Here is a 54883-nt window from a genome sequence, read left to right on the forward strand (position 1 = left end):
ACGCCACCCAACCTACCGTCCGCCGCGGCATCACGCGCCTTCGCGCCCGCGAACGGGACGTCGCATACACTCGATCCGTCCGCCCGGGGTCCGGTGCGGCGGGAAGCGGGGAGTCGGGGATGAAGGCGGTGGCACAGCGGGTGTCGAGGGCATCCGTGTCCGTGGACGGGCGGATCGTCGGGCGGATCGACGGGCCGGGACTGCTTGTCCTGCTCGGCGTCCATCGGGACGACGGGCCGGGCGAGGCCGCGAAGCTGGCCGAGAAGATCTGGCACCTCCGGATGCTCGCGGACGAGCAATCCTGCCATGCGGCCGGGGCGCCGTTGCTGGTGGTCTCCCAGTTCACGCTCTACGGCGACGTGCGCAAGGGCCGCCGTCCCTCGTGGACCGCGGCCGCCGGCCGCGACCTCTCCGAGCCGCTGTACGAGGAGTTCGTCCGGTGCCTGCGGACGCTCGGCGCGGCCGTCGAGACCGGCGCGTTCGGCGAGGCGATGGAGGTCTCGCTCGTCAACAGCGGGCCGTTCACCCTGATCGTGGACACCTCGGACCTGCCGTAGCGCGTGTCCCGGGGCCCTCAAGTTCCGGAGCCCTCAAGTTCCGGGGCGCTAGAGGTCCGGGGCCCATGGACCGGGCTCCTCGTGTTCCGGCTGCCCGGCAGCGCGGTCCTCCCAGCGGGGCTTGCCGCGCCTGCGCCGGGGCTTCCGGGGGACCTGCAGCCCGGCGGGAGGGCGCGTTCCCGGGATGCCGCCGTCCTCGCGGTCGATGTTGGTCACGATCCCGGCCAGCAGTGCGGGCAGTCCGAGCCAGACGTCCTCGCGAACCCAGACGCTGGCCGCGGCCTGGCGCCAGACCGGATCCGCGGCGCAGCGGGCGTCGAAGGCCTCCGCGGCGTCCGCGCGCCGGCCCAGCGCGTCCTCCAGGGGTCCGGCGCCGACGAAGCCGAGGAATCCGGCGTCGTCGCTGTGGTGCACCAGGGCGTCCAGGAGATCCAGCACCACCTCCAGGTCGGGTTCGTGCCAGAGGACCTCCGCGATCCGGTCCGCGGACCAGAGCAGCCCGTCCGACGCCAGCCTCTCGGCGCGCACGTCGGAGAAGGCGAGGAGGTGGTAGCGGTGGTAGGCGGCGGCAACGGCGGCCACCGACGTGCGGTCTTCCATCCGGACAGTGTGCCACCCGCGCCGCAACCCCCACCTACGACGACGCCGGGGCGCGCACCGCGTGGTGCGCGCCCCGGCGTCGTACTGATGGAACGAGCGGTGCAATGGGGACCGACCCGGCGGGCGGACCGGAACGGGGTGCCGGCCACGGCGTGCGCGGCCCGGCCGGCTACTTGGCGGCCGCGGCCCCCTGCTTCGCGGCGGACGTGGAGGCGTCGGACGCCGCGTCGGACGCCGCGTCGGACGCGGCCCCGTCCCGCTTCGCCCCGTCCCGCTTCGCCTCGGGCTTCGAGTCGACGCCGGCCTCCTTGCGCTGCTGCGCGGTGATCGGCGCCGGCGCAGCCGTCAGCGGGTCGAATCCGCCACCGGTCTTCGGGAACGCGATGACGTCGCGGATCGAGTCGGAGCCCGTCATCAGCTGCACCACGCGGTCCCAGCCGAAGGCGATTCCGCCGTGCGGCGGCGCCCCGTACTTGAAGCCCTCGAGCAGGAAGCCGAACTTCTCCTGCGCCGCCTCGGCGTCGATGCCCATCATCCGGAACACGCGCTCCTGGACGTCGCCCTGGTGGATACGGATGGAACCGCCACCGATCTCGTTGCCGTTGCAGACGATGTCGTAGGCGTACGCCAGCGCGTTCTCCGGGTCGGTGTCGAACGTGTCCATGAACTCCGGCTTCGGGGACGTGAACGCGTGGTGCACGGCGGTCCACTGGCCGGAGCCGACCGCGACGTCGCCGGACGCGACCGCGTCGGACGCGGCCTCGAACAACGGTGCGTCGACGACCCAGACGAAGGCCCAGTCGCCGTCCTTGATGAGGCCGGTGCGGTGGCCGATTTCGACGCGGACGGCGCCGAGGATGGCCCGCGACTCGTTGCGCGCGCCGGCCGCGAAGAAGATGCAGTCGCCGGGGTTCGCGCCGACGGCCGCGGCGAGGTTCTCCCGCTCGGTGTCGGAGAGGTTCTTCGCGACCGGTCCGGTCAGCGAGCCGTCCTCCTGGACGAGCACGTAGGCCAGGCCCTTCGCGCCGCGCTGCTTGGCGAACTCCTGCCACGCGTCGAGCGTGCGGCGCGGCTGGGATGCGCCGTCGGGCATCACCACGGCGCCCACGTAGGCGGACTGGAACACGCGGAACGTCGTGTCCTTGAAGAACTCCGTCAGCTCGGTCAGCTCCAGTCCGAAGCGCAGGTCGGGCTTGTCCGACCCGTAGCGGGCCATGGCGTCGCGGTAGGTGATGCGCTGGATGGGCGTCGGGATCTCGACGTCGATCAGCTGCCACAGCGCCTTGACGATGTTCTCGCCCAGCGCGATCACGTCGTCCTGCTCGACGAACGACGCCTCGATGTCCAGCTGGGTGAACTCCGGCTGGCGGTCCGCGCGGAAGTCCTCGTCGCGGTAGCAGCGGGCGATCTGGTAGTACTTCTCGAAGCCGCCCACCTGCAGCAGCTGCTTGAACAGCTGCGGCGACTGCGGCAGGGCGTACCAGGAGCCGGGGGCCAGGCGCGCGGGCACCAGGAAGTCGCGGGCTCCCTCCGGGGTCGAACGCGTCAGCGTCGGCGTCTCGATCTCGATGTACCCCTCGCGGTGCAGCAGTTCGCGCGCGACGCGGTTGGCCTCGGAGCGCAGGCGGATGTTGGCGCTGGGCGCCGGGCGGCGCAGGTCCAGGTAGCGGTGGCGCAGGCGCGCCTCCTCGCCGACCTCGACGTGCTCGTCGATCTGGAACGGCAGCGGCGCGGCCGCGTTGAGCACGGTGACGGTCTCGGCGATGATCTCCACCTCGCCCGTGGACAGCGCCGGGTTCTCGTTGCCCTCCGGGCGGCGCTCCACGGTCCCGCTGACCTGCAGGACGAACTCGTTGCGCAGGTGGTGGAAGTCCGCCTCGTCGCGCACGACGATCTGCGCCACGCCCGAGGCGTCGCGGAGGTCCAGGAACGCGACGCCTCCGTGGTCGCGGCGGCGGGCGACCCAGCCTGCGAGGGTGACGGTCTGTCCAATGTGCTCGGCCCTGAGGGTGCCCAGGTCGTGAGTGCGCAGCACTGCGGTCCTTTCGGAGGGGGAAGCGTCCGCGCCCGGCGCGGGGCGGGGCGTGGCGCTGTGTGTTTAGATCGATCTCGAACGAGTTTACCGGTCGCCCGACGGCCGCCGGAATCAAGCCCGTGCGGCGGGCGTGGACACCACGGGAGGATCCAGTGCCTGCAACCCCGCCCCTGAAGCGGACCCTCGGCGCCTGGGACGCGACGACGCTCGGCGTGGGATCCATGGTGGGGGCGGGCGTGTTCGTCGTGCTGTCCCCGGCCGCCTCCCGCGCCGGCGAACTGCTCTGGCTGGCGCTGCTGGCCGCGGCTCTCGTGGCGGTGGCCAACGCGCTGGCCGTGGCGGCCCTGGCCACGGTCCACACCTCCAGCGGCGGCGCGTACCTCTACGGCCGCCGGCAGCTGGGCCCGTGGCCGGGCTTCATCGCCGGGTGGGGCTTCGTCACGGGCAAGACGGCATCCTGCGCCGCCATGGCCTACACCGTCGGGCTGTACGCGGCCCCCGGCCACGCCACGGCTCTGGCCGTGGGCGCGGTCGCGGCGGTGGCGGCGGTGAATCTCCTCGGCATCACGCGCACGGCCGCGGCGGCGCGGATCCTCGTGGCCCCCGTCGTCGGGCTGCTGGTTTTCGTGGTCGTCGGCGCCCTCGCCTCGGCCTCGGCGACCGCCGCCCAGCCCATCGATCCGCCGGCTCCGTGGTCGGTGCCTCAGGCGGCAGCGCTGCTCTTCTTCGCCTTCGCCGGCTATGCGCGCATCGCCACGCTGGGAGAAGAGGTGAGGGATCCCGAACGGACCGTTCCGCTCGCGATCGTGGCCGCGCTCGGCGTCACGCTGGTCCTCTACGCCGGGCTGGCCTGGGGACTCGTGCGCCTGCTCGGCCTGGGCGGCCTGGCCGCGGCCGCGGCTCCGGTGCGCGACGCCGTCGTGCTGCTCGGCGCGCCGGCGTGGGTGGCGGCGGCCGGGGCGGCGCTGGCGGCACTCGGCGCCCTGTTGGCGCTCGTGGCCGGCATCTCCCGCACGGCCCTGGCCATGGCGCGGGAGGGCGACCTCCCCGCGGTCCTGGCACGGGTGGGGCGGCGGCACCATGTCCCGTGGGTCGCGGAGGTCGCCGTGGCGGCGGCGGTCTCGGTGCTGTTGGTCACGAGCGACGTCACCACGATCATCGGGTTCTCGAGCTTCGGCGTGCTGGTCTACTACGCGGTCGCCAACGCCTCGGCGCTGACCCTGGGCTCGCGGCCCTGGTACTCCCCCCGCTGGCTCAATGCCGCCGGCGGCGCGGCCTGCCTGCTGCTGGCGCTGACACTGCCCTGGCGCAGCGTCGTGGCGATGCTCGCGGTCTTCGCCGCCGGCTGTGCGGGGCGCGCGCTCGTCACGCGCCGCCGCTAGCCGCGCCGGGGAAACCGCCTCCCGCGGACCGGACGAACCGTTCCCTGCGGAGCGGACGGGCCGAGCGCTAGGACCCGGCGACCACGCGCGGGACGAGGTCCTCGGCGGGCGGGGCCCAGGAGGCGGGATCCGCGGACACCTGTTCGCCGCTGCGGATGTCCTTGACCTCGTGGGAACCGTCGGGCGCCGTGAACCAGACGAACGGGATGCCGCGGCGGTCCGCGTACTTGATCTGCTTACCGAACTTCTCCGCCTTGGCGGCGACCTCGACGGCGATGCCGCGGCCGCGCAGCAGGCCGGCGACGTCCTGCGCCGCTGACCAGGACCGGTCGTCGGCCAGGGTGACCAGGACGGCCGTGGGGACGTCGCGGGTGGCGACGGCGGTGCCCTCCGCGAGCAGCCGGGAGACGAGTCGGCTGACGCCGATCGAGAGGCCGACGCCCGGGAACGTGCGGTTGCCCTTGGTGGCCAGCGATTCGTAGCGACCCCCGGAGCAGATGGATCCGAGTTGCTCGTGGCCGACCAGGACCGTCTCGTAGACGGTCCCGGTGTAGTAGTCGAGCCCCCGCGCGATGCTCAGGTCGGCGACCACCCGGCCCGGCGCGCGCTCGGCGGCCGCGGCGACGACCTGGGCCAGTTCGTCGAGCCCCTGCTCCAGCAGCGGGTGGCTGACGCCGAGGGAGCGGACCCGCTCCACGAACGACGTGTCCTCGGTGCGGATGGCGGCCAGCGCGAGCGCCGCCGCGGCCTGATCCTCGGTGGCTCCCAGCTCGTCGCGCAGCAGCGCGGCGACCTTGGCGGGACCGATCTTGTCCAGCTTGTCGATACTGCGCAGCACCCCGGCCGTGTCCTGGAGCCCCAGACCAAGGTAGAAGCCCTCGGCGAGTTTCCGGTTGTTCACGCGCACCTTGAAGTCGCCGATGGGCAGCGCGGCGAGGGCCTCGGCGATCACCAGCGCCAGCTCCACGTCGTAGCGGAACGGCAGCTCGCCGTCGCCGACGACGTCGATGTCGGCCTGCGTGAATTCACGGAAGCGGCCGTCCTGGGGCCGCTCGCCGCGCCAGACCTTCTGTATCTGGTAGCGGCGGAAGGGAAACGCCAGGTGGCCGGCGTTCTCGACGACGTAGCGCGCGAACGGGACGGTGAGGTCGAAGTGCAGGGCCAGGCCGTGCGGGTCCGCCCCGGGCCGCTCGGCGTCCTCGCCCTGAAGCCGGCTCAGGCCGTAGACCTCCTTGTCGATCTCGCCCTTGCGCAGCAGCTGACCGACGGTCTCGACCGCACGGGTCTCGATGTTGCCGAACCCGTGGAGCTCGAAGGTCCTCCGCAGCGTGTCCAGGATGTGCAGTTCCACGAGCCGTTCGTTCGGGAGCCATTCGGGAAAGCCGGACAGTGAGGCCTTGCGTGCCATGGGTCGATAACTCCTTGGGTGGGCGGGTGTGGGCGGCGGCACGGAGGCCGCCAGGGCGGTCCGGAAGGCCGCCGCGGCGACTGCCCCATTCTAGGTGTCCGCCCCGCGGGACCGCGACCGGCCGGGTCTCCAACTACCTGCGGCGGTGGGGACTCGGTAAAGTGACGGGAGAAACATGTGTCCGGGAGGAATTCCTGGACGGATCCGAGCGAAAGAGTTCCAGCGGTGACCATCAGTCAGCAATCCGACGACCACAACCAGTCCGCCACCGAGTCCGCGGAGGGGATCCTCGTCGAGGACACCCCGAACGCGGTCGTGGGCGACTCCACCGCGGAGGCCGAATCCCCCGCGGACGGCGAGGCTGGCGATGCCACCGGGCGGGACGGGAAGCGGGCCGCAGCCGAGGAACCCGCCGCCGAACAGGCACCCGCCGCCGAGGAACCCGCCGCCGAACAGGCACCCGCCGCCGAGGAACCCGCCGCCGAACAGGCACCCGCCGCCGAGGAACCCGCCGCCGAACAGGCACCCGCCGCCGAGGAACCCGCCGCCGAAGAGGCACCCGCGCCGGCCGCCCGGCCGACGCCCTCGCCGAAGCCGGCCGCGGGACCCCGCCCCGGCGGGTCCGTCCCGTCGCCGTCGGCGCTGAAGACCCGCGCGCCCAAGGCCTCCTCGCCGGCAGTGCAGGCGCCGCCGTCGTACAGCACGCCGCTCGACGAGGCCGCCAAGTTCGCGCGCGTCGCCGAGGACGGCCACGTCTTCGTCGTCATCGACGGCGAAGAGCACCCGGTCGGCCAGTACCCCGACGCGACGGAGCAGGAGGCCTTGGCCTACTTCGTGCGCAAGCACGACGACGTCGTGAGCCAGCTGCTGCTGCTCGAGCAGCGCGTCGCTGCCAAGGCGCCGACCACCGACATGTCCAAGACGCTGGACCACCTCGCCGAGACCGTGGCCGCGCGCGGCATGGTCGGCGACCTCAGGGCCCTGGAGGCCCGCATCGAGGTCGTCCGCGGTGAGGTCGCGGAGCTGCACAAGGCCGAGCGACGGGCACAGGAGGCGCACCGCGCCGAGGAGCTCGCCGCCCGCGAGGCGATCGTCGCCGAGGCCGAGGAACTGGCCGCTCGTGACCCCTCCACCGTCCAGTGGAAGCACGGCAGCAACCGGATGAACGAACTCTTCGAGCAGTGGAAGACGGCGCAGAAGGGCGGTGCCCGGCTGGGCCGGGCGACCGAGGACGCGCTCTGGAAGCGCTTCCGCGGAGCCCGCACCACGTTCGACCGCCACCGCCGCGCGTTCTTCTCCCAGCTCGATGCGGAGAACGCCGAGGCGAAGGCGACAAAGGAGGCCCTGATCGCCCGGGCCGAGGAGCTCGCCACCTCCACCGACTGGGGTTCGACGGCCGCCGAGTACCGCCATCTCATGGACGAGTGGAAGGCCTCCAAGCGGGCCTCGCGCAAGGACGACGACGCACTCTGGGCGCGGTTCCGCGCGGCCCAGGACGTGTTCTTCAACGCCCGCCAGTCGGCCAACCAGGCGCTCGACGAGGAGTTCGAGGGCAATCTGGCGGCCAAGGAACAGATCCTCGCAGAGGCCAAGGCACTGCTCCCGATCAAGGACCTGGCGGCCGCGAAGAAGGCCCTCGAGTCCATCCGGGACCGCTGGGACGCTGCCGGCAAGGTGCCGCGTTCGGCGATGCAGCGCATGGACGGCGGACTGCGGCAGGTCGAGGACGCCGTGCGGGCCGCCGAGGACGAGCAGTGGAAGCGCTCCAACCCGGAGACCAAGGCCCGCGGCAACAGCATGCTGACGCAGCTCGAGGAAACCATCGAGGCGCTGGAGTCCGATCTGGAGAAGGCCCGCGCCAAGGGCAACGACCGCAAGATCCGCGAGGCGGAGGAGGCACTCGAGGCCCGCCGCGCGTGGCTGGAGACGCTCCGGAAGTCCGCGCAGGACTTCCAGTAGTCCCGGGGCCGCACAGCGGCCCACACCCAGGGGGCGGACACCGATATCCACAGTCGGTGCCAGCCCCCTGTCGCGTCCCGCCGCGCTTTGGCAGGGTGGATCCATGAGCGATCCCGGCACCGCAAGTCCCGACCCGCCGCGCATCCTCGCGGCCGGCGGCGTCCACACGGCCGTGGAGCTGCAGGCGATGGCGGCCGACGGCGTGCTGCGGCGGGTTCTCCCGGGAGCGTATGTCCTGCCCGGCTCGGCCGACGGGCCGGAACTGCGGTCGGCGGCGGCCGGCGCCCTGGCCGGAGCGCGGCTGCGCGGCGGAGCGCTGGGGCGGCTGACGGCGGCCTGGATCTACGGGTGCGCCCCGGCGCCGCTGGAGCTGGAGGTGCTGGTCCCGCGGTTCCACCGCTCCACGCTGGGCGGCGATCCGATCCCCGTTCGGCTCAACGAGGCGCGGCTGCTGCCGGCGGACCGGCGCGTGCTGGGCGGAGTCCCGGTCACCTCCCCGGCGCGCACCGCGCTCGACGTGGCCTTCCACAGCGCCGAGGAGCACGCGCGCCCGGCCTTGGCCCGCCTCGTGGGCGCGCCGGGACTGGGGTGCACGGCCGGCCACCTGCTGCGGCTGGTTGAGGAGACGGCGCGGCGACCGGGGCGCCAGAGGGCCCAGCGTCTGGTGCGGGAGCTGTTGGCCGGCGCGGGTTAGCAGGCGGCGTCGAGTCGGGCCGCCGCTGGACGGGCGATGCGCTGGCTGGGCGCAGGCCGTCCAGCTGCGGCGCCGGGTGGGCGCCCGCTGGCTAGCTGCGGCGCTGGCCCGCGTTGGACGTGGTGCGGTAGACGTCGTAGACGCCGTCGATCCGCCGGACGGCGTTCAGGACGTGGTGCAGGTACTTCGGGTCCCCCATCTCGAACGAGAAGCGGGAGATGGCCACCCTGTTGCGCGTGGTGGTCACGCTGGCGGCGAGGATGTTGACGTGGTTGTCGGACAACACCCGCGTGACGTCCGAGAGTAGCGACTTCCGATCCAGGGCCTCCACCTGGATCTCCACTAGGAAGACGCTGGACTTCGTGGGCGCCCATTCGACGTCGACGAGGCGCTCGGGCTGGTCCATCAGCGCGTGCAGGTTCGTGCAATCCGCGCGGTGCACCGACACTCCGGAACCCCGGGTCACGAAGCCGCGGATCTCGTCGGGCGGGACGGGCGTGCAACAGCGCGCCAGCTTGGCCAGCACCTCGCCCGCGCCCTTGACGATGACTCCCGAGTCCGCGGTCTTGTGGCGCTGGGTGTCCCGCACCAACGGCGTCTCGTCGAAGTCGACCTCGTCCACGTGGGACGGTCCGACCATCGCCGTCAGGTGCTCGATGACGTTCTGCGCGGACGTGTGCCCGTCGCCCACGGCCGCGTAGAGGGCGGTGATGTCCTGGTGGCGCAACTCGTGCGCGACGGCGGTCAGCGTGTCGTGCGTCATCAGCTTCTGCAGCGGCAGATTGTTCTTCCGCAGGGCCTTCGTGAGGAGGTCCTTGCCCTTCTCGATCGCCTCCTCGCGGCGTTCCTTCGTGAACCACTGGCGGATCTTGTTGCGCGCCCGTGCGCTCTTGACGAAGCCCTGCCAGTCCTGGCTCGGACCGGCTCCCTCCGCCTTGGACGTGAAGATCTCCACCCAGTCGCCGTGGTGGAGTTCGCTGTTCAGGGGCACGAGCTTGCCGTTGACGCGTGCCCCGATGGTGCGGTGGCCGACTTCCGTGTGCACGGCGTACGCGAAGTCCACCGGCGTCGACCCGGCCGGAAGGGCCATGACCTCGCCCTTGGGGGTGAAAACGAAGACCTCGGCCGCGTTGATCTCGAAACGCAGCGAGTCCAGGAACTCGCCCGGGTCGCGCGTCTCCTGCTGCCAGTCCAGCAGGCTCCGGAGCCACCCCATGTCCGAGCCCTCGGGGCCGGCGCCCTCGGTCTTGCCGGGGTTCTTGTACTTCCAGTGCGCGGCCACGCCGTACTCGGCCCGGCGGTGCATGTCGTGCGTGCGGATCTGGATCTCGACGGGCTTGCCGCCCGGACCGATCACCGTGGTGTGCAGCGATTGGTACATGTTGAACTTCGGCATCGCGATGTAGTCCTTGAAACGCCCCGGAAGGGGGTTCCAGCGCGCGTGCAGGGCGCCGAGCGTCGCGTAGCAGTCCCGCACGCTGTCGACCAGGACGCGGACGCCCATGAGGTCGTGGATGTCGTCGAATTCCTTGCCGCGGACAATCATCTTCTGGTAGATGGAGTAGTAGTGCTTGGGCCGCCCGGTGATCGTGGCCTTGATCTTGGACTCGCTGAGGTCCTCGGCGATCCGCGCGCGCACGGTGGCGAGGTACTTCTCGCGCTCGGGCGTCCGGTCGCCGACCATCCGGACGATCTCCTCGTACACCTTCGGGTGCAGCGCCGCGAAGGACAGGTCCTCGAGCTCCCACTTCACGGTGTTCATGCCGAGCCGGTGGGCCAGCGGGGCGAAGATCTCCAGCGTCTCCCGGGCCTTCTTGGCGCTCGATTCCTGGGACACGTAGCGCCAGGTCCGGGCGTTGTGCAACCGGTCGGCGAGCTTGATCAGCAGGACGCGGATGTCCTTGGCCATCGCCACGACCATCTTGCGGACGGTCTCCGCCTGCGCGGCCTCGCCGAACTGGACCTTGTCCAGCTTGGTCACGCCGTCCACCAGCATGGCCACCTCGGCGCCGAAGTCGCGCCGCAGGTCGTCGAGGGAGTAGTCCGTGTCCTCCACCGTGTCGTGCAGCAGCGCCGCGGCGAGCGTCGTGCCGGTCATGCCCATCTCCGCGAGGATGGTCGCCACGGCCACCGGATGCGTGATGTAGGGGTCCCCGCTCTTGCGCTTCTGACCCTCGTGGCAGCGCTCCGCCACCGCGTAGGCGCGCGTGATCAGTTCGAGCTGCTCCCGCGGGCTGTTGGCGCGCACCGTGCGCAGCAGCGGCTCGAGAATGGGCGGCTGGCCCGAGGAGCTGCGTCCGGCCAGCCGGGCGAGTCGCGTGATGGTGCGTTCGCGCCGCCCGGGAACGGCCCCGGCGGCCGGGGGCGGAGTCTCGGGAGCTGCGGATGCGGGCTGTTCGGCCAAGGCGGCTCCTCTCGGTCTCGATCGTGCCGCAGGCGGTTCCGCTGCACGGGCTGTTCGCCGTCCGACACCCCGGTGCTTCCGGAGATGAAATCACGGTAGATCAAGGTTATAGCACCCGGTGGCGGGCGGGCGCCGTGTCGGCGAACTACGGCGGGGACGCACGCCCTGTGGGCTTGCGTCCCCGCTGGGCTCCGTGCCGGCCGCAGGTCCGCGTGACCGGCGTGCCGGCCCTAGGCCGCGACGGCGGCGTCCCGGCGTTCCATGACGCGCTTGTCGTGGCGCACGATCTCCGGCTCCTTGGCGCGCAAGAGCGCGTAGAGCGGCGCCTGAACGAAGATGGTGCACAGCGTGCCCACGATGATGCCCACGAAGAGCGCCAACGAGAGGTCGCGCAGCGTGCCGGCGCCGAGGAGGAACGCCCCGATGAACAGGATCGAGCCGACCGGCAGCACGGCCACGACGGACGTGTTGATCGAGCGCACGAGCGTCTGGTTGATGGCCAGGTTGACCTGCTCCTCGAACGTCCGCTGGTACTGGTCGAAGAGGTTCGCCGTGTTCTCCCTGATCTTGTCGAACACGACCACCGTGTCGTAGAGCGAGTAGCTCAGGATCGTGAGGAACCCGATGATGGCCGACGGCGTCACCTCGAAGTCCGAGAGCGCGTAGATGCCGGCGGTGATGATCACCACCGTGAAGAGGCCGAGGATCGCTGCCAGCGACATTTTCCAGGTCCGGAAGTAGATAGCCATGAGCAGCGCCACCAGCACGACGAAAACGATCAGGCCGATGAGCGCCTGCTTCGACACGTCCTGTCCCCAGGACGGCCCGACGAAGGTCGAGGTGACCTCGTTCTGTGTGACGCCGTAGGCGGCGGCGAGGGACGCGCCGACCTCGAGCGTCTCGTCATCGCTCATGCGCTCCGTCTGGATGCGCATGGTGTTCGGGGCGATGTTCGTCACCGTCGGCTCGTGGTCGGCGACGACGCCGACGACGGCCTCCTCGCCGACCGCGACGTCCGTGGTCTGCACGCCGGAGACCGTGAACTCCGAACCCCCGGTGAATTCGATGCCCAGGTTGAACCCGCCCTTGACGACGGGGACGACGACGGAGAGCGCGATCAGCGCGGCCGCGAGGAGGAACCAGATCCGGCGGTGGGAGACAAACGGGTAGGAGCGCTTGCCGGTGTAGAGCTCGTTGCCCCACGTTGCGAGATTAGCCATGGTCGGAATCCTTCGTCGAGGAGGTCGCCGCCGGGACGTTCTCGGCCGCCTTGCGGCGCTCGGCGATGGTCTGCCGCCGCTCGGCCTCCTGGGCGGAGCCGGCGTTGCGCTTGGTGCGGGCCGTGTCGGCGTCGGCCTTGTAGCGCCGGACCTGTCCGGCCCCGCGGTACAGCGGCTCCACGCCGAGCAGGGAGGGGTCCAGCCCGGACCAGCGGTGTCCCTCGCCGAAGAACCGGGTCCGAGCGAGGTACTGGAGGACGGGGTGCGTGAAGAGGAAGACGACGATGAGGTCCGCGACCGCCGTCAGGCCGAGCGTGAACGCGAAGCCGCGCACGTTGCCGACGGCCGTCAGGTACAGGACGACGGCGGCGAGCAGGTTGACGGCCTTGGAGGCGATGATGGTCCGCTTCGCGCGCTTCCATCCGGTCTCGACTGCGGAGGGCAGGCTGCGGCCGTCGCGCAGCTCGTCGCGGACGCGTTCGAAGTAGACGATGAACGAGTCGGCGGTCAGGCCGATGGCCACGATCAGGCCGGCGATGCCCGCGAGCGAGAGCCGGTAGTTCTGCGCCCACCCCAGCAGCACCAGCGCCAGGTAGGTCATCACACCGGCGACGATGAGCGAAGCCATGGTGACCAGGCCGAGCATCCGGTACTGGAAGAACGAGTACAACCCGACCAGTCCCAGGCCGATGAGTCCCGCGATGAGTCCCATCCGGAGCTGGTCGGCGCCGAGCGTCGCGGAGATTTGCTGCTCGCTCTGGATCTCGAAGCTGATGGGCAGGGCACCGTACTTCAGCTGCTCGGCCAGGGCCTTGGCGGACTCCTCGGTGAAGGAGCCGGAGATCTCGGCCTTGCCGTCCGCGATGACCGCGTTCGTGGTCGGGGCGGAGACGATCAGGCCGTCGAGCACAATCGCGAACTGGTTCTGCGCGCCCTCCATGGTGACGAGCCGCTGGGTGACGTCGCTGAACCTGGCGGCGCCGGCGGAGTTGAACTCCAGGTTCACGGCCCACTGGCCCGTGGTGAAGCCCTGCTGTCCGCGCTGCATCCCGAAGGTCGCGTCCGCGATGTCGGTGCCGGGGATCTCGACCGGTCCCAGGATGTACTTCGAGAAGGTCCCGGGGTCGCAGGCGATCATGGGCTGCTCGGGATCGTTCACCGAGTCGCCCCGTTCGGCCAGCTCCGCCTCGCAGTCGTAAGCCTCGAACTCGGCCATGAGGTCCGCGTCGACCCAGTTGGTGTCGGAGAAGTCCGTCGGCTCGGCCGTGGGCTCGGGGAGCTCGTCCCGCGGCGTCCGGTTTTCCTCCGGCGTGGCCCCGAAGGACCCGGCGACGATGACCGGGCGGAACTCCATGTTCGCGGAGGCCTGGATCAGGTCGCGGGTCCTGCTGTCCGGGGTGCCGGGCATGGAGACCACGACGTTGCGCCCGGACTGCGTGGTGATCTCCGCCTCCGAGACGCCGGAACCGTCGACGCGTTGGCGGATGATCTCCACCGCCTGGTCGAGCTGCTCCTGGGTGGCGTCGGCGCCGCCCGCCACCTCGGGGGCCAGGATCATCTGCGTCCCGCCCTCGAGATCGAGGGCCAGCTTCGGCCCCCAGGTGGTGTTCCCCGTGGCGACTCCGGTGACGACAAGCGCACTGAGGGCGACCATGATCACGCCGAGCCACAGCAGGGCGCGCCGGGCGTGCCTGATCGGGCCATTAGTTGACATCGTGGGTCTTTCTTCTCAAGACGCGCCTCGCGGGCGTCGGAGGGCCGGACCGGGCGCGCCGCCTGCGGCGGGCGCGCCCGACGCGGACTATTCCTTGGTGCGGTCGTCGCCGTCGAGGCGACGCAGGGTCTCCTCGGGGGTCTCCTCATGGACCGCGTCGCCGGCCGCGCCGGTCGCCGCGGTGGGTTCCGCCACCGGCGCGGCGACGGACGGCGTCTCGGCGTCGTCGGCCGGGACGGCCGCGGGCACGACGCGGGCGACGGCCTGGGAGTGGACGGTAGCCGTGCTGCCGGGCGAGAGCTCGATGACGACCTTGTTCTCGTCGGTGTCGATCGAGACGACCTTGCCGTAGAGGCCGAACTGGGTCATGACCTCGGCTCCCGGGCGCAGCTCGGACTGGAGCTCCTGCTGCTGCTTCTTGGCCTTCTTGCGGCCGCGGAACATCATGAAGATGAGGAACGCGAACGCGGCCAGCAGGATCAGCGTCATCGGGTCGAAGGCCGGTGCGGCCTGCTCGGTGGTGTTCTGGGCCAGTTGCATGGTCGTCAAGGGTCGTTACCTGTTTCTGTTCTCGGGGCATCCCGGGCGGCGCCGGGGCGCGCAGGGAGGGCAAGACACCATTGTATCGCCCGGCGCGGCGCCTCCTGTGACCGCCGCTACCCCGCGGCCGGCGCGCCGCGCCGCAGGTGAGAGACGGGGGCCCGCGGCAGTGGGTCCTTCGGAGGAGCTAGTCGGGATCCCCGGACGACGGCAGCCCGGCGAAGATGGCGTCGGCGGGCATGGCGAGGCCCAGGTGCTCCCAGGCGGCGGGCATGGCGATGCGGCCGCGCGGCGTCCGGCCGAGCAGCCCCTCCCGGACCAGGAAGGGCTCAGCGACGGTTTCCACGGTCTCGGTCTCCTCCCCCACGGCGATGGCCAGCGTCGACAGCCCCACCGGTCCCCCGCCGAACTTCGTGCAGAGCGCGTGCAGGACGGATCGGTCCAGGCGATCCAGGCCGCGGGCATCGACCTCGTACATGTCGAGGGCGGCGGAGGCCGCCCGCGCGTCGATCTGTTCCGTGCCGTGGACCAGTGCCCAGTCCCGCACGCGCCGGAGCAGGCGGTTGGAGATGCGGGGCGTGCCGCGGGAGCGGGACGCGATCTCGGCGAAGGCCGCGGAGCTGACCCGCATGTCCATGAGCATTGCCGAGCGACGCAGCACCAGTTCCAGCTCGTCCGTCGAGTAGAACTCCAGATGGCCGGTGAAGCCGAAGCGGTCGCGCAGCGGCCCGGGCAGCAGACCGGCGCGGGTGGTGGCCCCCACGAGGGTGAACGGCGGCAGCGCCAGCGGGATCGCCGTCGCGCCAGCCCCCTTGCCGACGACGATGTCGACCCGGAAGTCCTCCATCGCCATGTAGAGCATCTCCTCGGCGGGCCGGCTCATGCGGTGGATCTCGTCCAGGAAAAGGACCTCGCCCTCCGTCAGCGAGGACAGGATCGCGGCCAGGTCGCCCGCGTGCTGGATAGCGGGGCCGGAGCTGATGCGCAGCGGCGCGTTCATCTCGCCGGCGATGATCATGGCCAGGGTCGTCTTGCCCAGCCCCGGCGGCCCGGAGAGCAGCACGTGGTCGGCCGTCCGCTCGCGGATGCGCGCCGCCTCCAGGACCAGGGAGAGCTGTCCGCGGACGCGCTGCTGGCCGACAAAGTCGTGCAGGTTCTTCGGCCGCAGGGCGGCCTCGATGGCGCGCTCTTCCGGCTCGCTGCCGGAGGCGGTCACGCGCTCGTCGTCGTCGGCCATGGGGCGGTCCTACCTTCCCGTCCGCGCGGCGCCGCGCCCGAGGTCGCGCAGGACCGCGCGCAGGATCTCCCCGACGTCCCCGCCGGCCACGATCTCCGGCATGGCCTCGGCCGAGGAGTCGACGGCCTTCACCGCGTCCTTCTCCGACCACCCGAGGCCGGTGAGCGCCTCCAGGACCTGCGCCTTCCAGGCCGGGCCGGCAGGGGCGGCGGGACGGCCTGCCTCCCCGGCCGGCACCAGCTTGCCGGCCAGCTCGAGGACGATCCGCTGTGCGCCCTTGGGGCCGACGCCGGGGACGCGCGTGAAGGCCTTGGCGTCGCCGGAGGACGCAGCGACCCGGACGTCCTCGGGAGTGTGCACCGCCAGGATCGCCAGGGCCAGCCGGGGCCCGATGCCGGCCACGGAGAGCAGCGTCTCGAACACCTCGCGCTCGTCAGGGTCCCCGAAACCGAACAGGGTCATCGACTCCTCGCGGACCACCATGGCGGTGTGCACGACGGCGTCGCGCCCCACGTGGAGGTTCGAGAGGGTCTGCGGCGTCGCCTGCACGAGCATGCCGAAACCGGAGACGTCCACGACGGCGCTGCCCAGCCCCACGTGCCGCACCACTCCGCTCAGGGAACTGATCATGCGCTGCCAACCTCCGGCGTCGTTGGGGTCCGGCCGCGCCCCGAGGCGGACGTCCGAACATATCTACGAATACCTTACCCGCCGCCCCGCCCCCGGGTCGTCAACGGCGCGGCGCGTTCGACGTCGGTGCCGTGGGGACGCCGGGTCGTCACCGCCGCGGGGCGGTCGGCCGCCGCGCCGCGGCCTCGGCGGCCGCCCAGGCCCGCTGGGCGGGCGTGAGCCCGCTGGACCCGGCGCTCACGGTGCCCGAGGCCTGCGAGCCCGGGGCCGCGCCGCGCCAACCGTGCGCGATGGCCAGCGCCGCCGCGTCCGCCGCGTCGGCGGGCCGCGGCGGTTCGTCGAGCCGCAGGATCTTGGCGACCATCTTGCCGACCGCGGCCTTGTCCGCCTGGCCGCTGCCCGTCACCGCGGCCTTGACCTCGGTCGGGGTGTGCAGCGCCACGGGGATCCCGCGCCGGGCCGCGGACACGATCACGATGCCGGAGGCCTGGGCGGTCCCCATCACGGTGCTGACGTTCAGCTGGCTGAAGACGCGCTCCACGGCCATCACGTCGGGTGTGAAGCGGTCCAGCCACGCGTCGATCGCCTCGGCGATGGCCAGCAGCCGCTCGTCGAGCGGGCGGTCCGGCGTCGTGCCGACGACCGTCACGTCCACGAGGGTCGCCCGCCGGTTGGGTTCGACGTCGACGACGGCCAGGCCGCAGCGGGTCAGCCCCGGGTCGACACCGACGACGCGCAGCGCCACGGGGTCCTAGTCCTCCTCGAGCTCGGCCATGACCTCGGCGCTGATGTCCGCGTTCGAGTACACGTTCTGGACGTCGTCCAGGTCCTCCAGGGCGTCCACCAGACGGAGGAACTTGCGCGCGGCGTCCGCGTCCAGGTCCACCTGCATCGACGGGACGAACTCGACCTCGTCCGTCTCGTACTCAATGCCCGCGTCGTCGAGGCCGGCCACGACGGCGCGCAGGTCCTGGGGCTCGGAGTGCACCTCGAAGGACTCGCCGGACTCCTTGACCTCCTCGGCGCCGGCGTCCAGCACCGCCATCAGCAGGTCGTCCTCGGTGAGCTCCCTCTTCGGCAGGCCGACCACGCCCTTGCGGGCGAACAGGTAGCTGACGGACCCCGGGTCGGCGATGGTGCCGCCGTTGCGGGTCACGGCCAGCCGGACCTCGGAGGCGGCACGGTTCTTGTTGTCGGTCAGGCACTCGATCAGCACGGCGGAGCCCTGCGGTCCGCGGGCCTCGTAGATGATCTCCTGGTAGTCGACCGACTCGCCGGTCAGGCCGGCGCCGCGCTTGACGGCGCGGTCGATGTTGTCGTTGGGGACCGACGTCTTCTTCGCCTTGGCGACGGCGACCTCGAGCGCGGGATTGCCCTGCAGGTCGGCGCCGCCCGCGCGGGCGGCGACCTCGATGTTCTTGATCAGCTTGGCGAAGGCCTTGGCCCGCCGTCCGTCGATGACGGCCTTCTTGTGCTTGGTGGTTGCCCATTTGGAGTGGCCCGACATGCTTACGCTTCTCCTCTGATCATCTGGATGAAAAGTTGGTGGATGCGCCGCTCCCCCGTCACTTCCGGGTGGAAGGAGGTCGCCAGCAGCATTCCCGAACGAACTGCGACAATTCTAGCGACCCCGCGCCCGGCACCGGGATCGGTGCGGCCGGCCACCTCGACGGAGGCGAGCACCTCGACGCCTGGCCCGACGCCCTCGACCCACGGGGCGCGGATGAAGACCGCGTGCACGGGATCCGCCCGGCCGCCGTCCGGCACCCCGGGCAGGCGGTCGAGCTCGGCGAAGTCCAGGTCCGTCTCGAAGGAGTCCACCTGGCGCCCGAAGGCGTTGCGCCGCACCACCATGTCGATGCCCCCGAAGGTCTGCTGGGGGTTGCCCGCGCGGTCCGTCGCGGGGTCGGCTACGGTGTCGGCCAGGAGGATCATTCCGGCGCAGGATCCGTAGACGGGCAGGCCCTCGCGGATCATCCGGCGCAGCGGATCGGCCACGCCGAACGCGCGGGCGAGCTTGTCGATCGCCGTGGATTCGCCGCCGGGGATCACCAGTCCGTCCAGTCCGGCGAGTTCGCCGGGCCGGCGCACGACGACGGGTTCCGCCCCTCCGGAGGCGAGGGCGGCGGCGTGTTCGCGGAAGTCGCCCTGGAGGGCCAGGACACCGATCTTGGGCACTCGACGTCGCTCTCTCCCGGCGTCGCCGGGCGTCGGCCCGCGTGACGGGCCATGGTGGTGGGGACGTTCCAGCCTAAACCCTCGCCGGCTGCCCTCCGTTCCCCGCGCCCGCCGCCGGGGTGCCCACCCGCCAACCTCGGGGGTGGCGCCCACCGTCCTGGTGGGTGGCGCCCCCGCCGGGGCGGGAGTGCGCCCCGGCGGGGAGTGCACGCCCTCGCGGGCGCGTGGGTCACGGGTGTCGGCCGGGCGTTGTGACAAGGTGAGACCATGACGAATCCCCTCCTGCGCGCGAGCGAACTTCCCTTCGGCCTGCCCGACTACCACGCGATCCGGCCGGAGCACTACGTGGAGGCCGTGGAGGCCGGCGCGCGGGAACAACTCGCCGAACTCGCCGACATCGCCCGCGACGATTCGCCGCCGTCGTTCGGGAACACCTTCGTCGCCTTCGAACGCAGCGGCCAGCTGCTCCGCCGGGCGCTGCAGGCCTTCGGGAACGTGAGGGCGGCCCACGGCACCCCGGAGATCCAGGACGCGCACGCGCGCATCCAGTCCGTGCTCACCGAGCACGAGGACGCGGTCCGGCTGGACGCCCCCCTGTTCGCCCGGCTCTCCTCGCTCGACGCGGCGCGGCTTGGCGGGGAGGACGCCCGGCTCGTCGAGGAGACGCTGCGCGACTTCCGCCAGGCCGGCGCGGAACTGGGCGACGCCGACAAGGCGGCGCTCCGCGCGCTCAACAGCCGACTGTCCGACCTTTCCACGGAATACTCACGGCGGCTGCTCGCCGGCATGAACGCCGCAGCCGTCCACTTCGCCACGGCCGGGGAGCTCCGTGGATTGGGACAAGGCGAGCTCGACTCCGCGGCCGCCGCGGCACGGGACGCCGGGCACGCGGACGGGTACCTCATCACGCTGGGGCTACCGACGGCCCAGCCCGTGCTCGAGCGGCTGGAACTCACCGAGAGTCGGCGCCGGATCTTCGAGGCGTCCGTGAACCGGGGCATCCGGGGCGACCATCCGACGCTGGACCTGGCCGCGGAGATGGCCGGGTTGCGCGCGGACCGAGCGGGGCTGCTCGGCTACGCGAACCACGCCGAGTACGCCCTGGAGGCCCAGACCGCCCCGTCCCTCACCGCGGTCATGGACCGCCTTGCGGCACTCGTGCCAGCGGCCGTCGCGAACGCAGAGCGCGAGGCCGCGGTCCTTGCGGATTCCGCCGGCCGGAGCCTTGAGCCGTGGGACTGGGCGCACGCGTCGGCCGCCGTCCTGCGGACGCGCTACGACGTGGACGCCGCGGCGTTGCGGCCGTGGTTCGAGCTGGAGAGCGTGGTCAGGGACGGGGTCTTCCGCGCGGCCACGCTGCTCTACGGCGTGACCTTCGCCGAACGGCACGACCTGCCGGTCTACCACCCGGACGTGCGCGTGTGGGAGGTCTCCGACGTGGACGGCTCCGCGCTGGGGCTGTTCCTCGGCGACTACTTCGCGCGCCCGACCAAGACGGGCGGTGCCTGGATGAATTCCATCCGCCTGGGCGCCGGCCTTTTCGGGGAGCTCCCCGTGGTCACCAACAACCTCAACATCGCCCGGCCGGCCGCCGACGGCCCGGCGCTGGTCAGCCTGGACGAGCTCCGGACGCTGTTCCACGAATTCGGGCACGCGCTGCACGGGCTGTTCTCCGCGGCGATGTACCCCTCGCTCGCCGGGACCGCGGTGCCCCGGGACTTCGTCGAGTACCCCTCGCAGGTCAACGAGATGTGGTCGCTGTGGCCCGAGGTCGCCGAGGGCTACATCCGGCACCACCTCACCGGGGAGCCGCTGCCGGACGGCACGCTGGATCGGCTCGAGGCCGCGGCGCTGTGGGGCGAGGGCTTCGCGACCACGGAGTACCTGGCGGCGGCGGTCCTGGACCTCGCCTGGCACTCGCTGGCACCCGGGGAACGCGTCGCGGACCCGCTGGACTTCGAGGACGCCGCGCTCCGCCGCGCCGGATTCGACCCCGCGGCGGTGCCGCCGCGCTACCGCACCGGCTACTTCAAGCACATCTTTGGCGGCGGATACGCCGCGGGCTACTACTCGTACATCTGGAGCCAGATCCTCGACGCCGACACCGTCGAATGGTTCAAGGAGCGCGGCGGGCTGACCCGCGAGAACGGCGACCGCTTCCGGGAGGGCCTGCTGGCCCGCGGCAACACGCGGGACCCGCTGGAATCCTATGTGGACTTCCGCGGCCGCCCCGCCGAGATTGGCCCGCTCCTGGCGCGCCGCGGCCTCGGCGTCTGACCGTGGCCACCATCCTCGGCGCGCAGTCGGCGTTCCGCGAATGGCAGGAAACGGTCGCCGAGGCGACCGGGGGGCGCGTCTTCACGACGCACGGCTGCAGCTGGGTCTGGCATCCGGCGCGCCGGCGCCTGATGCTGCTCTTCCCGGACCGCCCCGAAGCGGCGGGACTGCGCCCGGGGCTGGCCGAGGGGAACCGGCTCGGCGCCACGGAGGTCTCCGTCTGGATGAACGCCGCCGCCGACGCTTCCGCGCTGCGCGGATTCGGGTTCACCGACGCGCCCCCGATCCTGTGGCACGCCGGAGAACCCGAGGCCGGCCGGAACCCGTGGGACGGCAGCGTGCGTGTGGGCGATCCCGTGCCCGAGGCCACGGGCGCCGACGCCGAGGAGCTGCAGGTCGCCGGGCTACCCGGGCGGCGGGTGGTCCACGCGACGGCGCGGACCACGGACGGGGTCCTCGTGGGCCGCGGGTTCGCCCAGCACGCGTCCGGTGGCCGGCTGGCGCTCCACGGCCTCGCCGTCGCGGGCGCCGAGCGCGGACACGGCATCGGCCGCGCCCTCGTCGCGGCGCTGGCCTCGTCGCCGGCCACGACGGAGAACGCGGCGGAGGACGCCCGCGACGAGGGGACGGCGGAGGACGCCCGCGACGAGGGAGCGCGAGGCGAGCGGACGGAGCTGGTCCTGGGCTGTTCCCCCGGTGCGGGCGGGTTCTTCGCCGCCTGCGGCCTGCGGCTCATCGGCCGCGGCCGGCACCTTCTGCTGCGTCCCCCGGCACCGCCGCGCGGCTAGACGGTCGGGCCGCGTCGGCGACGGCGGAACCGGGCCACCGGATCCGGCGAACGCCGCGTCAGGCCGGCTGCGGCAAAGGCGGGACCGGCAACGGCGAAGGCCGGGCCGGGCGCAAGGCGCCCGGCCCGGCCTCGGCCGAAACGATGGTGCGGGGAGCCTACCAGCCGCGCTCGGACAGTCGGTGCGGCTGCGGAAGCTCGTCGACGTTGATGCCGACCATGGCCTCCCCCAGTCCGCGCGAAACCTGGGCGACCACGTCGAAGTCGTCGTGGAAGGTGGTCGCCTTGACGATCGCCGCCGCGCGCTCGGCCGGGTTGCCGGACTTGAAGATGCCGGAGCCGACGAACACGCCGTCGGCGCCGAGCTGCATCATCATCGCCGCGTCCGCCGGCGTCGCGATGCCGCCGGCGGTGAAGAGCACGACCGGGAGCTTGCCCGTCTCGGCGATCTCCTTGACGAGCTCGTACGGCGCCTGCAGCTCCTTGGCCGCGACGTAGAGCTCGTCGTGGGCCATGGAGGACAGGCGGGAGATCTCGGCGCGGATCTGACGCATGTGCATGGTGGCGTTGGAGACGTCGCCGGTACCGGCCTCGCCCTTGGAGCGGATCATGGCCGCGCCCTCGTTGATGCGCCGCAGCGCCTCGCCGAGGTTGGTCGCGCCGCAGACGAAGGGGACCTTGAACTGCCACTTGTCGATGTGGTTCGCGTAGTCGGCCGGGGTCAGGACCTCGGACTCGTCGATGTAGTCGACGCCCAGGGACTCGAGGACGCGGGCCTCGACGAAGTGGCCGATACGCGCCTTGGCCATCACGGGGATGGAGACCGCCGCGACGATCGAGTCGATCATGTCCGGATCGGACATGCGGGAGACACCGCCCTGGGCGCGGATGTCGGCGGGGACGCGTTCGAGTGCCATCACGGCGACCGCACCGGCGTCTTCGGCGATGCGGGCCTGCTCGGCGGTGACGACGTCCATGATGACGCCGCCCTTGAGCATCTCGGCCATGCCGCGCTTCACCCGGGAGCTGCCCGTGACTGAGGGCTGCGCCGGGGTGCTTTCATTGCTGGACACGAAGAGTCCTTTCAACGGTTGGAGAGATTACATTCCATCCTATCTCGGGCGTGGTCGCCCCCACGTCCGGCGGTCGCCCCGTTACGGCGCTAGAGGGCCTGCGCCCGCACCCGGAGGATGCGCTGGACCACGGTGGCCGCGCTGGCCAGGGCGAGGAGGGCCAGGACCGCGAAAAGCACCCACTCGTTCAGGCCCAGTCCGGTCAGGCCGGTGAACGTCAGCGAAAAGACCAGCCGCTCGGCGCGTTCGGCGATCCCCGTGTTCGCCTCGAAGCCCAGCGACTCCGCCTTGGCGCGCGCGTAGGAGACCAGGCTGCCGAGGAGCAGGCACAGTCCTGCCGCGATGCCGATCGCCGCGTTCTGCCCACCGGTGAAGAACCAGACCATGATGCCCGCGAACACCGCCCCGTCGGCGGCACGGTCGAGGGTGGAGTCCAGGAAGTTGCCCCAGCGGCCGTCTCCGCGCCTCGCCGACTCGGGCAAGCGCGCCATGATCCCGTCCACGACGTCGGAAAAGATGAACGCCGTGATGAACAGGGTGCCCCAGAGGAGCTCGCCCAGCGGATAGAAGACCAGCGCGCCGAAGACGGCGCCGAGCGTGCCGACGATGGTGACGGCGTCGGGCGACACCCCACGCCGCACCAGCCAGCGGGCCAGGGGGGTGAAGAGCCTCGTGAAGAACCCGCGGGCGTACCTGTTGAGCATGGCTCAGCAGGCCGGCCAGGCGGCCGCCAGGCTTTCGCGGACGTCGCCGAGGGTCGCCGGGATGGCCTTGGTCTGGGCGATGATCGGGAAGAAGTTGCCGTCCCCGCCCCACCGGGGGACCACGTGCTGGTGCAGGTGGGCGGCGATCCCGGCGCCGCCGGAGACCCCCTGGTTCATGCCGAGGTTGAACCCGGTGGGCCGGGCGACCTGGCGGAGCACGCGCATCGACTGCTGGGTCAGGGCGGCGATCTCCGCCGTCTCCTCGTCCGTGATGTCGGTGTAGTTCGGCACGTGGCGGTACGGGCAGACCAGCAGGTGGCCCGAGTTGTAGGGGAAGAGATTGAGCACCACGAAGGCAGTCCGGCCGCGGTGGACGATCAGCGACTCCGCGTCCTCGCGCTGCGGTCCGCGGCAGAACGGGCAGTCGTCCTCGCCCGTGACCTGGTCCTGGCCCGCCTTGATGTACGCCATCCGGTAGGGGGTCCAGAGGCGCTGGAAGGAGTCGGGGACGCCGGCCAGCTCGAAGTCGTCGGTCGTGTCGGCGTCGGTCGTGTCCGCCCCGGCGTCCGTCGTGTCGGCGTCGGCCGTGTCCGCCCCGGCGTCCGTCGTGTCCGCGCCAGCTACAGTCGCGCCGGCGTCGGTCGTGTCCGCCCCGGCGTGGCCCGCGCCGGCGTCGCCGCCCACGCTAGGCCTCCCGGCTTCGTACGGCCGAGACGATGCGCTCGATCGCCTCGTCAACGGGGATGCCGTTGTCCTGGCTGCCGTCGCGGTAGCGGAACGAGACGGCGCCGGCCTCGGTATCCTCGCCGCCGGCGATGAGCACGAACGGGATCTTCTCCTTGGAGGCGTTGCGGATCTTCTTCGGGAAGCGGTCCGTGCCGAGGTCTGTCTGCGCGCGGATGCCCTGCGCGCGCAGCCTGTCCACGATTTCCTGCATGTATCCGTTGAAGGTCTCGGCCACCGGCACGCCGACGACCTGGACGGGCGCGAGCCAGGCGGGGAAGGCGCCGGCGTAGTGCTCGGTGAGCACGCCGAGGAAGCGCTCAATCGATCCGAACAGCGCGCGGTGGATCATCACGGGGCGCTGGCGCGTCCCGTCGGCCGCCTGGTACTCGAGCTCGAAGCGCTCGGGGAGGTTGAAGTCGAGCTGGATCGTGGACATCTGCCAGGTCCGGCCGATCGCGTCGCGGGCCTGGACGGAGATCTTGGGGCCGTAGAAGGCGGCGCCTCCCGGGTCCGGGACCAGATCCAGCCCGGAGGCCTCGGCGACCTCGGCGAGGGTGCGCGTGGCCTCGTCCCAGAGCTCGTCGGACCCGACCGACTTCTCCGGGTCCTTCGTGGAGAGCTCCAGGTAGAAGTCGTCCAACCCGTAGTCCTTGAGCAGCGCCAGGACGAAGTTCAGCGTTTCGGTGAGCTCGTCCTTCATCTGGTCGCGGGTGCAGTAGATGTGGGCGTCGTCCTGGGTCATGCCGCGCACGCGCGTCAGTCCGTGCACGACGCCGGACTTCTCGTAGCGGTAGACGGAGCCGAACTCGAACAGGCGCAGGGGCAGCTCGCGGTAGGAGCGCCCGCGCGAGCGGAAGACGAGGTTGTGCATCGGGCAGTTCATCGGCTTCAGGTAGTAGTCCTGGCCGGGCTTGACGACCTCGTTGGTTTCCGGGTCCCGCGTCTCGTCGACGTGCATCGGCGGGAACATGCCGTCCCGGTACCAGTCCAGGTGGCCGGAGACCTCGTAGAGGTGGCCCTTGGTGATGTGCGGCGTATAGACGAACTCGTAGCCGGCCTGCTCGTGGCGGGTGCGCGAGTAGTCCTCCATGGCGCGGCGGATGATGCCGCCCTTCGGGTGGAAGACCGGCAGGCCGGAACCGAGCTCGTCGGGGAAGGAAAAGAGGTCCAGCTCCGAGCCGAGCTTGCGGTGGTCCCGGCGCTCGGCCTCGGCGAGGCGCTCCTGGTAGGCCTTGAGATCCTCCTTGGTCGGCCACGCCGTGCCGTAGATGCGCTGAAGCTGCTTGTTCTTCTCGCTCCCGAGCCAGTAGGCCGCCGCGGTGCGGGTCAGCGCGAACGCGTTGGAGATCAGCTTGGTGTTGGGGAGGTGCGGCCCGCGGCACAGGTCGCACCAGACCGTGTCCCCGGTCTTGCGGTCCACGTTGTCGTAGATCGTGATCTCGCCGGCGCCGACCTCGACGCTGACGCCCTCGCCGGCCTCGTCGGCCGTGTTGGCCTTGCCGAGGAGCTCCAGCTTGTACGGCTCGTCGGCCATTGCCGCCCGCGCCTCGTCCTCGGTGACGACGCGGCGGGCGAACCGCTGGTTCTGGTTGACGATCTTGAGCATCATCTTCTCGAGGGTCTTGAGGTCCTCGGGGGTGAAGGGCTCGGCCACGTCGAAGTCGAAGTAGAAGCCGTCGGTGATGTAGGGGCCGATGCCGAGCTTGGCGTCCGGACGCAGCTGCTGCACGGCCTGGGCCATCACGTGGGCGGTGGAGTGGCGCAGGACCTCGAGGCCCTGCGGGGAGGAGATCGTCACCGCCTCGACGGCGGTGCCCGCCTCGAGGGCGCGGTCCAAGTCGCGGAGGATTCCGTCGACGCGCATCACCACGACGTCCCGCCGGTCGAAGTAGAGTTCGGCACCCGTGGTCCCGGCAGTCACCTCGCGCGGTTGGCCGTCGACGTTTAGGGTGATCTGCTCTGACACGTAGGTCTCCTCATTTCGTTGTGGGGCTTCATGGCGTGTGGCGTACGGGGACCACGGCCAGCCACGAACCAGCTTAACGGCTGGCGGCGCGGCCAACCAATCAGGGCGGACGGGGCGCGGCCGCGTGTCGCCGGCGCCGGATGTCGCGGCCCGCGACACGCGTGTGCGTCGCGCTCCCCCGGCCCTCGGCGTGCCGGCGGCGGCGACCCGGGTCCCCGGGTCCCCGGCCGGCTACCGGAGGCGCACGTGCCCGCGGGTGTCGAGGCCCTCGTCGGCCATCCTTTGGGCCAGCGAGGCGGCCGGTGCCACCGCCGTCCGGCGGGCGACGCCGCTCCGGGCTGCCCGCGGGGCAACCCCGGGGCCGGAGGAGGGGCGCAGGTCCCGGGCGCGGCCGGGACTCTCCAGGTGGCCCGGCGCTGGGAGCGCCGCGGGATCGGACAGGTCCCACGCCTGGAGGGCCTGCAGGCTGATTCCGCGGGGCCCGGTGCGGCGGGTGAGCCCGTGGACCAGCATCAGGCGCGTGCCGAACAGCAGCGGCCCGGACGTCCGCTGGGCCTCGTGGAAGAACGTGCAGTCCACGCAGCCGGTGCCGTCGTCCAGCGAGATGAAGACCACCCGGCGCCCGCTTCGCATCGGCGGCGTCTGCGTGGCCACGCGCACGCCGGCGACCAGCACCTCGGACCCGTTGCGCAGCCCGAGCAGATCGGCGGAGCGGGTGACCCCCAGCCGGTCCAGCATCGGGGCGTGGGATTCCATGAGGTGCCCGCTGACGTCCAGGGACAGCAGGTCCAGCTCGGTGCGGACGGTTTCCTCGAGCGTGGGGGCCTCCTCCCCCACGGCGAGCGCGCCCATCTCCAGGTCGCCCAGCGGCAGCGGGAGCTGTCCCGGGATGGCGCGGTAGCGTTGCGGCACGGTGCCGTGCCGCTGACCGGACAGGTGGCGCAGCAGGTCGGCGCGGTTCCCGCGCCCGGCGTCGTGCTGGAACGCGTCGAAGGCCCCCAGCGCCGCGAAGCTCTTCAGCGAGGTTCGGCCCAGCCCCGAGCGGTCGCGGACGTCGGCGAGCGAGTCGTAGGGCTGGCCCGCGACGACCCGCCGGATCTCCGTCGCGGAGACGCCGTGAATCCCGGAGAGGCTGAGCCTGATGCCGAGCCGGGTGGAGCCCTCCACGGGCTCCACCCGGTATTCGGCGGCGCTGCGGTTGATGTCCAGGGGCAGGATCGGGATCCCGAGCCGGCGCGCCTCGGCGACCAGCAGCCGTTTGGGGTACATCCCGGGGTCGTGTTCCCAGAGCCCGGCCAGGAAGGCCTCCGGGTGGTGCGTCTTCAGCCAGGCGGACTGGTAGGTGGGCACGGCGAACGCCGCTCCGTGGGCCTTGCAGAAGCCGAAGCTGCCGAACGCCTTCAACGTCCCCCACACCAGGTCCACCACGTCCAGGGAGTACCCGCGGTCCATCGCGCGACGGCGGAAGAAGGTCTCCACCGCCGGCTCGCGCGCGGCGTCGCCCAGGAACCTGCGGAAGACGTCGGCCTTCGCCAGCCCGCAGCCGGTCATCACGTCGAAGGTCCTGAGCACCTGCTCGTGGAAGACCGTGACTCCGTGGGTTTCGGCGAGCGCGGGCTTCAGGTCGGGATGGGGGTAGACCTCCGGGGCGAAGCCATGCCGGTTCTCGAGGTAGGGCTTGATCATGTTCGACTGCATCGGGCCGGGGCGGAAGAGCGAGATGTCGATGATCAGGTCGTTGAATTCGCGGGGCGCCAGCTTGCCGATGAGTTCGCGCTGACCCGGCGACTCGATCTGGAAGCAGCCGAGGGTGTGGGTGCTGCGGATGAGCTCGAACGTCGGCTCGTCGTCCAGCGGGACCCTTTCCAGATCGATCCTCCCGTCCTCGGCGAGGAACCGCGGCAGGGCGCCGTCCTCTCCCACGGGGTGCCTGCCCGCCTCCGCGACGGCGCGTCCGTCGCCGTGGATCCGCACCACCTCGCGCAGGGCGAACGCCATGGCGCTCTGCATCCGCACGCCGAGCACGTCGAGCTTGAGCATGCCCATCGGGTCCATGTCGTGCTTGTCGAACTGGCTCATGGGCAGGCCCAGGCCGCTGGGTTGGACGGGTGTGCGGTCCAGCAGCGAGACGTCCCCGAGGATGACCCCGCAGGGATGCATCGAAATGTGCCGCGGCAGCCGGTCCAGCCGCTCGGTGAGGTCCACCAGCAGGTCCAGCTGCCGCTCGGCGCCCACGCGGTCGGCGAACTGGCGCAGCTCGGGCTTCTCGGCGAGCGCCTCGCGGAAGTTCCGCGCCGAGAAGCGCCACAGCTGCTTGGCGATGACGTCGATTTCCCCGCCCCCCAGCCCGAGGGCCAGGCCGGCGTCGCGGACCGCGCCGCGCGCGCGGTAGCCGTTCTGCATGCTCATCAGGGTGACCCGTTCGGATCCGAAGCGCGCGAAGATGCTCCGGTACACCCGGTGGCGCTCCGCGCTCTCCACGTCGATGTCGATGTCGGGCAGGGTGGAGCGGTCCAGGGAGAGGAACCGCTCGAAGAGCAGGTCGTGGGACAGCGGGTTCACGTGGCTGATCCCCAACAGGTAGTTCACCAGGCTGGACGCGCCGGAGCCGCGCGCCGCGGCGCGCACCCCCATGGACGTGATCATCCCCGAGACCTCGGCCACCGTCAGGAAGTAGGAGGAGAAACCGAGCCGGGTGATGGTGTCCAGCTCGTGCCCGAGGCGGTCCTCCAGGGCCGGGTCCCGCCCAGTCCCCCGGAACAGGCGGGTGGCCCCGGCCTCGCACCGGGCGCGCAGCTCGCGGTGCGGGTCGCCGGAGATCCCGATCACCGAGGCCTCGGGCACCACCGGCCTCCCCCAGCCGGCGTCTTCCACCGGATCAAGGCGGCATCGGTCCGCGACGCGCTCGGTGTCGCGCAGCAGCGACGCGGCCTCTGCCGCCCCCCCGCCCGCTGCGCGGGCGATGTCGCGGGCGAGCGCCTTCATGGCCGCGGGCTCCTTCAGCCACCCCTGGCCGTTGGGCTGCAGGTCGCCGAGGGTCTCCAGCGAGCTGAGGGCCCGGGCGGAGTCGAGCACGTCGGCCGTGGCGGCGCCGTCGGGGTCCGCGTAGCGCACGGCGTTGCTCAGCACGGCGGGCACGCCGCAGTCCCGGGCGGCCCTGACCATGCGCACGGCGTGCGCGGTGCTCAGCTTCTCGCCGGGACGGTTCAGGTGGGTCACCGCCTCGACCGCGAGGCCGCCGGGGGGCAGCGCGTCCCGCCAGGAGGTCAGCAGGGCGCGGGCGAGGCCGTAGCTGCGCCCCTGGGCCGCCAGCCCGACGTCGGACTGCGGCCCGGCGAGCACGGTCAGGACGGCCCCGCCGTCGGGCCCCGTGGCGTGCCGGGACAGTTCGGCGCGGGTCACCCCGACGGGCTTCTTCCCGGCGGCGCCCGTCCCGGCGTGCGCCGCCGAGACGAGCCGGCACAGCGCCGTGTACCCGGCGCCGCCGCAGCGCCCCCGGGCCAGCACCACCACGCGGCCGGACGCGCGGGGCGGCGGCGGGCGGCGCGACGGCGGGCAGGGGTCCTGCTCCAGGACCGCGAGGCTGACCCCGAGGATCGGGTCCAGGCCGTTCTCGCGGCATGCCTTCAGGTGCTTCACCGAGCCGTAGAGCCCGTCGCGGTCGGTGCAGGCCAGGGCGTCGGCGCCGTCGGCGGCCGCGCGGCGTGCCAGGTCCTCCGGCCAGGACGCCCCGTAGTGTGCGCTGAAGGCCGAGGAGACGTTCAGGTGGGTGAAGCTCACGCGCTCTCCCGCAGGGCGTCGTGGATGCGGATCAGCCGCCACCGCCCGGTCTCGGTCTGGCGGGAGACGTCGAAGGTCACCAGCGGTCCGCGTCCTGCCAGGCGGACCTGCAGGCGCCAGATTTCGTGGTCCACCAGCCCCGGGCCGCGTCCGCGTTCCGCGCGCACCTCCTCGGCCCACCACTTCCGGCGTTCGAACCAACGTACGGGCTCGGCGGACACGCGGTACTCGCGGCCCTGCCAGCGCAGGCGCAGCGGCAAGCCGGCGGCGGAACAATCGACCTCGACGGACTGGGTGAACAGGCCCATCCGGAACCTCCATAACCGTGCGCCGGGGGTGTGAGGAACCCCGGCGGCATCAATGGATACGGGAAGTCAGCGCCTCTGGGAAGCAGAAGGCGGCAACTCCATGCTATTCGAAGCTATGTTCGAATCAAAGACGAAGCTACGCACCGGCGCCGACACTTTGGGCCGCGCGCCCCGGCGCCCGGCAACATTCCCGCGCCTCCCCCGCAGTCCCGCTTGCGCACCACGCACCACGCACCGGCGGCAGGTCCGGCTTGCGCGCCGCCCGCCGGCGGCGTAGGAACGTCCCATGGAACCCGCCCGGCCGACGCCCGCCCCCGCATCCGCCCCCGCCGCCGTGCCAGCTCCCGCGGTCACCGCGGTGACCCTGGGGGTCGCCGACGTCGAGGCGTCCCTGGCGTTCTACGCCGATGGGTTGGGATTCCGCGTCCTCCAGCACCTTCCCGGCGAGATCGCCTTCGTCCAGGCCGGCCACGGCCTGCTGCTGGCCCTGTGGAACGTGTCCAGCATGCCGCGGGAATACGGCGACGTGGGCTTCGGTCCCCAGGCGCCGCCCGTCTCCCTGGGCCACAACGTGGCGCGCGCCGCCGCGGTGGACGAGCTCTACGCGTTGGCGCTCGCGGCGGGGGCGACCGGCATCGCCGCACCACGGGCCCAGCCCTGGGGAGGCACGAGCGCGTGCGTCGCGGATCCCGACGGGTACCGGTGGGACTTCGTCCACAACCCGGCGTTCCGCGTGGCGCCCGACGGCACGGTCAGCCTGGGCCGGGACACGGAGGACAGCGCGGCGGGGTAGGACGGCGGAACGGCTCGGGACGGCGCGCGGCGCCCGCCCGGCGGGTCAGAAAAGACCGTCGGCGGGCTCCAGCAGCTCCGGGCCGTCGTTGCGGACGTTGCCCACCCCTGGATGCGCCTCGCCCAGTTCCCAGGCGGCGGCGACCCCGTAGGCCGCGGCGCGGGCGCGGGCCACCAGCGGAGGCGCGTCCGTGTCGAGCGGATCGAGCCAGCCGGCGAGCTCCCCGGGGCCCAGGGGGATGGGCATCCGGTCGTGGAGTCCGGCCAGCTGCGCCAGGACCGGCTCGGCCGCGTCCGCGGGCGGGGCGTCCATGGTCAGGACCGAGGTCGTGAGGAGCCACTGTCCCGGAGCCCCGTCGCGCGCCGACGCGTCCCTCCACCACTCGTAGAGGCCCGCGAAGAGCATCACCGACCCGTCGGCGGGGCGCACGAAGTAGGGCCGCTTGCCCGTCTTGCCGCCCCCGGCGGACTTCCACTCGTAATAGCCGTCCGCCGGGACCGCGCATCTCCGGGACCGGATGGCCCCGCGGAACGTGGGCTTGTCCAAGACGGTCTCACTCCGGGCGTTGATGGCCCGAACGCCGACGGACGGCTCCCGCGCCCAGCCGGGGACGAGGCCCCACCGGGCGGTGTGCAGCTGGCGCGCGACGCGGCCCTCCACCAAGCGCTCCAGCACGATGGGCACGTCGGAGGTGGGCGCGACGTTCCACGACCGCCGCACCTCCAGCGCTTCGTCGGCCTCGGCCTCCGCCGCGGCCAGCAGGTCCCCGCGGGCCCGGGCGATCACGTAGCGTCCACACATGGAATAAGCGTCTCACGGCGGCGGTTAGCACCCACATGACTGCAGCGAATCTCCAGGACTACGTGCCCGCCGAAGGAACCGTCACCATGTTCACGACCTCGTGGTGCGGCTACTGCCGCAGCCTCAAGCGGTCGATGGACGCGCACGGCATCGGATACCGCGAGGTGAACATCGAGGACGTGCCGGGCACCGCCGAGCTTGTCGAGGCGTTCAACGGCGGGAACCAGACGGTGCCAACCCTCGTCTTCCCCGACGGATCCGCGGCCACGAATCCGCGCATCGAGCAGGTTCGCGAGCGGCTGTAGCCGGCCTGTGATTGGATGAAAGGCGTCGGAGCCCGCGGGCCCCGGCGCCTTTCCCGTCCGTATCGTCAAACCACCGGCCGCCGACGGCGGCCGAAAGGATGGATCCCCATGCCCCATCAGGTCAAGGCCGTCGTCGTCAAGGCGAAGGACGAGCCGGTCGTCATCGAAACCATCACCGTCCCGGACCCGGGCCCGGGCGAGGCCGTCGTCGACGTCCTCACCTGCGGCGTCTGCCACACCGACCTGCACTACAAGCAGGGCGGCATCGGCGACGACTACCCCTACCTGCTCGGCCACGAGGCCACCGGCGTCGTCAGCCAGATCGGCGAGGGCGTCACCCAGATCGCCGTCGGCGACCGCGTCATCCTGAACTGGCGGGCCGTCTGCGGCGAGTGCCGCGCGTGCGCCAAGGGCCAGCCCCAGTACTGCTTCAACACCCACAACGCCACCCAGAAGATGACGCTGCAGGACGGCACCGAGCTTTCCCCGGCGCTGGGCATCGGCGCCTTCGCGGAGAAGACGCTGGTGGCCGCGGGCCAGTGCACCAAGATCGACGACGACGTCGACCCGGCCGCGGCGGGCCTGCTCGGTTGCGGCGTCATGGCGGGCATCGGGGCGGCCATCAACACCGGCGAGGTCAAGCGCGGCGAGTCCGTGGCCGTGATCGGCTGCGGCGGAGTCGGCATCGCCGCGGTCGCCGGGGCCCGGCTGGCCGGCGCGACGACGATCGTCGCCGTGGACATCGACGGCGCCAAGCTGGAGCTCGCCAAGGGGCTCGGCGCGACCCACACCGTGAACTCGCGCGAGGAGGATCCCGTCGAGGCGATCCGCAAGGCCACCGGCGGATTCGGCGCCGACGTCGTCATCGACGCCGTGGGCCGCCCGGAAACGTACAAGCAGGCCTTCTACGCGCGCGACCTCGCCGGCCGCGTCGTCCTCGTGGGCGTCCCGACGCCCGAGATGGCCCTCGAACTGCCCCTGCTGGACGTGTTCGGCCGCGGCGGTTCGCTGAAGTCCTCCTGGTACGGCGACTGCCTGCCGTCGCGGGACTTCCCGATGCTGGTCGAGCAGTACCGGTTGGGACGCCTGGATCTGGACGCGTTCGTCTCCGAGCGCATCGGCCTGGACCAGATCGAGGACGCGTTCGAGAAGATGCACCGGGGCGCGGTCCTGCGCTCGGTGGTGGAGCTCTAGCATGGGCGCGCGCATCGAGCACCTCGTCACCTCCGGAACCTTCTCGCTGGACGGCGGGACCTGGGACGTGGACAACAACGTGTGGATCGTCGGGGACGACGCCGAGGTCTTCGTCATCGATCCGGCGCACGACGCCGGGAGGATCGCCGAGGCCGTCGGCGGCCGCGCGGTCAAGGCCGTGCTGCTGACCCACGGCCACGACGACCACATCCGCCACGCCCGCGAGTTCGCGGCGCTGGTCTCGGCGCCGGTCCTGATGAACCCGGAGGACCAGATGCTCTGGGAAGCGGTCTACCCGGGGACGACGCCGGACGGGGAGATCCGCGACGGCGACCACTTCGAGGTGGCCGGCACGCGGCTCACCGCGCTCCACACCCCGGGCCACTCGCCCGGCTCGACGGTCTTCGTCGCCGAGGACCTCGGCACGGTGTTCTCCGGGGACACGCTCTTCAGCGGCGGTCCCGGGGCGACGGGACGCTCGTACAGCGACTTCCCGACGATCGTCGGGTCCATCCGCGACAGGCTGCTGACGCTGCCGCCGGAAACCGTCGTCAACACCGGCCACGGGGACTCCACCACGATCGGCGCCGAGGCGCCACACCTCGACGAGTGGATCGCCCGGGGCCACTAGGTCCGCTGGTGGCGCCGGTCCCGGACCTCCCGCGGGGGTCCGGGACCGGCCGCCGTCGGGCCCCGTTCACGGGCGCATCAGCGAGACGTGCAGTCCGCGCACGCCCGGGCCGTACCGGCCGACGGCGCCGAGCAGGTAGCGGCCCGGCGAGCGCATCCGGGTCAGGTACACGTCCCCGGCCCGCAGCGGCAGGGCCGTCCCGGCCGCGAGCCGCAGGCCGCCGCGCGCGACGCGCGGGGCGAGCTCGCCGAAGATGCGCGCCGCATCGCCCGGGGGGACGCCCAGCGTGAACAGCTCCGGATGCGGCACGGCGCTCAGGCCGATCGTGTAGCAGAAGACCTTCAGCGGGTCGGTGTCCCCGACGCCGACCATCGTCCACCCGTGGGCGCGGATGCGCGCGGACTCACGGACCCGCTCCTCGTACAGCGTGAGTGAACCGTCGCAGAGCTCACACATGGGAGCGCGCCCGCCGGGAGGCGCCGGCGCTCCCCCAGGCCACTGCCCTGGACCGCCCGCGGGCCCCCTCCGTCTTGCGCCGTTCCATGTTCCGCTCCTTCCCGCGGGGCCAGGCGGGTCCCGGACCATCCCGTGCACCGATTCTGCGGCCCGCGTCCGCGTGCCGCCGGCCGGCCGCGCGGAATGTGGAAAACCGTCCGCGCCGTGTCGGCGGGACGCGGCGGTGGAGGGCGGGTCAGCCGTGGCGGCATGCCGCCACGGTGACCGCATGACGCGCGGGGTTCGACGCGCGGGGTCTTGACGCGCGGGGTCTTGACGCGCGGGGTCGCGGCGAGGAAATTGGGGAACGCAACGGACCCCGCGCACCCCGGCGCGCGCCGTCCGCATCTCCCGCGCACGGGCAAGCGCGTACGCGGGACGGCGGCTGACCACAGGGCACGGCGTCAGAAACGAGCGGCAAGTGCGGTACCCCACCATCCAGAAGGACCCCGGCGCCTTCCGGGTGCGGCCGAACCTCCTGGACTACGACGCCACCTGCGCAGAGTTCACCTGGGACGACGCCCGGCGGGCGCTGTCCGGACTGCCGCGCGGGCGCGGCCTGAACATCGCCCACGAGGCGGTGGACCGCCACGCCTCCGGCCCCGACGGCGAGCGCCAGGCGCTGCGCTTCGTCGGGACGGACGGCACCTCCGCAGCGATCACCTACGCCGGGCTGGCCGAGCGGACCAACCGCTTCGCCGGCGTGCTGCGCGCCCTCGGCATCGCCCGCGGCGAGCGCGTCTTCTCCCTCGTCGGCCGCGTTCCCGAGCTCTACCCCGCGGTCCTCGGCACGCTCAAGCACGGCGCCGTGTTCTGCCCCCTGTTTTCCGCGTTCGGTCCGGAACCCGTGCGCCTGCGGCTGCAGCTCGGGGACGCCCGCGTCCTGCTCACCACGCGGGCCCTGTACCGCAAGAAGGTCGCCCCCCTGCGCGGGGCGCTCCCCGGGCTGCGGCACGTCCTGCTCGTGGATGCCGGAGGCAGTCCCGAACCGGGCACCCTCGATCTGGCGGCCCTCCTGCGGGACGCTCCCCCGTACGGGGAGACCGCGCCGACGCAACCGGAGGACATGGCCCTGCTGCACTTCACGAGCGGCACCACGGGCACCCCCAAGGGCGCGGTCCACGTGCACGACGCCGTTGCGGCGCACTACGCCACGGGCCGGTTCGCGCTGGACCTGCACCCGGAGGACGTCTACTGGTGCACCGCCGACCCCGGATGGGTCACCGGCACGTCCTACGGGATCGTCGCACCGCTGGTGCACGGCGTCACGTCGATCGTCGACGAGGCGGAACTCGACGTCGACCGCTGGTACCGGATCCTGGAGGAACAGCGGGTGACCGTCTGGTACACCTCGCCCACCGCGCTGCGGATGCTCATGAAGGCCGGCGCCGCGCGGGCCGCGCGGCACGACCTGGCAGCCTTGCGCTTTGTCGCGAGCGTCGGCGAACCGCTGAACCCCGAGGTCGTGCTGTGGGGACGGGAGGCGTTCGGCCTGCCCGTCCACGATAACTGGTGGCAGACGGAGACCGGCGGGATCATGATCGCCAACCTCCCCGCCCTCCCCATCCGCCCGGGCTCGATGGGCCGCCCGCTGCCGGGAGTCGTGGCCGCCCTCGTGGTCCGCGACGACGGGGACAGGCCGGTGCTGCGCGACGGCCGGGCTGTCCTGGTGACGGAGCCCGACACCGTGGGCGAGCTGGCGCTGCGCCCCGGGTGGCCGTCCATGTTCCGCGGCTACCTGGGCGAAGACGAGCGCTACCGCCGTGCCTTCGCCGGCGGCTGGTACCTGACGGGCGACCTCGCCACGCGGGACGCCGACGGGTACTACTGGTTCGTCGGCCGCGGCGACGACGTCATCAAGTCCTCGGGCCACCTGATCGGCCCCTTCGAGGTGGAGAGCTCCCTGATGGAGCACGAGGCGGTCGCGGAGGCGGCGGTCATCGGGGTCCCCGACCCGGTCGCGGGCGAGGTGGTCAAGGCATTCGTGGAGCTGCACGCCGGCTGGCGGCCCAGCGAGGAGCTCAGGCTGGACATCATCGGCTTCGCGCGCCGCCGCCTCGGCGCGGCGGTCGCCCCGCGCCAGCTCGACTTCGCGGCCTCACTGCCGCGGACCCGCAGCGGGAAGATCCTCAGGAGGCTCCTGAAGGCCCGCGAGCTCGGTCTCCCCGAAGGGGACACGTCGACGCTGGAGGGACGGGCATGAGCACGGGCGGAGAACCGGACACCGACGGCGTCGCCGCGCACCGCCGGGGGCTGCTGCGCCAGATGCTGCGCGTGCGGCGGCTGGAGGAGAAGTGCGTGGAGCTCTACAGCGCGGCGAAGATCCGCGGGTTCCTGCACGTCTACATCGGCGAAGAGGCGGTCGCGGCCGGGGTGCTCTCCGCCGTCGCGCCCGGGGACGCGGTGCTGGCGACCTACCGGGAGCACGGGCACGCGCTCCTGCGCGGCGTGCCCGCGGGGGCGATCATGGCGGAGATGTACGGGAAGGCCGAGGGCTGCTGCCGGGGGCGCGGCGGCTCCATGCACCTCTTCGACGCCGGGACCCGCTTCTACGGCGGCAACGCCATCGTCGCCGGCGGGCTGCCCCTGGCGGTGGGGCTGGCGCTCGCCGACAGGATGGCCGGCAGGCCGCGGGTGACGGTGTGCTTCTTTGGCGAGGGCGCCGTGGCCGAGGGCGAGTTCCACGAGAGCCTGAATCTGGCGGCCCTCTGGCGGCTGCCCGTGCTGTTCTGCTGCGAAAACAATCTCTATGCGATGGGCACGGCACTGGGCCGCTCGGAGTCCCAGACCGACCTGGCCCTGAAGGCGTCCGGCTACGGCGTCCCGGCATGGGCCGTGGACGGGATGGACGTGCTCGCCGTGGAGGAGGCCGCGCGCCGCTCCGTCGACGCCGTGCGCGGCGGGGCCGGGCCGTATTTCCTGGAGCTGCGCACCTACCGTTTCCGGGCCCATTCGCTGTTCGATCCGGAACGCTACCGCGACAAGGCCGAGGTCGCCCGCTGGGTGGAGCGCGACCCGATCGACGCCCTGCGGAACACGCTGGAGGCCTCCGGGGAGCTCGCCCCCGCGCAGTGGGCGGCGATCGCCGAAGACGTCGACGCGGAGATCGCCGGCGCCGTCGCCTACGCGGAGGCCGGCACCCCGGAGCCCGTCGGGGACCTGACCCGGTTCGTCGTCAGCGATCGGAGCGCCCCGTGAGGACCACCTACCGCGAGGCCCTGCGGGCGGGAATCCGCGAGGCCCTGCAACGCGACGATCGGGTCTTCCTCATGGGCGAGGACGTGGGCGCCTACGGCGGCTGCTTCGCCGTCAGCCTGGGGCTGCTCGAGGAGTTCGGGCCGGAACGGATCCGCGACACGCCGCTCGCCGAGTCCGGCTTCGTGGGGGCCGGGATCGGGGCCGCCCTCGGCGGCATGCGGCCCATCGTGGAGATCATGACCGTCAACTTCGCCCTGCTCGCGCTGGACCAGATCGTCAACAACGCCGCGACGCTGCTGCACATGTCCGGCGGGCAGTTCAACGTGCCCCTGGTCATCAGGACGACGACGGGCGCCGGCCGCCAGCTCGGCGCGCAGCACTCGCACAGCCTCGAGGGGTGGCTGGCGCACATCCCGGGCCTGCGCATCCTCGCTCCGGCCACGCTGGCCGACGCGCGCGGCATGCTCTGGACCGCGCTCGAGGATCCGGATCCGGTGCTCATCTTCGAGCACGGGTCGCTCTACAACGTGTCCGGCGAGCTCGACGCCGGCGCCGGCGCCGTGGACATCAACCGCGCCGCCGTGCGGCGTCCCGGCGGCGACGTCTCGCTGATCACCTACGGCGGCACCCTGCCGACGGTGCTCGAGGCCGCCGACCTGCTCGCCTCCGAAGGCATCGAGGCGGAGGTGCTTGACCTGCGCGTGCTGCGCCCCCTGGACGACCCGGCGATCCTCGCGACGGTCGCGAAGACCCACCGCGCGGTCGTCGTCGACGAGGGATGGCGCAGCGGCGGCCTGTCCGCCGAGGTCAGCTCCCGGATCACCGAGGGGGCCTTCTACGACCTGGACGCGCCCGTGGCCAGGGTGTGCAGCGCGGAGGTCCCGATCCCCTACGCGCGGCACATGGAGCTCGCCGCCCTCCCGTCGGTGGAGCGGGTCGTCGACGCGGCGCGCGCGGTGGCGGCGTTCCGTGGGTGAGTTCCGTGGGTGAGTTCCGGATGCCCTCCCTCGGCGCCGACATGGAGCGCGGCACCCTGGTCGAGTGGCTGGTCGGCCCCGGGGACTACGTGCACCGCGGCGACCTCGTGGCCGTCGTCGACACGGACAAGACGGTCATGGACGTGGAGTGCTTCGAGGAAGGCGTCGTCGCGGAGCTGCTCGTCGACGTCGGGGCGACCGTTCCGGTGGGGGCGGCTATGGCGCGCATCACGCCGACCCCGGCGCTGGTGCCGCCGCCGGAGGCCCCCGCGGCGCCGGCCCCGGAGGCGCCCGCCGGGATCTCCGCGGAAACCGCCGCGGTCCCCATCCCGGGCCACCCGGGGGGAGTCCCGGGGCATGCGGCCGCCTCGAAACTGTCGCCCCCGGTCAGGAGCCTCGCGCACCGGCTGGGTGTCGACGTCTCGCTCCTCCGCGGCACCGGCAGGCACGGTGCGGTGACGCGCGCGGACGTCGAACGGGCGGCGGGCGGCGCCGGACCGGCGGCGGCCGCGACCGTGCCAGCGGGCGCCGGCCCGGCGGCGGCCCGGGGCCCCACCGCGCCGGCGGCGGCCGCACCGCCGGCGCGTCCCGCTCCGGAGCCTGCGCCCCCGGCGTCCGCGCCCAGCACTCGCGTGAGGTCCTCGCCGCGCGCCCGCCGGGTCGCGGCCGAGCTGGGCATCGGCCTGGTGTCCGTCCGGGGAACGGGACCGTCGGGGGCGATCACCGAGGCCGACGTCCGCCGCGCCGCAGCCGCGTCGGCCCGCGGCCAAGCGGGGCCCGCGGAGACGCGGCGGCGGGGGGACACACGTGCCGCGGGCGTCCCGTCCACGTCCTCCCCGTCCGCGCCACCCGCGCCCACGCTGGCCGCCCCCGCGCCGCCGGACACTGCCCCCGCCACGCCGCCGAGCCCCCGGACGGCCGGACTGCGCCGCGCCGTCGGCGCGCTGATGTCGCGGTCCAAGCAGACCATCCCGCACTACTACCTGGGCACCACGCTGGACCTGGGCGAGGCCCTCGCGTGGATGCGGTCCGCCAACGCGCGGCGCCCCGTGGGAGAGCGGCTCGTGCCGGCGGCCCTGCTGCTCAAGGCCACCGCGCTGGCCGCCCGCGAGGTCCCCGAGGTCAACGGGTTCTTCGTCGACGGCGCCTTCCGCCCGAGCCCGGCCGTCCACCTCGGGGTCGCGGTCGCCCTACGGCGCGGCGGGCTGATCGCCCCAGCGATCCACGACGCGGACTCCCTGGACCTGGACGCGGTGATGGCCCGGCTGCGGGACCTGGTGGCACGGGCGCGCGCGGGGCGGCTGCAGCGCGGCGAGATGGCGGACCCGACGCTGACCGTCACGAACCTCGGGGACCTCGGCGTGGAGAGCGTCTACGGCGTCATCTACCCGCCGCAGGTGGCCATGGTCGGCCTCGGTCGCGTGGCCGAGCGGCCGTGGGCCGAGGACGGCATGCTGGGGGTCCGACCGGCGGCCACCGCGACGCTCTCGGCCGACCATCGGGCCAGCGACGGCCTGCGCGGGGCGCGCTTCCTGGCGCTGCTGGGCGAACTGCTGCAGAAACCGGAGGAGCTATGAACGATCAGGAGGCCACCGCGGCCGTCCACGCAGCGCTGCGCAAGGTGGCACCCGACGTCGGTCCGGAGGACCTGGCCGGCAATCCGCGCCTGCGCCAGGATCTCGAACTCGATTCGTTGGACTTCCTGGCGCTCGTGGAGACGATCGCGCAGGGCACCGGCGTCGACATCCCGGAAAGCGACTACGCCCGGGTCGCGACGGTCGGCGCGCTCATCGGCTACGTCGCCGAACGGAGCGCGCCGGGAGAGGACCCTACGCCGCGGACAACGCGGTGAGCCCCGCGTAGGCCTTCAGCAGGGCCGCCTCCACGTCGTCCACGGCGACCCCGGGCACCAGGTCCTCGACCGCGCCGGCGGTCGAGGAATCGAACGGCAGGCCCATCGCCGCGTAGACGTCCCGCAGCACGCCTCGGACCGGCGCGGAGTCCCGCACCACGAACACGCTCGCGAAGAGCCACGCGCCCGCCACGACGCGCTGGGCCGTACCCACGAGCTTCACCGGGGCCGACGCCGCCGATCCCGGGCCGGGTTTTCCGTGCACGCTGAACTCCCCCGGGCAGTACTCCCCGGGCAGCTCGCCCACCGCCGCGTCGACGCCGAGCGAGCGCAACGCGCCCGCGTACAGCTCGCCCAGCACGCGGAAGCGCTCCTGGTGGCCCACCATGGCTTCGCCCGCGGGCTCCACGTGGTCGACGATCAGGGTGCCGCGGTGGTACGCGGCGGCACGCCCGCCCGCCTTGCGGACCACGGGGGCGAAGCCGGCCGCCCGCGCGGCGGCGACCGCGGCGTCGAACCCGGGCAAGCGCACGTCCCGCTGCCCGAACGCCAGCGTGGGGTCCGGCCGGTAGATCCTCAGGGTCGCCGGGCTCGCGCCCTCGCGGACCCGGCGCAGCAGGTCGACGCCGGCGAGCAGGTCCGCCTCCGGGTCCCCGGAGGCCTCGGCGCGCCACAGTGTCAGGGGCGCGTCGGCCCCGGGATTCCACACGGTCATGGCACCGATTCTAGGTGCGGGCCGGCGCCGGGGAATAATGGACGCCGTGCCCCATCCCGCGACTCCCCTCCTGCTCCTCGGCGGCCCCTCGGGCGCCGGCAAGTCCTACCTCGCCGGCCGGTACGGCCGGCCCCACGTCGAACTGGACAACTTCTACCGCGAGCTGGCCGAGCACACCCCGGAGTCCCCCCTGCCGCTCACCGGCTACGGCGAGGTCGACTGGGACGACGCCGGCACGTGGAACCGCGAGGCCGCGGTCGACGCGGTCATGGACCTCCTGGAGAACGGGCAGATGCAGGTGCCCGACTACTCGATCGCTTCCTCCAGCTACGACGGGTACCGCACGGTCGCGCTGGCCGAGGGGCCGGTGGTGGCCGAGGGGATCTTCGTGGACCGCGTCCTGGGCCCGCTGCGCGCGCTCGGGGTCCGCGTCGACGCGGTGTACATCGACGTGTCCCCGTGGACGACGGCGGCGCGCCGCCTCCTGCGCGACGTGCGCGAACGCCGCAAGCCGCTGCCGTTCCTCCTCAGGCGCGGGTGGTCGCTGCTGCTGCAGGACCGCTCCATCCGCCGCCGCTACCTCGACGCCGGGTTCCGCCCGGTGCCGAAGCGCCGGGTGAAGTCGATGCTCGCGGGCCTGTCGGCCGGCTGATCCGGGGGATACGCCGCGGGCGCCCCCGTGTCCCGCCGCCCGCGCGCCGACCGGGCCACCGCCGGCGAATCGTCTCCCGAAGGCGTCGCCGGCGGCTTCCGCGGGAACGTCACCCGCGGGTCGGCATCGGCCGGACGGTGAGGATCTGCTCGCTGCGCCCGAAGGGCCCCTCCACGTCGTGCAGCACCGCCGAGGTGAGGCCGATGCCGTCCGTCCCGTAGGTCTGCTGCGCCTGCAGCCCCAGCCACTCCCCCACGGGGCGGCGGTGCATGTGGATCTGCAGGTCGACGTTCGGGAACATCCACGACGCCGGGCCGGGTTCGACCCGCGGAGCGACGCCGTTGGCCGTGTCGACCAGTCCCAGCAGCCGCACGAGGTCCGGCGTCGGGACCCCGCCGACCATCCCGTGCGGCGAGCGCAGCCACACCACACCACGCCCGGGGCGGTGCCCGGGCTCGACCCGGAAGTCGAGCTGGGCGATGTAGCCGCCCGGCCAGGGGGACATGCCGTCCCACGGCGGCAGCGACTCGGGGTGGGCGACGTGGTGGTCCTCCGCCGCGGCGACGCTGCTGGAGTCCTGGGTCTTCAGGCGCCAGGCGCGCGCGATGACCGCCGTTCTGCCCTGGCAGACCATCTCCGCCTCGACGAGCTCGATCGTCCGTCCCGGCCGCACCAGGGAGGTCCGCACCTCGAACTCGCCGGCGTGGATGATGCCGAGGATGTCGAGGCTCACCCGCGCCATCCGCAGGTCCTCGCGCGGGCGGAAGCGTTCCAGTTCGTGGGCGAGGATGCCCGTGGCCGGGGCCATGTGCTGCTCGTGGGCGTTCCACGCGCCCTGGGCGTGCACCGTGGACCGGTACCTTCCGCCGCCCAGGCTCTCGTAGAAGAAGTCTCCCTCCGCCAGCCGCGTCTCGTTCCCGGTTCCGGGGGCCTGCGTCATCGCCGCGTCCTTTCCCTGCGGCCGCTCCGGCCGCCTCGTTCCCGCCAGCCTATGCGGGAGGGCGAGCCCGCCGGAAACCGGGGCCGCGCGGTCCGGTCCGCGGCCCACCCGCAACGCTTCCCCGGCCGCGCCGCCGCGGGCACAATGGGGCATGGTCCGCGAGCTGCAACCCGGCGGGGCAGCGGACGGCCTGGCGTCCGCCGCGGTCCCGGCCCTGCGCGCGCGGCACGGCCCGAACGCGCTGCCGCCGGAGCGGACGCGCCCCTGGTGGCGCCGCCTGGGTGCCGAACTGACCCACTTCTTCGCGCTGATGCTCTGGGCGGCCGCGGCGCTCGCGTTCGTCGCGGGCACCGCGGAGCTCGGCGCGGCGATCGTCGTCGTCGTGGTGGTCAACGCGCTGTTCGCGTTCTTCCAGGAGGCCCGCGCCGAGCGCGCCGCGTCCACGCTGCGCGACCTGCTGCCGGCCCGGGTCACGGTCCGGCGGGACGGTGCCGCCACCACCGTGGAGGCCGTGGAGCTGGTGCCGGGCGACGTCGTGCTGCTGGCCGCCGGCGACAAGGTGCCCGCCGACGTGCGCGTCCTGTCCGGCTCCGCGTGCCGGATCGACGAATCGATGCTCACGGGCGAGAGCGAACCCGTGCCCGCGAACCCCGGACGCGCCGTGCCCGGGGGCGCGTTCGTCGCCGAAGGCGACGCGGTGGCCCTCGTGGAGGCGACCGGGCGGTCCACGCGCCTGGCGGAGATCACGCGGCTGACCATCAGGGCCGCGCCGCCGCCCAGCCCCCTGGACCGTGAGCTGCGCCGCATCGTGCGGATCGTCGCGGTCGCCGCGGTCACCGTCGGGTCCGTCTTCTTCGTGGTCTCCGTGCTGATCGGGAACCCGCTGGCCGGGGCCTTCCTGTTCGCGATCGGCGTCACGGTCGCCATGGTCCCCGAGGGCCTGCTGCCCACGGTGACGCTGTCCCTGGCGGTCGGCGCCCAGCGCATGAGCCGGCGCCACGCCCTGGTGCGGAACCTGCAGGCCGTCGAGACGCTGGGATCGACCACGTTCATCTGCACGGACAAGACCGGAACCCTCACGCAGAACCGCATGAGCGCCGTCGAGGTCTGGACGCCGCGGGGCTCCGTCGCGGTGGACGGCTCCGGCTACGCCCCCACCGCGGTGGTGGACGGTCCTTCCGCCGCCGTGGCGGCCGCCGCGCGCCTGGCGGCCGGTGCCCGCGCCGCCTCGCAGGGGGACATCGAGGAGCGGGACGGCGCCTGGCAGCCGCTCGGCGATCCCATGGAGGCCGCGATCGCCGCCCTGCACCGCCGGCTCGGCGGGGACGCCGCGGCGCCGGCCGCCGACGTCGGCTTCGCGTTCGACGAGGCGCGGAAGCGGCAGGGCGCCGTCGTCGGCGACCGCCTGTGGGTGAAGGGGGCGACGGAGTCGGTGCTGGGCGCCTGCGCCTTCGGGGACGCGGACGGAGCGGCCGTGGTGCGCGCGGCGATGGAGGCGATGGCGTCGCGGGGCCTGCGCGTGCTGGCGGTGGCGTCGCGGCCCCTGACCCGTGACGCGCGCAGGGACGCCCTCGCGGGGCGGCTCGGCCCGGCCGAGCTGGAGACCGGGCTCGAGTTCGATGGCCTGCTGGGGCTCCACGACCCGCCGCGCCCCACGGTCGCCGGCGCCGTCGCGCAGGCCCGCGCCGCGGGCATCAGGATCGCCATGCTCACCGGAGACCACCCCATGACGGCCGCGGCGATCGCCCGCGAGATCGGGCTGGTCGACGACGCGGTCCCCGGCGTCGTGTTCGGCGGCGCGGACCTGCCGGCCGACCCGCGGGCGCTCGGCGCCCTCCTGGACCGGGACGGCGTGGTGATCTCCCGCGTCTCCCCGGAACAGAAGCTCCAGGTGGCCCGCGCCCTGCAGGCGCGTGGACACGTGGTGGCGATGACCGGGGACGGCGTCAACGACGGGCCGGCGCTCGAGGCGGCGGACATCGGTGTGGCGATGGGGCGCAGCGGCACCGACGTGGCGCGCAACGCCGCGGACCTGGTGCTGCTGGACGACGACTTCGCGACCATCATCGTGGCCATCGAGCAGGGGCGGGCGACGTACGCGAACATCCGCCGCTTCCTCACCTACCACCTGACGGACAATGTGGCCGAGCTGGCGCCGTTCGTCATCTGGGCCCTCTCCGCCGGGAACTTCCCGCTCGCGATCGGGGTGATGCAGATCCTGTTCCTGGACATCGGCACGGACCTGCTGCCCGCGCTGGCGCTGGGGACCGAGGAGCCGAGCGAGGGCGTGATGAAGCGGCCCCCCGAGCGTCGGCACCTGCTGGACTCCAGCGTGCTCTTCCGGGCCTTCGCCATCCTCGGTCCCGTGGAGGTGCTGTTCCAGATGACGTCGTTCACGCTCGTGCTGCTGGCCGGCGGATGGCGGCCCGGCGGCGCCCTGCCGGAGCCCGGCCTGCTGGCCGCGGCCTCGGGCACGGCCTTCACCGCCGTCGTGCTGGGCCAGCTCGCCAACGCCGTCGCCTGCCGAAGCGCCAGCAGGCCGTTCTGGCGCCTGCGCTGGAACTCGAACCCGCGGCTGGTGGCGGCCGTGGTCGCCGAGGTGGCGCTGCTCGGCGTCTTCCTGTTCGCCGCGCCCGTGGCCGACCTCCTCGGCCACGCCCCGCCCCCACCGGCCGGCCTGGCCGTCGCGGCGCTGGTCATCCCGGGCCTGCTGCTCGCCGACGCGGTCCACAAGGACCTGCGCCGGCGCCTGCGCCGCGGCCTCACGCATCCGGTCCTGCCGCATCACTAGCGGCGGACCGGGCACGGGCCACGGGATCCGGCGCCGGACGCCGGGTCGCCTCGCCCGGACGCCCTGGGGCCGGAGTGCCGCGCCGGGGTGCCGCGCGGGCGCGCCGAGGTGCCGAGGTGCCGCGCTAAGGCGCCAGCGGGATGATGTCGATCCGGCCGTCCGGACCGGTCACGACCAGGACCCTGTCGCCGGCCACGCCGGACAGGGCGTCGGCCAGGCCCGCGGGGTCGGGTCCGGGCCCGGCGGGCGCGGCGTCCGCGCGGGCCCAGACCGTGACCCGCGCGCCGGTGGCGTCCCCGACGGCGCGGCGGAGCGCCGCGGGGTCGCCGTCCGCCACGAGGAACACGTGGCCGATCGCGTGCGGCCGCTCCGGAAGGCCGGCGGCCAGCTCGGTGCGGTCGCGGCGCCAGACGGCGAAGTGGTAGGCGGCCACGAGGCCGGTGGCCACGAGCAGCCCCAGCGGAACGCGGATCCGCTCGACGAGGCTCGCCCCGGTGACGTCGTCCAGCAGGAACTCGAAGAGCCGGAAGCCGATCACCAGCAGCGTGACGAGCGCGACGACGGCGCTGAGCCCGAACACGACGACCAGGTACACCCGCCGGCCGGCCGGCTCCGCGGCCGCCGAGGGCCGCCAGACCAGCCACCACACGGGGCCGCCGATCACCAGGGAGCTGATGCCCCCGAGCAGCAGGGTGCGCGTGTCCGCGCCGGCGAGGGGCGGGGCCGAAAGGGCGAGCAAGGAGTTCACGACGACGCCGATGCCGGAGGCGGCGCCGGCGAGCGCGACGCCGGAGACCACCAGCCGGGCGGCCTGGCGCGTCGCTTCGTCCCGCTCCGCGGCGGCGCGCCGGTGGTACGCCCAGACGAGCGCCCCGACGAGCCCCGCGGCCAGGCCCGGCGCGAGGGGTTCCAGCAGGACGGGAAGGGACTCGGTGCGGTCGAAGGCCAGGCGCAGCAGCACGAACAGCACGACGCCGGCACCGCCGAGGGCCAGGAAACTCGCCGCCAGGATCCCGGTGACCACCAGCGCGACGTCGGCGAATCCGCCGCGCAGCCGGCGGCCGCCCTCGGGGAACCAGTGCCACCACCAGATGAGCGCGCCGCCGGCCGCCCAGACGAGGGACCCCAACGTGAAGGTCCACCACGGGTCGCCCACGGACGCGGCGCCGCCCGCCTCCCGCACGGCGGCGTCGATCACGCCGTTCAGGACGGCGATCGCGTTCGCCGCCCCGAGCACGAGCCCGATGACGGCGCCCACCACCACGGGCACCGTGGCCAGCGCGGTCGGGCCCTTGCGGGTGTGGCGCCACATCCACCGGTGCCAGGCCCAGACGCCGCCCCAGACCAGTCCCGTGGCGAGCATGGACTGCCAGCCGAACGCCTCCCCGCGGGCCAGCTGCGCCCCCAACATCAGCAGGGAAGTCGCGGACATGAGCAGCGACACGGTGTACACGGCCGCCACGTACAGGCCCCATCCGAGCGCCGAACGCTCGGCCGGGACGCCGGCGCGCCGCCACACCAGCCACCACAGCAGGGCGGCCAAGGGTCCGCCGATCAGCGTGAAGGCCAGCGCCATGGCCAGGCTGGAGACGTCCTCCCCGGCGAACGCGGGCTTCTCCCCCAGCAACCGCGCCAGCAGCGCGCCCAGCCCGTTCGCGGCGATGGACACCAGGGCGAAGAGGAGCGTGAAGACGACCAGTCGGCGCACGGCGGACTGGGGGGAACTGGTGGCGGGCGCGCCCGCCGTCCGATCGATGCTCACTTCGTGGCCCCCTGGTTCGCGCAGATCGTGAGTTCCCACGGGACGCCCTCGATGAGCCACCCGCCGTTGTCCCTGACGAGGTCGAAATTCCCCTCGCTGTCGTACTCCGACGCTCCGAAGGGACCGCCGTCCTGCGCGACGGTGACGACCACCCGGACGTCGGCGGTGTCCCCGCGTTCAGTCGCGGAGACGAGCGTGACGCGCAGGTTGCCGATTCCGGTTCCCTCGAACGCGTCGCAGTCGCCGGCGCCGTCGGCGAGGTAGGCGGACGCGGCCTCCTCGTCGCCCTCGATCACGGCGGCTGCGTAGCGCTGGACCACGCCCTGCGGCGTCGATTCGTCCAGAAGCGGCGGCTCGCCGCGCGTGAAGACCACGGCCAAGGCGACGACGACCAGGGCGCCGACGACCCCCAGGATAACCAGAAGCGTCCGGTCCGGCTTGTTCCGACCCTTGTCCATGCGCACAGTATGGACCACTCCCCGGCCCCGGGCCATACGCGGGGCCCACTAGCGCTTTTGCGTCGTTGGACGCCGATTCCTCCCCGCTTGGCACCTCTGGCCGCGGCGGCGCCCCGGGTGGAGAATGGGGCCACCATCTCCGAAGGGAATCCGCCGTGCCGGAAGCATCCAGCGAACCGACGATCGTCACGCTCGAGCCGACGGAGGCGGCGGTCCTGCGCGAAACCGTGGCCATGGACGCCCTCCCGGAGTTCTTCGATCGGGCCTACCACGCGGTCGCGGACGCCCTGGAGCGGCAGGGAGTGGGGATCGCGGGGCCGCCGGTGGGCGTCTACCACGGGATGCCCTCGGAGACCGTCGACGTCGCCGCCGGATTCCCGACCGAGCGCGCCGCCGCCGACTCGGACGGCGTCACGGCCGTGACGCTTCCCGGGGGCCGGGCGGCCCAAGTCCTCCACACCGGCTCCTACGACGGGCTCGCCGACGCGTACCGCCGTCTGCTCCGGTGGCTCGGGGACCAGGGCGCGGCCCCGGGTCCCGTCGTGTGGGAAAGCTACCTGACCGAGCCGCTGCCTGGCGGCGACCAGGACGGCACGAAGACGCTGATCACCTGGCCGCTGGCCGGGTAGTCCGCGCCATCACGAGGGAGGATCCATGGAACGGTTCACCAACGGCGTCCCGCCCGCGGCGTCCGGGACCGCCGGGCCGCCGCGGCCCGGGACCCCGGACGCCCTGGTACTGCCGCTCGCGTCCGTCGGCGGCGAGTCCCTCGCCCGGGTCGGGGGGAAGGCGGTCAACCTCGGGCGGCTCGCCGCGGCGGGCTTCCCGGTGCCCGGTGGCTTCTGCCTGACCACCGAGGCCTACCGCCGCGCGGCGCCGCCAGAGCTGGAGACCGTGGCCCGGCGGCTGGATAACCTGGGCACCGCGGGCGCTGCCGACCGGGAGCGCCTGGCGCGTGGCGCGCGGGAGATGGTCGGCGCGGCGGCCGTCCCGGAGGAGGTCGACTCCGCCGTCCGGGCGGCCTACGCCCTGCTGGGCCCCGGGGCCGCGGTGGCCGTCCGGTCCTCGGCGACGGCGGAGGACCTCCCTTTCGCCAGCTTCGCCGGACAGCAGGACTCCTTCATCGGCGTCCGCGGCCCCGACGCGGTCGTCCGCGCGGTCCGCGCCTGCTGGGCGTCCCTCTGGAACGACCGGGCGGTGGCCTACCGCGCGGAGAACGGCATCGCGCACCGGGACGCCGGGCTCGCGGTCGTCGTCCAGTCCCTCGTGGAGGCGCGCGCCGCGGGCGTCATGTTCACCGCGAACCCCACGACGGGAAGCCGCTCGGAGACGGTCGTGGACGCCAGCGCGGGCCCCGGCCAGGCGGTGGTCTCCGGCTCCGTGAACCCGGACCACTTCGTGCTGCACACGGCGACCGGACGCCTCCTGGAGTTCGCCGCCGGCGGCCCGGGGACCGGCGCCGGGGAGAACGGGCCCGGGACCCCCGTCCTGAGCGAGGCGCGCGTGCGTGAGCTGGCCGCCCTCGGCCAGGACGCGCAGCGCCTCTTCGGCGCGCCGCAGGACGTCGAGTGGGTCATCGACGAGGCGCACCGTATCTGGCTGACCCAGTCGCGCGCGGTGACCACGCTGTACCCCCTGCCGGAGGACGCCGCGGACGACGACGCGCCGGATGGCGGCGTCCCGCGCCTCTACCTCTGCGCCACCCTGGTCCAGGGCCTGACCCGGCCGCTCACCCCTGCCGGTCTGGCCCTCCTGGGGCAGATGCGCAACACGGGGGGGCGCTGGCGGTACGTCAACCCGGGGCTGCGGATGTACGTGGACCTCTCGCCGATGCTCCGTAGCCGCGCGGGCCGCGACGCGATGCTGCGGATGCTCCCGCTGGCGGACGGGCGCTCGGCCGCGGTCTTCCGGGCACTGCTGCGGGACCCGCGGTTCGCCCGCCCGAACGGGACGCGCGGCGGGGCCCGCCCCACCCGGCAACCGCCCGCCGCGTCGCGGCACGGCGCCCGACGCGCGGCGGGGACCGGGTCCATGGCCGCACTCGCCGCGGGCCTGCTGCCCGCGATCCTCCGGGCGGTGGCGCGCCCCGAGGCCGAGCTGCGCCGCGCGCTGGGCTACGAGTCCCGGCTCCGGGAACTCCTGGCGCTTCCCGAGCCGGCGTCGCCCGCCGAACGGCTCCGCCACGCGGAGGACCTCGTGGGGCGGACGGTGGACGGGGTGGTCCGCGCCGCCCTCCCGGGCCCATCGGCCGGCTATCTCATGCTCGCCGCGGCCCGCGGCCTGCTGCGCGGCATCGAGGATCCCCGCAGGCTCGAGGCCGTCCTGCGCGGACTGCCGCACAACGTGACGACCGAGATGAACCTGGAGCTGTGGGCGGTGTCGGCCGCCATCGGCGAGGACGCGGCGGCCCGCGAGGCGTTCGCGCGCCGGAGCCCCGCGCAGCTGAGCGAGGACTACCGCGCGGGCCGGCTGCCCCCCGCCGCGCAGGCGCGGGTGGCAACGTTTCTCGGCCGCTACGGGGACCGCGCGGTCGCGGAGATCGACGTCGGCATGCCGCGCTGGGCGGACCAGCCCGACCACGTCCTCGGCATGATCTCCAACTACCTGCGCCTCGCGGATCCCGAACAGTCGCCCGACCGGCTGTTCGCCGGCGCCGCGGACCGCGCCGAGGAGCGGATCCGGAGCCTGGTGGCCTCCGCGACGGCGCGGGGCCGCCTGCGCGGCAGGCTGCTGGAGTTCAGTCTGGGGCGGGTCCGGCGGCTCGCGGGGCTGCGGGAGCTGCCGAAGTTCTACATCGTGGAGATCCTCGGGGAGGTCCACCGCCAGCTGGCCGCGCTCGGCGCCGAACTCGCCCGGTCGGGCGGCGTCTCCGCCCCGGCGGATGTCTTCTTCCTCGACTTCGACGAGGTGCGCGTCGGGCTGCGCGGGGCCGACCTGCGGCCGCTGGTCGCGGACCGTCGCCGGCTGTACGACGTCGAACTGCGCCGGCGGCGCATCCCCCGCCTGCTGCTGGCCGACGGCACCGACGTGGAGGCCGCGGTGCTGGCGCGCGGGCACCCCGGTTCGGCGCCGCCGGCAGGCGGTGTCCTCGCCGGCACCGCCGCCTCCGCCGGCTCGGCCACCGGAAGGGTTCGCGTGGTCAACGATCCCGTCGGGGCCCGCCTCGAGCCGGGCGAGATCCTCGTGGCCCCGTCGGCCGATCCGGGCTGGACCCCGCTCTTCATGACGGCCGGCGCGCTGGTCATGGAGATGGGTGGCGTGATCTCCCACGGGGCGGTGGTGGCGCGCGAGTACGGCATCCCCGCCGTCGTCGGGGTGGCCGACGCCACGTCGCTCCTGCGCACGGGCCAGCTGGTCACGGTCGACGGCGCCGCCGGAACGATCACCCCCGTGCCCGGGTAGTCCCCCGGGGCGGCCGCTCCCGCGCGTGCACCGGCCTTGTGCCCGGACGGGGGCCGGTTCATCATGGAGCTATGAACCCCGGCCCAGCGGGCAGTGAGCCCGACGACGCACCGACGGACGGCACGGACCGCCTGTCGCTTCCGGAGGAGTTCCTCCTTCTGGCCCTGCGGGACGCGGACGGCCGCCGCCAGCTCTCGCGCTCCGTGCTCAAGGTGGGTCTGGCCGGCGCCAAGCTGGCCGAGCTCGCGGCGCTGGGCGCCGTCGAACTGCGCGGGCGCAACGTCGTGGCCACGGGCCTGGCGACCGCCACCTCGCTCGACCACGAGCTCGAGCTCATCCGGGACAAGTCCCGCCCCCACACCGCGCAGCACTGGGTGTCCCACTTCGAGAGCGGACGGGAACTGCACCGGGTCTTGGAGTCGCTCGCGCAGAAGGGCATCGTGGACCACGTCGGCGCCCGGGCTTTCGGCGTCGTTCCCGTGACCCGCTACCCGGAGCGCAACCACGACTACGAGGCGGGGGTCCTGCAACGGATCCGGGACGCGCTCGCCGGCGGCGCGGCGGATGCGCGCACCGCGGCCCTCGTCGGACTCCTGGACGCCACGGGACTGCTCCCGCGGCTCGTCGGCAAGGACGCGGATCCGGCGGCGCTGAAGCAGCTCACGCACCACCAGTGGCCCGCACACGCCGTGGCCGCCGAGCTCGGGGCCATTGCCTACGCGGAGGAAGAGGCGCGGACCTGACGCGCGGGGCCCGGGGTTGGCCCCGGGGGTCTCCGGCCGTCCGCGGTCCTGCCGGCTCGATCGTCCTGCCGGCTCGACCCGGCCGGCCCCGCCCTATCAGTCCTGCCGCTTCGCGTAGTCCACGAAACCCTGCCAGTCCAGGATCACGCACTGTTCCTCGCCGACGACCCAGGCGTCGTGCCCCGGGGCGACCTCCATGTAGTCGCTCTCGGAGAACTCCTGTTCCTCCCCGTCGTCCATGACGATCACCATGCGGCCCGCGAGCACCACACCGCGGTGGGCCGCCTGGCAGCTCTCCGTCCCGGCGATCGGCTTCACGTGCCGGGACCACTGCCAGCCCGGTTCGAAGACTGCCCGCCCGACTCCGCCGGACTCCAGGTTGATGAGGTCGAGTTTGCCCTTGCCGTCCTCGAAGCGCCGGGTTTCCTCCGGTTCATTCAGACTCTTGCGGATCATGCCAGCCATCACGCTCTCCTTCGGATTGGGTGGGATACGGCGAGTATGGGCGCGGGCGCATCGTCGGTCAACGGGCGGCGCGCCCATGATCGGACGCCCGATTTCGTCGTAGCCAACCCTCGCCGCGCTCCGCACCACCGCCGAACACCCCAAGAGGACCCGGGACGGGATGTGATCCTGCGCCGGTCGTCTGCCCGGCCGCCAGCGGAGAACACCCGCGACCCGGAACTAGTTGTTCAGGCTTACTGCTAGACAAACTAACTAGATGTGCTAGGTTATCGGATGTAGCACCAGCCGGCGGCCCGGGACCACCCGATCCGCGGGCACGGGCACGCAGCGGAGGGAACGAACGGCCATCCGCAGACCGGCCCGGCGCACGACAGGGCCCCGCTCCGCCACCCGCGGACGGGCCCGTCGTCCGCCAGGGCAAGACCGCGCAGCACCACGAGAGGAACACCATGGGAATCGGCGACAAGATCGGCAACAAGGCCCAGGAATCGATCGGCAAGGCTAAGGAGGGCATCGGCGAGGCGACCGGCAACGAGCGCCTCGAGGCCGAAGGCGTCCAGGACCAGGCGGCCGCCCGGGCCAAGCAGGCCGGGGAGCACGTGAAGGACGCCGCGAAGGACATCACGGGGCGCTAGTCCCCCGGTGGGATTTCACCCGGCCCGCGCCGCCCGCCAGGGCGTGCCACGCGGGCCGGGCCACACCGTGCGCAGGCACACCCGACGAGAGGAGGCCGACATGGCCCAGGACTACGACCTCGCCCGGCCCGAGGTGGCCGAGCGTAGCGAGGAAACGATCAACGGCGTCCGCGCGACGACGGCCCCGGACGCGCGCGGCGTCGTCGCCGAGCTCGACGAGGTCGACTCGCTCGACGGCCTCGAGCTGCCCGGCGCGTTCGTGGGCGAGGAGTTGGTCGTGCGGGTCATCCCTCCCGCCGCCGACGAGTTCACCTGCGGTTCCTGCTTCCTCGTCCGGCACCGGTCCCAGCTGGCCCGCACGGCGGGCCCGACGGTCTTCTGCAGGGACTGCGAGGACTAGCGACGGCAGCCGCGGGGGCCCCGGGCCGGGGCCCTGGGCCGCCGGCCTGGGGCCCCCGGATGCCTAGCGCGCCGAGACTCCCCCGACCCAGGCCGACTTCGTGGGAAGCGCCGCGCGGAACGCTGCCCCGCTGATCGTCGACGTCGCCCCGCTCCTGGTGGTTGCCGTGGCCGACTGGATGGTGAGGTCGCTGTTCCTGGCGATCGACACGGAGACCACGTCCGCGACGCGGAACGCCGAGGCCACCCTCGCCTGGGTCGCCGTGTAGGACCAGGCCCTGTTCGGGTTCCCCGAAGCCGCGGTCACGGAGTGGGGGTCGGGGCGGGCCTGCAGGTACGCGTGGTGGGAGCCCCAGACCGACTGTGCCGTTCGGGTGCTGCCGCCGGAGGACGAGAAGTAGACGGCGTCGATCAACGCCCCGTTGTACTGGACCACGGTGGCCGACATCGGCACGCCGAAGGCCTTGCGCTGCGTGGCGTCGACGGCGGCCTTCCACTTGGCCCCGCTCACCCCCGCGCCCTCGTTCTCCTTGATCCAACCGGTGAATTTCTGGGAGGCGACCTCGTCGTAGACGTTGCAGGCGCACGCGGACTTGAGGCCGCCCATGTTGCGCATCGCGTAGGTGCGACCGGCGATGGCCTGGGCCTGCAGGGCGGCCGGCGCCCAGCTGGACGGCATCTCGGAGAGCCCGTAGAGGTATTCGTCGTTCATGCGCAGCTGGTTGACCAGATTGAGTCGTCCGCCGAGCACGGAGGCCTCGATCCTGCCGTGCCGGTAGGTGCCGGACGCGTACCCGCTCGCCGCCCCGGGGACGGAGACCGTGGTGGCCTGGCTTCCCGCCCAATGGCGGGTGCCCTCCCACTGGACGGTGAGGGTTCCCGCCGCCGCCAGGGCCTTGCCGGCGACCGTGGCCACGACCTTGCCGCCCGAGACCTTGAGCTGAACCGGCGAGCCCGTGGTCGCCAGCACCTTGGTTCCGTTCAGGACCCGCAACCGGCCGTTCGACGGGGTGATCGTGCTTCCGGCCGTGGAAAGCAGGTGAACCCGGATTTCGCTCGCCGCGTGGTTCGTCGTGAGCGCGGTCCGCGCGGGGGCGTAGTAGTGCTCCAGGATGTCATCCGAGCCCAGCCCGGCCTTCGCCATGCCCTGGGCGCCGTACTGGCTCATGCCCACACCGTGGCCCCAGCCCGCGCCGCTGACCGTGAAGTTCGCGGGAACCGGTCCCACGCCCCCGGCCCCGGGCGGAACGTACTGGGCGAGGTAGTCCCCGGACACCCATCCGGTGGTCGAGCCGAAGGTCACCTCGCGCCACGTGGTGGCGCCGTGGGTGGCGGTCCTGCCGGTTGCGGTGACGGTGCCGCCCTCCGCGATGAGGGCCAGGACCGGCCCCGCGGGGGCGGACGCACGGAGGTTCACGTTGGCCGTGGCGGAGTACCGGACCTCCGGCGCCGGCGCGGTCGGTGGCGGGGTCGGGATGGGCGTCGGGACCGGTGCC

At 73.1% G+C, this 54883-nt stretch carries 49 protein-coding genes (1 of these 49 running past the window's edge); 22 read left to right on the forward strand and 27 right to left on the reverse strand.

Going from position 1 to position 54883, the window contains the following annotated elements; translation table 11 throughout:
• Window positions 1–2, reverse strand: a 2-nt sliver of a protein-coding gene (locus ACETWP_RS07400) for a replication-associated recombination protein A (RefSeq protein ID WP_373971574.1). Its footprint begins 1393 nt before the window's first position; only 2 of the gene's 1395 nt are visible here; the start codon is cut by the window's left edge — 2 of its three bases fall inside, at window positions 1–2; the stop codon falls past the left edge of the window.
• Window positions 3–119: 117 nt separating this feature from the next.
• Here ACETWP_RS07400 and dtd point away from each other — a divergent pair, with 117 nt between their 5' ends.
• Entirely contained in the window at window positions 120–557 is a 438-nt protein-coding gene (gene dtd, locus ACETWP_RS07405; protein WP_373971575.1) for a D-aminoacyl-tRNA deacylase, read from the forward strand.
• Between the two features lie 48 nt (window positions 558–605).
• On the opposite strand, the gene ACETWP_RS07410 is transcribed toward dtd, so the two are convergent.
• Window positions 606–1157, reverse strand: coding sequence for a hypothetical protein (locus ACETWP_RS07410; RefSeq protein WP_373971576.1), 552 nt, complete (start codon window positions 1155–1157; stop codon window positions 606–608).
• Window positions 1158–1326: 169 nt separating this feature from the next.
• Window positions 1327–3192 (reverse strand): aspartate--tRNA ligase, encoded by a 1866-nt coding sequence (gene aspS / locus ACETWP_RS07415; RefSeq protein WP_373971577.1) that lies wholly within the window; start codon window positions 3190–3192, stop codon window positions 1327–1329.
• Window positions 3193–3344: 152 nt separating this feature from the next.
• Here aspS and ACETWP_RS07420 point away from each other — a divergent pair, with 152 nt between their 5' ends.
• A complete protein-coding gene (locus tag ACETWP_RS07420) occupies window positions 3345–4574 on the forward strand; it encodes an APC family permease (RefSeq protein ID WP_373971578.1) in 1230 nt (409 codons plus the stop codon).
• Window positions 4575–4641: 67 nt separating this feature from the next.
• On the opposite strand, the gene hisS is transcribed toward ACETWP_RS07420, so the two are convergent.
• The gene (gene hisS / locus ACETWP_RS07425; protein WP_373971579.1) at window positions 4642–5982 is read right to left on the reverse strand and encodes a histidine--tRNA ligase; all 1341 of its coding nucleotides are present in this window, start codon (window positions 5980–5982) and stop codon (window positions 4642–4644) included.
• 225 nt (window positions 5983–6207) lie between these two features.
• Between hisS and ACETWP_RS07430 the strand changes: the two genes are divergently transcribed.
• Together ACETWP_RS07430 and ACETWP_RS07435 are read left to right on the forward strand one after the other, a co-directional pair.
• A complete protein-coding gene (locus tag ACETWP_RS07430; RefSeq protein ID WP_373971580.1) occupies window positions 6208–7941 on the forward strand; it encodes a DUF349 domain-containing protein in 1734 nt (577 codons plus the stop codon).
• 103 nt (window positions 7942–8044) lie between these two features.
• The gene (locus ACETWP_RS07435) at window positions 8045–8635 is read left to right on the forward strand and encodes a type IV toxin-antitoxin system AbiEi family antitoxin (RefSeq protein ID WP_373971581.1); all 591 of its coding nucleotides are present in this window, start codon (window positions 8045–8047) and stop codon (window positions 8633–8635) included.
• A 91-nt stretch (window positions 8636–8726) separates the two neighbouring features.
• Here the strand turns inward: ACETWP_RS07435 and ACETWP_RS07440 are convergent, their stop codons facing one another.
• From ACETWP_RS07440 to pdxT, 9 genes are all read right to left on the reverse strand, one after another.
• Window positions 8727–11039, reverse strand: coding sequence for a RelA/SpoT family protein (locus tag ACETWP_RS07440; protein WP_373971582.1), 2313 nt, complete (start codon window positions 11037–11039; stop codon window positions 8727–8729).
• Window positions 11040–11269: 230 nt separating this feature from the next.
• Complete coding sequence (gene secF, locus ACETWP_RS07445) at window positions 11270–12259, reverse strand: protein translocase subunit SecF (RefSeq protein ID WP_373971583.1); 990 nt, start codon at window positions 12257–12259, stop codon at window positions 11270–11272.
• A complete protein-coding gene (gene secD / locus ACETWP_RS07450) occupies window positions 12252–13973 on the reverse strand; it encodes a protein translocase subunit SecD (RefSeq protein ID WP_373971584.1) in 1722 nt (573 codons plus the stop codon). Before secD ends, secF begins: the two co-directional genes overlap by 8 nt.
• A gap of 87 nt (window positions 13974–14060) precedes the next feature.
• Window positions 14061–14513, reverse strand: a complete 453-nt coding sequence (gene yajC / locus ACETWP_RS07455) for a preprotein translocase subunit YajC (protein ID WP_373971629.1) — start codon at window positions 14511–14513, stop codon at window positions 14061–14063.
• A 187-nt stretch (window positions 14514–14700) separates the two neighbouring features.
• Complete coding sequence (gene ruvB / locus ACETWP_RS07460; protein ID WP_373971585.1) at window positions 14701–15750, reverse strand: Holliday junction branch migration DNA helicase RuvB; 1050 nt, start codon at window positions 15748–15750, stop codon at window positions 14701–14703.
• 9 nt (window positions 15751–15759) lie between these two features.
• Window positions 15760–16380, reverse strand: coding sequence for a Holliday junction branch migration protein RuvA (gene ruvA / locus ACETWP_RS07465; RefSeq protein WP_373971586.1), 621 nt, complete (start codon window positions 16378–16380; stop codon window positions 15760–15762).
• A 148-nt stretch (window positions 16381–16528) separates the two neighbouring features.
• Entirely contained in the window at window positions 16529–17125 is a 597-nt protein-coding gene (gene ruvC / locus ACETWP_RS07470; RefSeq protein WP_373971587.1) for a crossover junction endodeoxyribonuclease RuvC, read from the reverse strand.
• Window positions 17126–17131: 6 nt separating this feature from the next.
• Window positions 17132–17887, reverse strand: coding sequence for a YebC/PmpR family DNA-binding transcriptional regulator (locus tag ACETWP_RS07475; RefSeq protein WP_373971588.1), 756 nt, complete (start codon window positions 17885–17887; stop codon window positions 17132–17134).
• A gap of 2 nt (window positions 17888–17889) precedes the next feature.
• Complete coding sequence (gene pdxT / locus ACETWP_RS07480) at window positions 17890–18558, reverse strand: pyridoxal 5'-phosphate synthase glutaminase subunit PdxT (RefSeq protein WP_373971589.1); 669 nt, start codon at window positions 18556–18558, stop codon at window positions 17890–17892.
• 267 nt (window positions 18559–18825) lie between these two features.
• Here pdxT and ACETWP_RS07485 point away from each other — a divergent pair, with 267 nt between their 5' ends.
• Entirely contained in the window at window positions 18826–20835 is a 2010-nt protein-coding gene (locus ACETWP_RS07485; protein WP_373971590.1) for a M3 family metallopeptidase, read from the forward strand.
• A 2-nt stretch (window positions 20836–20837) separates the two neighbouring features.
• Window positions 20838–21623 (forward strand): GNAT family N-acetyltransferase, encoded by a 786-nt coding sequence (locus ACETWP_RS07490; RefSeq protein ID WP_373971591.1) that lies wholly within the window; start codon window positions 20838–20840, stop codon window positions 21621–21623.
• A 157-nt stretch (window positions 21624–21780) separates the two neighbouring features.
• On the opposite strand, the gene pdxS is transcribed toward ACETWP_RS07490, so the two are convergent.
• From pdxS to ACETWP_RS07520, 6 genes are all read right to left on the reverse strand, one after another.
• On the reverse strand, window positions 21781–22695 hold the full coding sequence (pdxS, locus tag ACETWP_RS07495) for a pyridoxal 5'-phosphate synthase lyase subunit PdxS (RefSeq protein ID WP_373971592.1): 915 nt from the start codon (window positions 22693–22695) through the stop codon (window positions 21781–21783).
• 89 nt (window positions 22696–22784) lie between these two features.
• Window positions 22785–23399 carry a phosphatidylinositol phosphate synthase gene (pgsA, locus tag ACETWP_RS07500; protein ID WP_373971593.1) on the reverse strand — a complete coding sequence of 205 codons (615 nt, stop codon included), beginning with the start codon at window positions 23397–23399 and terminating at the stop codon, window positions 22785–22787.
• Between the two features lie 3 nt (window positions 23400–23402).
• The gene (locus ACETWP_RS07505; RefSeq protein ID WP_373971630.1) at window positions 23403–23918 is read right to left on the reverse strand and encodes an HIT family protein; all 516 of its coding nucleotides are present in this window, start codon (window positions 23916–23918) and stop codon (window positions 23403–23405) included.
• A 166-nt stretch (window positions 23919–24084) separates the two neighbouring features.
• Window positions 24085–26091, reverse strand: a complete 2007-nt coding sequence (thrS, locus tag ACETWP_RS07510; protein WP_373971594.1) for a threonine--tRNA ligase — start codon at window positions 26089–26091, stop codon at window positions 24085–24087.
• Between the two features lie 231 nt (window positions 26092–26322).
• Window positions 26323–29871: a DNA polymerase III subunit alpha gene (locus ACETWP_RS07515; protein WP_373971595.1), complete on the reverse strand. Its 3549-nt coding sequence runs from the start codon at window positions 29869–29871 to the stop codon at window positions 26323–26325.
• Window positions 29868–30179 carry a DUF6504 family protein gene (locus ACETWP_RS07520; protein ID WP_373971597.1) on the reverse strand — a complete coding sequence of 104 codons (312 nt, stop codon included), beginning with the start codon at window positions 30177–30179 and terminating at the stop codon, window positions 29868–29870. The genes ACETWP_RS07515 and ACETWP_RS07520 overlap by 4 nt, the downstream gene beginning before the upstream one ends.
• Window positions 30180–30465: 286 nt before the next feature.
• On the opposite strand from ACETWP_RS07520, the gene ACETWP_RS07525 reads away from it, so the two are divergent.
• A complete protein-coding gene (locus tag ACETWP_RS07525) occupies window positions 30466–30972 on the forward strand; it encodes a VOC family protein (RefSeq protein ID WP_373971598.1) in 507 nt (168 codons plus the stop codon).
• Window positions 30973–31017: 45 nt separating this feature from the next.
• Here the strand turns inward: ACETWP_RS07525 and ACETWP_RS07530 are convergent, their stop codons facing one another.
• Window positions 31018–31773, reverse strand: a complete 756-nt coding sequence (locus tag ACETWP_RS07530) for an SOS response-associated peptidase (protein WP_373971599.1) — start codon at window positions 31771–31773, stop codon at window positions 31018–31020.
• A 35-nt stretch (window positions 31774–31808) separates the two neighbouring features.
• Between ACETWP_RS07530 and ACETWP_RS07535 the strand changes: the two genes are divergently transcribed.
• The 3 genes from ACETWP_RS07535 to ACETWP_RS07545 all read left to right on the forward strand — a co-directional run bounded on the left by ACETWP_RS07535 (window position 31809) and on the right by ACETWP_RS07545 (window position 33903).
• Window positions 31809–32078, forward strand: a complete 270-nt coding sequence (locus ACETWP_RS07535; protein ID WP_373971600.1) for a glutaredoxin domain-containing protein — start codon at window positions 31809–31811, stop codon at window positions 32076–32078.
• Window positions 32079–32186: 108 nt separating this feature from the next.
• Window positions 32187–33272 carry an S-(hydroxymethyl)mycothiol dehydrogenase gene (locus tag ACETWP_RS07540; RefSeq protein ID WP_373971601.1) on the forward strand — a complete coding sequence of 362 codons (1086 nt, stop codon included), beginning with the start codon at window positions 32187–32189 and terminating at the stop codon, window positions 33270–33272.
• A gap of 1 nt (window position 33273) precedes the next feature.
• On the forward strand, window positions 33274–33903 hold the full coding sequence (locus ACETWP_RS07545; protein WP_373971602.1) for an MBL fold metallo-hydrolase: 630 nt from the start codon (window positions 33274–33276) through the stop codon (window positions 33901–33903).
• Window positions 33904–33969: 66 nt separating this feature from the next.
• Here ACETWP_RS07545 and ACETWP_RS07550 read toward each other — a convergent pair whose 3' ends face one another.
• Complete coding sequence (locus tag ACETWP_RS07550) at window positions 33970–34359, reverse strand: DUF4262 domain-containing protein (protein ID WP_373971603.1); 390 nt, start codon at window positions 34357–34359, stop codon at window positions 33970–33972.
• Between the two features lie 460 nt (window positions 34360–34819).
• Here ACETWP_RS07550 and acsA point away from each other — a divergent pair, with 460 nt between their 5' ends.
• Genes acsA through ACETWP_RS07575 form a run of 5 tightly spaced genes read left to right on the forward strand, consistent with a single transcriptional unit; the run spans window position 34820 to window position 40425 of the window.
• On the forward strand, window positions 34820–36601 hold the full coding sequence (gene acsA, locus ACETWP_RS07555; protein WP_373971604.1) for an acetate--CoA ligase: 1782 nt from the start codon (window positions 34820–34822) through the stop codon (window positions 36599–36601).
• Window positions 36598–37596: a pyruvate dehydrogenase (acetyl-transferring) E1 component subunit alpha gene (pdhA, locus tag ACETWP_RS07560; RefSeq protein WP_373971605.1), complete on the forward strand. Its 999-nt coding sequence runs from the start codon at window positions 36598–36600 to the stop codon at window positions 37594–37596. Before acsA ends, pdhA begins: the two co-directional genes overlap by 4 nt.
• The gene (locus ACETWP_RS07565) at window positions 37593–38573 is read left to right on the forward strand and encodes an alpha-ketoacid dehydrogenase subunit beta (RefSeq protein ID WP_373971606.1); all 981 of its coding nucleotides are present in this window, start codon (window positions 37593–37595) and stop codon (window positions 38571–38573) included. Before pdhA ends, ACETWP_RS07565 begins: the two co-directional genes overlap by 4 nt.
• 5 nt (window positions 38574–38578) lie before the next feature.
• Window positions 38579–40150, forward strand: a complete 1572-nt coding sequence (locus ACETWP_RS07570; RefSeq protein WP_373971607.1) for a dihydrolipoamide acetyltransferase family protein — start codon at window positions 38579–38581, stop codon at window positions 40148–40150.
• Window positions 40147–40425, forward strand: a complete 279-nt coding sequence (locus tag ACETWP_RS07575; RefSeq protein ID WP_373971608.1) for an acyl carrier protein — start codon at window positions 40147–40149, stop codon at window positions 40423–40425. The genes ACETWP_RS07570 and ACETWP_RS07575 overlap by 4 nt, the downstream gene beginning before the upstream one ends.
• Here the strand turns inward: ACETWP_RS07575 and ACETWP_RS07580 are convergent.
• Complete coding sequence (locus tag ACETWP_RS07580) at window positions 40403–41140, reverse strand: lipoate--protein ligase family protein (protein WP_373971609.1); 738 nt, start codon at window positions 41138–41140, stop codon at window positions 40403–40405. The genes ACETWP_RS07575 and ACETWP_RS07580 overlap by 23 nt on opposite strands.
• A gap of 37 nt (window positions 41141–41177) precedes the next feature.
• Here ACETWP_RS07580 and ACETWP_RS07585 point away from each other — a divergent pair, with 37 nt between their 5' ends.
• Window positions 41178–41792, forward strand: a complete 615-nt coding sequence (locus tag ACETWP_RS07585; protein ID WP_373971610.1) for a uridine kinase family protein — start codon at window positions 41178–41180, stop codon at window positions 41790–41792.
• Between the two features lie 109 nt (window positions 41793–41901).
• On the opposite strand, the gene ACETWP_RS07590 is transcribed toward ACETWP_RS07585, so the two are convergent.
• The gene (locus ACETWP_RS07590; RefSeq protein ID WP_373971611.1) at window positions 41902–42732 is read right to left on the reverse strand and encodes a thioesterase family protein; all 831 of its coding nucleotides are present in this window, start codon (window positions 42730–42732) and stop codon (window positions 41902–41904) included.
• A gap of 151 nt (window positions 42733–42883) precedes the next feature.
• Between ACETWP_RS07590 and ACETWP_RS07595 the strand changes: the two genes are divergently transcribed.
• Window positions 42884–45523 carry a cation-translocating P-type ATPase gene (locus ACETWP_RS07595; protein ID WP_373971612.1) on the forward strand — a complete coding sequence of 880 codons (2640 nt, stop codon included), beginning with the start codon at window positions 42884–42886 and terminating at the stop codon, window positions 45521–45523.
• Window positions 45524–45647: 124 nt separating this feature from the next.
• Here the strand turns inward: ACETWP_RS07595 and ACETWP_RS07600 are convergent, their stop codons facing one another.
• Window positions 45648–47285: a DUF5671 domain-containing protein gene (locus ACETWP_RS07600; protein ID WP_373971613.1), complete on the reverse strand. Its 1638-nt coding sequence runs from the start codon at window positions 47283–47285 to the stop codon at window positions 45648–45650.
• Entirely contained in the window at window positions 47282–47743 is a 462-nt protein-coding gene (locus ACETWP_RS07605) for an LpqB family beta-propeller domain-containing protein (protein ID WP_373971614.1), read from the reverse strand. Before ACETWP_RS07605 ends, ACETWP_RS07600 begins: the two co-directional genes overlap by 4 nt.
• Window positions 47744–47898: 155 nt before the next feature.
• On the opposite strand from ACETWP_RS07605, the gene ACETWP_RS07610 reads away from it, so the two are divergent.
• The 3 genes from ACETWP_RS07610 (at window position 47899) to ACETWP_RS07620 (ending at window position 51888) form a co-directional block, all read left to right on the forward strand.
• Window positions 47899–48372, forward strand: coding sequence for a GyrI-like domain-containing protein (locus ACETWP_RS07610; RefSeq protein ID WP_373971615.1), 474 nt, complete (start codon window positions 47899–47901; stop codon window positions 48370–48372).
• 25 nt (window positions 48373–48397) lie between these two features.
• On the forward strand, window positions 48398–51145 hold the full coding sequence (locus ACETWP_RS07615) for a PEP/pyruvate-binding domain-containing protein (protein ID WP_373971616.1): 2748 nt from the start codon (window positions 48398–48400) through the stop codon (window positions 51143–51145).
• Between the two features lie 71 nt (window positions 51146–51216).
• Window positions 51217–51888 (forward strand): GOLPH3/VPS74 family protein, encoded by a 672-nt coding sequence (locus ACETWP_RS07620; RefSeq protein WP_373971617.1) that lies wholly within the window; start codon window positions 51217–51219, stop codon window positions 51886–51888.
• Between the two features lie 96 nt (window positions 51889–51984).
• Here ACETWP_RS07620 and ACETWP_RS07625 read toward each other — a convergent pair whose 3' ends face one another.
• Window positions 51985–52353 (reverse strand): cupin domain-containing protein, encoded by a 369-nt coding sequence (locus ACETWP_RS07625; protein WP_373971618.1) that lies wholly within the window; start codon window positions 52351–52353, stop codon window positions 51985–51987.
• A 449-nt stretch (window positions 52354–52802) separates the two neighbouring features.
• Here ACETWP_RS07625 and ACETWP_RS07630 point away from each other — a divergent pair, with 449 nt between their 5' ends.
• Together ACETWP_RS07630 and ACETWP_RS07635 are read left to right on the forward strand one after the other, a co-directional pair.
• Entirely contained in the window at window positions 52803–52988 is a 186-nt protein-coding gene (locus ACETWP_RS07630) for a CsbD family protein (protein WP_373971619.1), read from the forward strand.
• A gap of 100 nt (window positions 52989–53088) precedes the next feature.
• Complete coding sequence (locus ACETWP_RS07635; protein WP_373971620.1) at window positions 53089–53388, forward strand: DUF4193 domain-containing protein; 300 nt, start codon at window positions 53089–53091, stop codon at window positions 53386–53388.
• A gap of 63 nt (window positions 53389–53451) precedes the next feature.
• Here the strand turns inward: ACETWP_RS07635 and ACETWP_RS07640 are convergent.
• The coding region (locus ACETWP_RS07640; protein WP_373971621.1) for a SpoIID/LytB domain-containing protein at window positions 53452–54883 on the reverse strand (1432 nt) is incomplete at its 5' end.

This window comes from Arthrobacter halodurans, assembly GCF_041877255.1.
Lineage (GTDB): Bacteria > Actinomycetota > Actinomycetes > Actinomycetales > Micrococcaceae > Arthrobacter_N > Arthrobacter_N halodurans.

Excerpts from the sequence above, each read along its gene's own strand:
- dtd (WP_373971575.1), top strand. The coding sequence starts at position 120 with ATGAAGGCGGTGGCACAGCGGGTGTCGAGGGCATCCGTGTCCGTGGAC.
- ACETWP_RS07410 (WP_373971576.1), bottom strand. The coding sequence starts at position 1,157 with ATGGAAGACCGCACGTCGGTGGCCGCCGTTGCCGCCGCCTACCACCGC.
- hisS (WP_373971579.1), bottom strand. The coding sequence starts at position 5,982 with ATGGCACGCAAGGCCTCACTGTCCGGCTTTCCCGAATGGCTCCCGAAC.
- ACETWP_RS07435 (WP_373971581.1), top strand. The coding sequence starts at position 8,045 with ATGAGCGATCCCGGCACCGCAAGTCCCGACCCGCCGCGCATCCTCGCG.
- secF (WP_373971583.1), bottom strand. The coding sequence starts at position 12,259 with ATGGCTAATCTCGCAACGTGGGGCAACGAGCTCTACACCGGCAAGCGC.
- secD (WP_373971584.1), bottom strand. The coding sequence starts at position 13,973 with ATGTCAACTAATGGCCCGATCAGGCACGCCCGGCGCGCCCTGCTGTGG.
- yajC (WP_373971629.1), bottom strand. The coding sequence starts at position 14,513 with ATGCAACTGGCCCAGAACACCACCGAGCAGGCCGCACCGGCCTTCGAC.
- ruvB (WP_373971585.1), bottom strand. The coding sequence starts at position 15,750 with ATGGCCGACGACGACGAGCGCGTGACCGCCTCCGGCAGCGAGCCGGAA.
- ruvA (WP_373971586.1), bottom strand. The coding sequence starts at position 16,380 with ATGATCAGTTCCCTGAGCGGAGTGGTGCGGCACGTGGGGCTGGGCAGC.
- ACETWP_RS07475 (WP_373971588.1), bottom strand. The coding sequence starts at position 17,887 with ATGTCGGGCCACTCCAAATGGGCAACCACCAAGCACAAGAAGGCCGTC.
- ACETWP_RS07485 (WP_373971590.1), top strand. The coding sequence starts at position 18,826 with ATGACGAATCCCCTCCTGCGCGCGAGCGAACTTCCCTTCGGCCTGCCC.
- pgsA (WP_373971593.1), bottom strand. The coding sequence starts at position 23,399 with ATGCTCAACAGGTACGCCCGCGGGTTCTTCACGAGGCTCTTCACCCCC.
- ACETWP_RS07520 (WP_373971597.1), bottom strand. The coding sequence starts at position 30,179 with ATGGGCCTGTTCACCCAGTCCGTCGAGGTCGATTGTTCCGCCGCCGGC.
- ACETWP_RS07525 (WP_373971598.1), top strand. The coding sequence starts at position 30,466 with ATGGAACCCGCCCGGCCGACGCCCGCCCCCGCATCCGCCCCCGCCGCC.
- ACETWP_RS07530 (WP_373971599.1), bottom strand. The coding sequence starts at position 31,773 with ATGTGTGGACGCTACGTGATCGCCCGGGCCCGCGGGGACCTGCTGGCC.
- ACETWP_RS07535 (WP_373971600.1), top strand. The coding sequence starts at position 31,809 with ATGACTGCAGCGAATCTCCAGGACTACGTGCCCGCCGAAGGAACCGTC.
- ACETWP_RS07540 (WP_373971601.1), top strand. The coding sequence starts at position 32,187 with ATGCCCCATCAGGTCAAGGCCGTCGTCGTCAAGGCGAAGGACGAGCCG.
- ACETWP_RS07545 (WP_373971602.1), top strand. The coding sequence starts at position 33,274 with ATGGGCGCGCGCATCGAGCACCTCGTCACCTCCGGAACCTTCTCGCTG.
- ACETWP_RS07550 (WP_373971603.1), bottom strand. The coding sequence starts at position 34,359 with ATGTGTGAGCTCTGCGACGGTTCACTCACGCTGTACGAGGAGCGGGTC.
- pdhA (WP_373971605.1), top strand. The coding sequence starts at position 36,598 with ATGAGCACGGGCGGAGAACCGGACACCGACGGCGTCGCCGCGCACCGC.
- ACETWP_RS07575 (WP_373971608.1), top strand. The coding sequence starts at position 40,147 with ATGAACGATCAGGAGGCCACCGCGGCCGTCCACGCAGCGCTGCGCAAG.
- ACETWP_RS07580 (WP_373971609.1), bottom strand. The coding sequence starts at position 41,140 with ATGACCGTGTGGAATCCCGGGGCCGACGCGCCCCTGACACTGTGGCGC.
- ACETWP_RS07585 (WP_373971610.1), top strand. The coding sequence starts at position 41,178 with ATGGACGCCGTGCCCCATCCCGCGACTCCCCTCCTGCTCCTCGGCGGC.
- ACETWP_RS07590 (WP_373971611.1), bottom strand. The coding sequence starts at position 42,732 with ATGACGCAGGCCCCCGGAACCGGGAACGAGACGCGGCTGGCGGAGGGA.
- ACETWP_RS07595 (WP_373971612.1), top strand. The coding sequence starts at position 42,884 with ATGGTCCGCGAGCTGCAACCCGGCGGGGCAGCGGACGGCCTGGCGTCC.
- ACETWP_RS07605 (WP_373971614.1), bottom strand. The coding sequence starts at position 47,743 with ATGGACAAGGGTCGGAACAAGCCGGACCGGACGCTTCTGGTTATCCTG.
- ACETWP_RS07615 (WP_373971616.1), top strand. The coding sequence starts at position 48,398 with ATGGAACGGTTCACCAACGGCGTCCCGCCCGCGGCGTCCGGGACCGCC.
- ACETWP_RS07620 (WP_373971617.1), top strand. The coding sequence starts at position 51,217 with ATGAACCCCGGCCCAGCGGGCAGTGAGCCCGACGACGCACCGACGGAC.
- ACETWP_RS07625 (WP_373971618.1), bottom strand. The coding sequence starts at position 52,353 with ATGGCTGGCATGATCCGCAAGAGTCTGAATGAACCGGAGGAAACCCGG.
- ACETWP_RS07630 (WP_373971619.1), top strand. The coding sequence starts at position 52,803 with ATGGGAATCGGCGACAAGATCGGCAACAAGGCCCAGGAATCGATCGGC.
- ACETWP_RS07635 (WP_373971620.1), top strand. The coding sequence starts at position 53,089 with ATGGCCCAGGACTACGACCTCGCCCGGCCCGAGGTGGCCGAGCGTAGC.